The 57,671-nt window shown below is 57.1% G+C and carries 41 protein-coding genes and 6 pseudogenes (2 of these 47 cut by a window edge); 20 read left to right on the plus strand and 27 right to left on the minus strand.

Annotated elements, in window-relative coordinates; genetic code table 11:
• On the minus strand, positions 1-322 hold the 5' portion of the coding sequence (gene mscL, locus NAV33_RS17630) for a large-conductance mechanosensitive channel protein MscL (protein WP_272887406.1). 89 nt of this gene lie to the left of the window's left edge; 322 of the gene's 411 nt are visible here — the first part of the coding sequence; the start codon lies at positions 320-322; its stop codon lies off the left edge, out of view.
• 385 nt (positions 323-707) lie between these two features.
• Here mscL and radA point away from each other — a divergent pair, with 385 nt between their 5' ends.
• Complete coding sequence (radA, locus tag NAV33_RS17635; RefSeq protein ID WP_255982458.1) at positions 708-2,069, plus strand: DNA repair protein RadA; 1,362 nt, start codon at positions 708-710, stop codon at positions 2,067-2,069.
• A gap of 14 nt (positions 2,070-2,083) precedes the next feature.
• Here the strand turns inward: radA and NAV33_RS17640 are convergent, their stop codons facing one another.
• From NAV33_RS17640 to NAV33_RS17670, 7 genes and pseudogenes are all read right to left on the minus strand, one after another.
• Positions 2,084-2,452 carry a PilZ domain-containing protein gene (locus NAV33_RS17640; protein WP_255982460.1) on the minus strand — a complete coding sequence of 123 codons (369 nt, stop codon included), beginning with the start codon at positions 2,450-2,452 and terminating at the stop codon, positions 2,084-2,086.
• Between the two features lie 61 nt (positions 2,453-2,513).
• Positions 2,514-2,975 (minus strand): methyltransferase family protein, encoded by a 462-nt coding sequence (locus NAV33_RS17645; protein WP_255982462.1) that lies wholly within the window; start codon positions 2,973-2,975, stop codon positions 2,514-2,516.
• A 104-nt stretch (positions 2,976-3,079) separates the two neighbouring features.
• Positions 3,080-3,718 (minus strand): response regulator, encoded by a 639-nt coding sequence (locus tag NAV33_RS17650; RefSeq protein WP_255982464.1) that lies wholly within the window; start codon positions 3,716-3,718, stop codon positions 3,080-3,082.
• 38 nt (positions 3,719-3,756) lie between these two features.
• Entirely contained in the window at positions 3,757-5,106 is a 1,350-nt protein-coding gene (locus NAV33_RS17655) for a cache domain-containing protein (RefSeq protein ID WP_255982466.1), read from the minus strand.
• 109 nt (positions 5,107-5,215) lie between these two features.
• The gene (glyA, locus tag NAV33_RS17660; RefSeq protein ID WP_255982468.1) at positions 5,216-6,469 is read right to left on the minus strand and encodes a serine hydroxymethyltransferase; all 1,254 of its coding nucleotides are present in this window, start codon (positions 6,467-6,469) and stop codon (positions 5,216-5,218) included.
• Between the two features lie 163 nt (positions 6,470-6,632).
• A pseudogene (locus tag NAV33_RS17665) lies at positions 6,633-9,167 on the minus strand (sensor domain-containing protein); the annotation flags it as partial.
• A 999-nt stretch (positions 9,168-10,166) separates the two neighbouring features.
• Positions 10,167-10,442, minus strand: coding sequence for a helix-turn-helix domain-containing protein (locus tag NAV33_RS17670; RefSeq protein ID WP_255982470.1), 276 nt, complete (start codon positions 10,440-10,442; stop codon positions 10,167-10,169).
• An 85-nt stretch (positions 10,443-10,527) separates the two neighbouring features.
• Here NAV33_RS17670 and NAV33_RS17675 point away from each other — a divergent pair, with 85 nt between their 5' ends.
• Both NAV33_RS17675 and NAV33_RS17680 read left to right on the plus strand, forming a co-directional pair.
• Entirely contained in the window at positions 10,528-10,947 is a 420-nt protein-coding gene (locus NAV33_RS17675) for a hypothetical protein (protein WP_255982472.1), read from the plus strand.
• Positions 10,948-11,023: 76 nt separating this feature from the next.
• The gene (locus NAV33_RS17680) at positions 11,024-11,260 is read left to right on the plus strand and encodes a BPSL0761 family protein (protein WP_255982474.1); all 237 of its coding nucleotides are present in this window, start codon (positions 11,024-11,026) and stop codon (positions 11,258-11,260) included.
• A 140-nt stretch (positions 11,261-11,400) separates the two neighbouring features.
• On the opposite strand, the pseudogene NAV33_RS17690 reads toward NAV33_RS17680, so the two are convergent.
• Positions 11,401-12,192 (minus strand): annotated as a pseudogene (locus NAV33_RS17690) (SOS response-associated peptidase family protein).
• A gap of 158 nt (positions 12,193-12,350) precedes the next feature.
• Between NAV33_RS17690 and imuA the strand changes: the two are divergent.
• From imuA to NAV33_RS17705, 3 genes are read left to right on the plus strand one after another with little or no spacing between them, the layout of a single operon-like run.
• Positions 12,351-12,968 (plus strand): translesion DNA synthesis-associated protein ImuA, encoded by a 618-nt coding sequence (imuA, locus tag NAV33_RS17695; RefSeq protein ID WP_255982478.1) that lies wholly within the window; start codon positions 12,351-12,353, stop codon positions 12,966-12,968.
• 7 nt (positions 12,969-12,975) lie between these two features.
• Positions 12,976-14,385, plus strand: coding sequence for a Y-family DNA polymerase (locus NAV33_RS17700; RefSeq protein ID WP_255982480.1), 1,410 nt, complete (start codon positions 12,976-12,978; stop codon positions 14,383-14,385).
• The gene (locus NAV33_RS17705) at positions 14,382-17,450 is read left to right on the plus strand and encodes an error-prone DNA polymerase (RefSeq protein ID WP_255982482.1); all 3,069 of its coding nucleotides are present in this window, start codon (positions 14,382-14,384) and stop codon (positions 17,448-17,450) included. Before NAV33_RS17700 ends, NAV33_RS17705 begins: the two co-directional genes overlap by 4 nt.
• A 586-nt stretch (positions 17,451-18,036) precedes the next feature.
• Here NAV33_RS17705 and NAV33_RS17710 read toward each other — a convergent pair.
• Entirely contained in the window at positions 18,037-21,354 is a 3,318-nt protein-coding gene (locus tag NAV33_RS17710) for an SMEK domain-containing protein (RefSeq protein ID WP_255982484.1), read from the minus strand.
• Between the two features lie 974 nt (positions 21,355-22,328).
• Here NAV33_RS17710 and NAV33_RS17715 point away from each other — a divergent pair.
• Together NAV33_RS17715 and NAV33_RS17720 are read left to right on the plus strand one after the other, a co-directional pair.
• Positions 22,329-24,047: a hypothetical protein gene (locus tag NAV33_RS17715; RefSeq protein ID WP_255982486.1), complete on the plus strand. Its 1,719-nt coding sequence runs from the start codon at positions 22,329-22,331 to the stop codon at positions 24,045-24,047.
• Complete coding sequence (locus NAV33_RS17720) at positions 24,040-25,095, plus strand: hypothetical protein (protein WP_255982488.1); 1,056 nt, start codon at positions 24,040-24,042, stop codon at positions 25,093-25,095. The genes NAV33_RS17715 and NAV33_RS17720 overlap by 8 nt, the downstream gene beginning before the upstream one ends.
• A gap of 148 nt (positions 25,096-25,243) precedes the next feature.
• On the opposite strand, the gene NAV33_RS17725 is transcribed toward NAV33_RS17720, so the two are convergent.
• The 4 genes from NAV33_RS17725 to NAV33_RS17740 all read right to left on the minus strand — a co-directional run bounded on the left by NAV33_RS17725 (position 25,244) and on the right by NAV33_RS17740 (position 28,763).
• Positions 25,244-25,846 (minus strand): hypothetical protein, encoded by a 603-nt coding sequence (locus tag NAV33_RS17725; RefSeq protein ID WP_255982489.1) that lies wholly within the window; start codon positions 25,844-25,846, stop codon positions 25,244-25,246.
• Positions 25,843-26,556: a hypothetical protein gene (locus NAV33_RS17730; protein WP_255982491.1), complete on the minus strand. Its 714-nt coding sequence runs from the start codon at positions 26,554-26,556 to the stop codon at positions 25,843-25,845. The genes NAV33_RS17725 and NAV33_RS17730 overlap by 4 nt, the downstream gene beginning before the upstream one ends.
• Before the next feature lie 107 nt (positions 26,557-26,663).
• On the minus strand, positions 26,664-27,830 hold the full coding sequence (locus NAV33_RS17735; RefSeq protein WP_255982493.1) for a hypothetical protein: 1,167 nt from the start codon (positions 27,828-27,830) through the stop codon (positions 26,664-26,666).
• Positions 27,831-28,034: 204 nt separating this feature from the next.
• Positions 28,035-28,763: a hypothetical protein gene (locus NAV33_RS17740; protein WP_255982495.1), complete on the minus strand. Its 729-nt coding sequence runs from the start codon at positions 28,761-28,763 to the stop codon at positions 28,035-28,037.
• A 73-nt stretch (positions 28,764-28,836) separates the two neighbouring features.
• Between NAV33_RS17740 and NAV33_RS17745 the strand changes: the two are divergent.
• Positions 28,837-28,992, plus strand: a pseudogene (locus NAV33_RS17745) (DUF1302 family protein); the annotation flags it as partial.
• Positions 28,993-29,177: 185 nt separating this feature from the next.
• Here NAV33_RS17745 and NAV33_RS17750 read toward each other — a convergent pair.
• Positions 29,178-34,316 carry a hypothetical protein gene (locus tag NAV33_RS17750; protein ID WP_255982497.1) on the minus strand — a complete coding sequence of 1,713 codons (5,139 nt, stop codon included), beginning with the start codon at positions 34,314-34,316 and terminating at the stop codon, positions 29,178-29,180.
• 231 nt (positions 34,317-34,547) lie between these two features.
• Positions 34,548-34,649, minus strand: a pseudogene (locus NAV33_RS21485) (DUF4113 domain-containing protein); the annotation flags it as partial.
• 59 nt (positions 34,650-34,708) lie between these two features.
• On the opposite strand from NAV33_RS21485, the gene NAV33_RS17760 reads away from it, so the two are divergent.
• The 3 genes from NAV33_RS17760 (at position 34,709) to NAV33_RS17770 (ending at position 36,773) form a co-directional block, all read left to right on the plus strand.
• Entirely contained in the window at positions 34,709-35,329 is a 621-nt protein-coding gene (locus NAV33_RS17760; protein WP_255982499.1) for a tyrosine-type recombinase/integrase, read from the plus strand.
• 631 nt (positions 35,330-35,960) lie between these two features.
• Positions 35,961-36,116: a hypothetical protein gene (locus NAV33_RS17765; protein ID WP_255982501.1), complete on the plus strand. Its 156-nt coding sequence runs from the start codon at positions 35,961-35,963 to the stop codon at positions 36,114-36,116.
• 294 nt (positions 36,117-36,410) lie between these two features.
• Positions 36,411-36,773 carry a hypothetical protein gene (locus NAV33_RS17770; protein WP_255982503.1) on the plus strand — a complete coding sequence of 121 codons (363 nt, stop codon included), beginning with the start codon at positions 36,411-36,413 and terminating at the stop codon, positions 36,771-36,773.
• A gap of 175 nt (positions 36,774-36,948) precedes the next feature.
• Here the strand turns inward: NAV33_RS17770 and NAV33_RS17775 are convergent.
• Positions 36,949-37,179: pseudogene (locus NAV33_RS17775) on the minus strand (IS3 family transposase); the annotation flags it as partial.
• Between NAV33_RS17775 and NAV33_RS17780 the strand changes: the two are divergent.
• Positions 37,090-37,371 carry a hypothetical protein gene (locus NAV33_RS17780; protein ID WP_255982630.1) on the plus strand — a complete coding sequence of 94 codons (282 nt, stop codon included), beginning with the start codon at positions 37,090-37,092 and terminating at the stop codon, positions 37,369-37,371. The pseudogene NAV33_RS17775 and the gene NAV33_RS17780 overlap by 90 nt on opposite strands.
• A gap of 358 nt (positions 37,372-37,729) precedes the next feature.
• Here NAV33_RS17780 and NAV33_RS17785 read toward each other — a convergent pair whose 3' ends face one another.
• Together NAV33_RS17785 and NAV33_RS17790 are read right to left on the minus strand one after the other, a co-directional pair.
• Positions 37,730-38,371, minus strand: a complete 642-nt coding sequence (locus NAV33_RS17785; protein ID WP_255982506.1) for a DUF6088 family protein — start codon at positions 38,369-38,371, stop codon at positions 37,730-37,732.
• Positions 38,372-38,484: 113 nt separating this feature from the next.
• Positions 38,485-38,958 (minus strand): antitoxin Xre/MbcA/ParS toxin-binding domain-containing protein, encoded by a 474-nt coding sequence (locus NAV33_RS17790; RefSeq protein ID WP_255982508.1) that lies wholly within the window; start codon positions 38,956-38,958, stop codon positions 38,485-38,487.
• 224 nt (positions 38,959-39,182) lie between these two features.
• Here NAV33_RS17790 and NAV33_RS17795 point away from each other — a divergent pair, with 224 nt between their 5' ends.
• Together NAV33_RS17795 and NAV33_RS17800 are read left to right on the plus strand one after the other, a co-directional pair.
• Positions 39,183-39,404, plus strand: a complete 222-nt coding sequence (locus NAV33_RS17795) for a BPSL0761 family protein (RefSeq protein WP_336605404.1) — start codon at positions 39,183-39,185, stop codon at positions 39,402-39,404.
• Between the two features lie 50 nt (positions 39,405-39,454).
• Positions 39,455-40,219 (plus strand): SIR2 family NAD-dependent protein deacylase, encoded by a 765-nt coding sequence (locus tag NAV33_RS17800; RefSeq protein WP_255982512.1) that lies wholly within the window; start codon positions 39,455-39,457, stop codon positions 40,217-40,219.
• A 188-nt stretch (positions 40,220-40,407) separates the two neighbouring features.
• Here the strand turns inward: NAV33_RS17800 and NAV33_RS17805 are convergent, their stop codons facing one another.
• A complete protein-coding gene (locus NAV33_RS17805; RefSeq protein ID WP_255982514.1) occupies positions 40,408-40,722 on the minus strand; it encodes a hypothetical protein in 315 nt (104 codons plus the stop codon).
• Positions 40,723-41,136: 414 nt separating this feature from the next.
• Between NAV33_RS17805 and NAV33_RS17810 the strand changes: the two are divergent.
• Positions 41,137-41,337, plus strand: a pseudogene (locus NAV33_RS17810) (helix-turn-helix domain-containing protein); the annotation flags it as partial.
• Between the two features lie 605 nt (positions 41,338-41,942).
• Here the strand turns inward: NAV33_RS17810 and NAV33_RS17815 are convergent.
• Genes NAV33_RS17815 through NAV33_RS17830 form a run of 4 tightly spaced genes read right to left on the minus strand, consistent with a single transcriptional unit; the run spans position 41,943 to position 47,423 of the window.
• A complete protein-coding gene (locus NAV33_RS17815; RefSeq protein ID WP_255982517.1) occupies positions 41,943-42,341 on the minus strand; it encodes a hypothetical protein in 399 nt (132 codons plus the stop codon).
• A gap of 2 nt (positions 42,342-42,343) precedes the next feature.
• Entirely contained in the window at positions 42,344-44,575 is a 2,232-nt protein-coding gene (locus NAV33_RS17820) for a hypothetical protein (RefSeq protein ID WP_255982519.1), read from the minus strand.
• Complete coding sequence (locus NAV33_RS17825; RefSeq protein ID WP_255982521.1) at positions 44,572-46,161, minus strand: site-specific integrase; 1,590 nt, start codon at positions 46,159-46,161, stop codon at positions 44,572-44,574. Before NAV33_RS17825 ends, NAV33_RS17820 begins: the two co-directional genes overlap by 4 nt.
• Positions 46,158-47,423: a site-specific integrase gene (locus NAV33_RS17830; RefSeq protein WP_255982523.1), complete on the minus strand. Its 1,266-nt coding sequence runs from the start codon at positions 47,421-47,423 to the stop codon at positions 46,158-46,160. Before NAV33_RS17830 ends, NAV33_RS17825 begins: the two co-directional genes overlap by 4 nt.
• Positions 47,424-47,569: 146 nt before the next feature.
• On the opposite strand from NAV33_RS17830, the gene ettA reads away from it, so the two are divergent.
• Together ettA and gdhA are read left to right on the plus strand one after the other, a co-directional pair.
• Positions 47,570-49,264 (plus strand): energy-dependent translational throttle protein EttA, encoded by a 1,695-nt coding sequence (gene ettA / locus NAV33_RS17835; protein ID WP_255982525.1) that lies wholly within the window; start codon positions 47,570-47,572, stop codon positions 49,262-49,264.
• Between the two features lie 291 nt (positions 49,265-49,555).
• Entirely contained in the window at positions 49,556-50,893 is a 1,338-nt protein-coding gene (gdhA, locus tag NAV33_RS17840) for an NADP-specific glutamate dehydrogenase (protein ID WP_255982527.1), read from the plus strand.
• 162 nt (positions 50,894-51,055) lie between these two features.
• On the opposite strand, the gene NAV33_RS17845 is transcribed toward gdhA, so the two are convergent.
• Complete coding sequence (locus tag NAV33_RS17845; RefSeq protein WP_255982529.1) at positions 51,056-51,832, minus strand: ferredoxin--NADP reductase; 777 nt, start codon at positions 51,830-51,832, stop codon at positions 51,056-51,058.
• A gap of 87 nt (positions 51,833-51,919) precedes the next feature.
• On the opposite strand from NAV33_RS17845, the gene NAV33_RS17850 reads away from it, so the two are divergent.
• Together NAV33_RS17850 and NAV33_RS17855 are read left to right on the plus strand one after the other, a co-directional pair.
• Positions 51,920-53,047, plus strand: a complete 1,128-nt coding sequence (locus NAV33_RS17850) for a methyltransferase (RefSeq protein ID WP_255982531.1) — start codon at positions 51,920-51,922, stop codon at positions 53,045-53,047.
• Between the two features lie 353 nt (positions 53,048-53,400).
• Positions 53,401-54,627 carry an MFS transporter gene (locus NAV33_RS17855; RefSeq protein WP_255982533.1) on the plus strand — a complete coding sequence of 409 codons (1,227 nt, stop codon included), beginning with the start codon at positions 53,401-53,403 and terminating at the stop codon, positions 54,625-54,627.
• A 227-nt stretch (positions 54,628-54,854) separates the two neighbouring features.
• Here the strand turns inward: NAV33_RS17855 and NAV33_RS17860 are convergent, their stop codons facing one another.
• The gene (locus NAV33_RS17860) at positions 54,855-57,059 is read right to left on the minus strand and encodes a xanthine dehydrogenase family protein molybdopterin-binding subunit (RefSeq protein WP_255982536.1); all 2,205 of its coding nucleotides are present in this window, start codon (positions 57,057-57,059) and stop codon (positions 54,855-54,857) included.
• A protein-coding gene (locus NAV33_RS17865) for an FAD binding domain-containing protein (protein WP_255982538.1) crosses the window boundary here: on the minus strand, positions 57,056-57,671 show its 3' portion. Its footprint extends 371 nt past the window's final position; the window shows 616 of its 987 coding nt (coding positions 372-987); its start codon lies off the right edge, out of view; the stop codon is at positions 57,056-57,058. Before NAV33_RS17865 ends, NAV33_RS17860 begins: the two co-directional genes overlap by 4 nt.

A 57,671-nucleotide genomic window follows, 5' to 3' on the forward strand; every position in this document is an offset into this window, starting at 1 on the left:
CTGCCTCCTTGCGCTTGAGACTATTGATGCCCTTCACCGCAAGGAAAATGGCGAAGGCAACGATGATGAAATCAAACACCGTTTGGATGAAGCGCCCATAGCTGAGAGTTACAGCGGGCGCATCGCCCACGGCTTGCTTGAGCACAATGGACAGATCCGAAAAATCCACACCACCAATCAACATCCCAAGCGGCGGCGTCACCACATCCGCGACGAAGGACGAGACGATCTTCGTGAACGCCGCCCCGACTATGATGCCGACCGCCATGTCGATGACGTTTCCTCTCACCGCAAATGCTTTGAATTCATTGAGCATGCCCATTTGATTGCACTCCCCTTGGTAATTGATAGATTGCGGCCGGAACGACCGCCGTAGCGCTTCGACCCTGAGCAGCATAGATTTGGTTCAAGCACCGGGCTAGAGAGTTTCAGTGACGGGCGACAATGGTTCGAGCGGTTTTGATATCACCTACTTATCGCAGGCGGTGCACGTTAATGAGTACGGTGCCGCACTTTGATGGGCTGCATCCATCCCACGTCGGCAATCGGGGCTATCCCATCGAGGCGAAACCGTAGGCGCCGGTGTAGCCCATCGCGCATGTGCCTCGCTCCTGTGCGATTCCTTTACAGTCGCGCGGCGCTTGTGGCTGATGCCGATCGAGTCAGCCGTTATCATGCGACTCCATTTGCTCGACACGGAGTTCCCCATGGCTAAGGCCAAGCGCATGTATGGCTGCACTGAATGCGGCTCGACCTTCCCCAAGTGGGCCGGCCAGTGCGGCGACTGTGGCGCCTGGAACACGCTAGTCGAAACCATCATCGACGGCGCCACGCCGCCGTCTGGCCGCGCTGGCTGGGCCGGCGACCAGGCTAACATCAAGACCCTGGCCGAAGTCAGCGTCGAGGAAGTGCCACGCTTTTCTACTGCCTCAGGCGAACTGGATCGCGTGCTCGGCGGCGGATTGGTAGACGGCTCGGTAGTGCTGATCGGCGGCGACCCCGGCATCGGCAAATCGACCATTCTCCTGCAGACCCTGTGCAATGTAGCCCGACAGTTTCCAGCCCTTTACGTCACTGGTGAGGAATCGCAGCAGCAGGTGGCGATGCGTGCGCGCCGCCTGGACCTGCCGCAGGACAAGCTCAAGGTGATGACCGAAACCTGCATCGAAACCATCATCGCCACCGCGCGCCTGGAAAAGCCCAAGGTGATGGTGATCGACTCGATCCAAACGATTTTCACCGAACAGCTGCAATCGGCACCCGGCGGCGTCGCGCAAGTTCGCGAAAGTGCGGCGCTGCTGGTGCGTTTCGCCAAGCAGAGCGGTACGGCGATCTTTCTTGTCGGCCACGTGACCAAGGAAGGCGCATTGGCTGGGCCGCGGGTACTGGAGCACATGGTAGACACCGTGCTGTATTTCGAAGGCGAATCGGATGGACGCCTGCGCCTGCTGCGTGCAGTGAAAAACCGCTTCGGTGCAGTCAATGAACTGGGCGTGTTCGGCATGACCGACAAGGGTCTCAAGGAAGTCACCAACCCCTCGGCAATCTTTCTCACCCGCGCGCAGGAAGCAGTACCCGGCAGTGTGGTCATGGCCACCTGGGAAGGCACCCGGCCGATGCTGGTGGAGGTGCAAGCGCTGGTCGACACCAGCCACATGGCCAATCCGCGCCGCGTCACTCTGGGTCTCGACCAGAATCGCCTGGCCATGCTGCTCGCCGTCCTGCATCGCCATGGCGGCATTCCGACCTATGACCAGGACGTGTTCATTAATGTGGTGGGCGGGGTGAAGGTACTGGAGACCGCGTCCGATTTGGCGCTGATGGCCGCGGTGATTTCCAGCCTGCGCAACCGACCGCTGGATACTGACCTGCTGGTGTTCGGCGAGGTCGGCCTATCCGGTGAGATTCGACCAGTGCCGAGCGGTCAGGAACGTTTGAAAGAAGCCGCTAAGCACGGATTCAAACGCGCCATCGTGCCCAAGGGCAACGCCCCGAAAGAGGCGCCTGCTGGACTCGAGATCATCGCGGTGACGCGGCTCGAACAGGCGCTGGATGCGTTGTTCGAGTAATACCGCGACGCTGCTCAGGGCGCGCCGAGTGCAGCAAGTTCACGCTCGAGTAGCGCTTCGTCACCGAGATTGAGCTCGACCAGCCGTCGCAAATGACTGATAGAGTCGACGTCGATGTGCCGGCAAACCATGCCGATCAGCTCGCCTTTGGCATGGGTCATTTCGACCTCCATGCGCACCTCAACATCGTCGGACAGCCGTATCTGTGCTTCGAACGGTTGCGCGGGATCGGCATCCCAACCCACCGGACGGTGCACCAGCAGGCCTTTCAGCGACAAGTCGTGCAACTCGACCGGCCAACGTCGCTGTCCCTGTACGAGAGCCGTTTCGGCATCGAAGGCAAAGCGCTGGAAGCGCCGACGTTCGCTGCTGGTTTCGCTCATCAGATCTACTCCTGAGAAAACTTCATTCACTATAGGTCAGGCCAGCCGATGCCAAGGCGGTTCAGAACCAACGCCGTACATGTCGCCGATAGGCCCGGTAATCGTCACCGAACAATCGCGTCAGCAAATGCTCCTCATGGACGATCACGGTGCGCTGCATGCAGAGGATCAGCAAGGGAAGCAACAACCATGGCCAGAGGCTGTCGAGCAGCAGCGCAATGCCGCAATAGATCAGCGTATCGGCGAGATAAATGGGGTTGCGTGAGAAACGGAACGGCCCGGTCTGTAGCAGGCTGCTCGGCTTACCGTAAGGGTTGATGGTGGTGCGGTGGCGATACATCTCCAGCGCCGCCCAGACCATTAGAAAGATACCGGCGGCAATCGAACCCCAGCCGATAAATGGCAACAACCCGTACTGCGGCAGATCGAGCGGCACCCACTTCGTCAGCCCCCATGCGCAGGCCACAAAACTCAGGTAAACCAGCGGCGGCGGCAGAATCACGCCCGAAGGGATGAGAGACATGTGGCGTCCAGAGAGCTGTTTGATGGCCAATCCTACAGGAAGCCACGGACAAGCTAACGACGGCGTCTGGACGAATCGTTCCCTTAAGCGCTTCGAACGGATCGCTAATGCTGCCCCGGCAACCAACCATGCACCATCGCATGCTTCATCAGATCCGCCGGCCGATCGATATCGAGCTTGCGGCGGATGCTTAGCCGGTGGGTTTCCACCGTTCGTACGCTGATCTGCAGGGCGCGCGCCATGGCCTTGTTGTTATGCCCTTGGGCCAACATCAGCAGTACCTCGCGCTCGCGCGGGGTCAGCTCGCGCTCCTCGCCGCCGCGGCTGGCCAGCTTCTCGGCGATGCCTTCACTGTAATAGGTGTTGCCCGCGGCAATCGCCTCGATCGCGAGGATGATTTCCCGCGACGGTGCGTCCTTCAGCACGTAACCGCAGGCGCCAACTTTCACCGATGTGTTCACGTATTCCTGATTGTCGTACATGCTCAGGATCAGTATCCGGATGTCCGGATATTGCTCGCGCAGCGACTGGGTCAGCTCAAGCCCGTTGATGTCCTTCAAGCCGATATCCATCAGTACCACGTCAGCCGGCACGCGACCGAGTAGCTCGATCGCCTCGGCGCCACAACCGGCTTCGCCGACAACATCCAGCTCCGGCACGGCCATCAACAGCGCACGGATGCCATCACGCACCAGCGCGTGATCATCGACGAGTACCACCTTGATGCAAGCTTTCGGGTTCATTGGGCGAGCCTCTTCTTATTCGTTTATCTCAGCCGGCATCAGCCGACCTGCGCTGGCAGGGTCACGTCCAGCTCCGTACGTCCGGGCGCCGAGGCCAGGCTGAAACGTCCTCCAAAATGCTCGACCCGTTCGCGGATATTGCGTAGCCCGATGCCACCCTTGATGCTGTCGAGCTGACGCGGATTGAAACCCACGCCGTCATCGCGGACGTTCAATCGTACCGACGCGTCGTTGCCATCCAGCGTGATATACACCGAGCGTGCCGCAGCGTGCCGCTCGATATTGGTCAAGGCTTCCTGAAGAACGCGAAATAAAGCGACAGCGACAGCGTCGTCTGGAATCTCGTCGCCGAGGCCGTCGCTGTATACCATTTTTAGCCCGCTGCGCTGTTCGAACTCGGCCACAAGCTGACCGATCGCCGCCGGCAGGCCAAGCGTATCCAGCAATGACGGATGCAAATCGTGAGAGATTCGCCGCACTTCGCCGATGGCTCCCGCCAGGCGCTCGGTTCCGCGATCCAGCGTCTCCAGTGCCTTCGGATTACCACTGGCCAGCTCATGGCTGGCCAGCTCGAACTGGAACTTGATCGAGACCAGCAGTTGACTGATGCCATCGTGCAACTCGCGAGACACCCGCGAGCGCTCCTCTTCCTGCAGGCTGACGATGCGCTGGGTAAGCACCTGCAACTTGCGATCCGCCAGCCGACGCTCACTGACATTCAGCGTCAGGCCGCTGGCGAAAACGAGCAGCACCGCCACCAGCGCCACCCCGGCGATCGCCAGCATGGTGGTGTGAATGCCGCCGGAAACCTCCTCACGTACTTTCAGGATTGCCTGATCGACATCCTCAAGGTAAATGCCGGTGCCGAGCATCCAGCCCCAGCGGTCGAGCATCACCACGTAAGCGAGTTTCGCCGCGAACTGCCCAGTGGAGGGTTTCTGCCAGGCATAGCGCTGAAAGCCCTTGCCGGTTTCGGCGCTGTGCATCAGCGCCTGAATTACCCGCAGGCCGTTCGGGTCGGTCATGTTCCACAGGTTCTGCCCTACCAGTTCGCTCTGGCGTGGATGCATGAGGTTGCGTCCGCTGCGGTCGTAGACGAAGAAATAGCCGTCGCTGCCAAAGCTGAATCGGCCCAATGCCGCGAGCACCTTCTGTTTGGTCTCGGCGTCGTTCAATCCGCTGTCGTAGAGCGGCGCGATGATGCTGGTGGCCATCTCGACGTAGTTTTTCAACTCGGCCTGCTTGCTCGCCAGAATGCTGGTCTCGATCAGTTTGGCCTGTTGTTCGCCGAGGCGCTGGTTCTGGAGGAAAACCAGCGCGCAGACCACCGCCACGGCCAGCAACAAAGGCAGGATGCTGAGCGCGGCGATCTTGTGTTTGAGCTGCATCGAGCTTCTCCGGATGATGCGAATCTTGCTGAGCGCTGCTGGATATCACCTTCGGTAAAACGAAAAAGCCCGGCAAAATAGCCGGGCTTCTCTGTACTGCGATGACGCCTTAGTTACCGTAGACCGGGAACTTGGCGCAGACGGCCTCGACCTTGCCGCGCACGGCGTCGATCACCGACTCGTCACCCATCTTGTCGAGGATGTCGCAGATCCAGCCAGCCAGATCGCGGCACTCAGACTCGCCGAAACCACGGGTGGTAACGGCCGGGGTCCCGATGCGCAGGCCGGAGGTGACGAACGGGGAACGCGGATCGTTCGGCACGCTGTTCTTGTTCACGGTGATGTGCGCGTTGCCCAGCGCCGCGTCGGCGTCCTTACCGGTGATGTCCTGCTTGATCAGGCTGAGCAGGAACAGATGGTTCTGGGTGCCGCCGGACACTACGTCGAAGCCGCGCTGGATGAACACTTCGGCCATGGCCTGAGCGTTCTTCACCACCTGCTGCTGGTAGGACTTGAACTCAGGCTGCAGCGCTTCCTTGAAGCACACTGCCTTGGCGGCAATGACATGCTCCAGCGGGCCGCCCTGGGCGCCCGGGAAAACAGCGGAGTTCAGCTTCTTCTCGATATCGGCGTTGGCGCGGGCCAGGATCAGGCCACCGCGCGGACCGCGCAGGGTCTTGTGAGTGGTGGTGGTGACCACGTCCGCAAACGGTACCGGGTTCGGATAGACGCCCGCGGCGACCAGACCGGCCACGTGAGCCATGTCGACAAACAGGTAGGCACCGACCTTGTCGGCGATTTCGCGGAAGCGCGGGAAATCCAGCTTCTGCGAATACGCGGAGAAGCCGGCAACGATCATCTTCGGCTTGTGCTCGACGGTCAGACGCTCGACTTCGTCGTAGTCGATCAGGCCTTGATCGTTGATGCCGTACTGCACGGCGTTGTACAGCTTGCCGGATGAGGAAACGCTGGCGCCGTGGGTCAGGTGCCCGCCGTGGGCCAGGCTCATGCCGAGGATGGTGTCGCCGGCGCTCAGCAGGGCGAGATAGACGGCACTATTAGCTTGCGAACCAGCGTGCGGCTGAACGTTGGCGTAATCAGCGCCGAACAGCTCCTTGGCACGATCGATCGCCAGTTGCTCCACCACGTCCACGTACTCGCAGCCGCCGTAGTAGCGCTTGCCCGGATAGCCTTCGGCGTACTTGTTGGTCAGTACCGAACCCTGGGCTTCCATCACCGCCGGGCTGGTGTAGTTCTCCGAGGCGATCAGCTCGATGTGGTCTTCCTGACGCTTGGCTTCCTGCTGCATGGCAGCGAAGAGATCGGCGTCGTAACGGGCGAGGGTCAAATCACGGCTGAACATGGCAGTCCCCTGAGAATCAGCTGGCGGTATAAAAGAGAGGCGCGGATTCTACCTCATCCGCCGGGGCGCGGGTATGAGGCGTCGTCATCTGCAACATGAAGGCAGCTGTAAGCTGCAAGCGAATCGGTGCGGCGCTTTGCTGCCAGGCAATGCGACCCCTGGTTTATGCCTTGCAGCTTAAAGCTGTCTGTTGCAGTTCATCTGCCGGTGCCGGCCGGCTCAGATAGAAACCCTGCACCTCGTCGCAACCGTGCTCACGCAGGAAGTCCAGCTGCGCCTGGGTTTCCACGCCTTCGGCGATCACCGACATGTTCAGGCTGTGCGCCATGGCAATGATTGCCCGAGCAATCTGCGCGTCCTGCTCGCCTTGGGGCAGTCCGTCGACGAAGCTGCGGTCTATTTTCAGCACATCGATGGGGAACGCCTTGAGGTAGTTCAGCGAAGAATAGCCGGTGCCGAAATCATCGATGGCGATCGAAGGACCCAGGCGTTTGAGCGATTCGAGGATGCGCATCGCCTCGCCGACATCCTGCATCAGGATGCTCTCGGTCAGCTCCAGCTCCAGACAGGACGGCGAGATGCCGCTGGCTTGCAGGGTTGCGGCAATGCGCTGGCCCAGCCGGCCGTCGGCGAATTGCCGTGCGGAAAGATTCACAGAAACCTTCGGCACCGTCACGCCTTGCTGATGCCAGGCCGCAATTTGCCGGCAGGCTTCGCCGAGTACCCAGTCGCCAACATCCACCACAAGGCCCAGCTCCTCCAGTGCCGGAATGAAATCGCACGGCGGTACCAACCCGCGGACTGGATGCTGCCAGCGCAACAGCGCCTCGACGCCGGTCAGCGTCCGGCCGTCGGCAAGGAACTGCGGCTGATAATGCAACACGAACTGGCGCTGTTCGAGCGCATGGCGCAGGTCGCTTTCCAACTCCAGACGCTCCAGCGCGCTGGCATTCATTTCCGCCTGATAGAACTGGAAGTTGTTCTTGCCGCGTTCCTTGGCGTGATACATCGCCGTGTCGGCATTTTTCATCAGTTGGCTGATGTCGTCGCCATCCTGCGGGCTTAGCGCGATGCCGATACTGGCGGTGACGAAGAATTCGCGACCGGACAGCACGAAGGGCTCGGTAAGGCTGGCGAGGATGCGTTCGGCAACGTGGATCGTGTGGGTCAGGGCCTCGTCGCGATTGCCGCCGGGGTGCAAGAGAAAGGTGAACTCATCGCCACCCATGCGCGCCACGGTGTCGTCTTCGTCAACGCAAGAGGCCAGGCGCACGGCAACTTCCTTGAGCATGCGGTCGCCAGCCGCGTGACCGAGCGAGTCGTTGATCGGTTTGAAGCGGTCCAGATCGAGAAACATCAGCACCACCCAGCCACCTCGTCGCGCGGCGAGCTGCAGGCTGCTGTGGAGTCGATCTTGGAACAGCGTGCGGTTGGGCAACTGGGTCAGACCATCGTAGTAGGCCAGGCGATGGATGCGTTTTTCACTGGCCTTGCGTTCGCTCATGTCGCTGAAAAAGCAGACATAGCTGACCAGATCGTTTTCGGCGTCGCGTACCGCGGTAATGCCGATCCAGCAAGGATAGGTCTCGCCATCCTTGCGCTTGAGCCAGAACTCGCCCTCCCAAGTACCGCTCTGGATAATCTGGTCGCGTACATAACCCATCTGAATGGCCTGCTGACGGTCGGCGGTGAGCACTGTCGGCAGTTGGCCCAGCACCTCGTCGGTGCCGTAGCCAGTGATGCGCGTGAACGCGGCGTTGACCTGCACGATCCCGCCCGCCGGGTCGGTGACCACAATGGCAGCCGTGGAATGGTCGAAAACCGTGGCGGCACGGCGCAGCTCCTTTTCCGCCTGGCGTTGCTGGCTGATATCCCGGCCGATACACAAGGCTCCGTCGAAACGATTGTTTTCATTCCAGATCAGCATGATCCGCAACTCGATCGCCACCGCCCGGCCATCCGCGGCGAGACAGTCGAAATACAGCGTCTGGTTCTGCAGGCTCTGCCCGAGCTCGGCGAGCGCCACCGGGTTGGCCGAGGCCTTGCGCACCTGGCGCATCAAGTCATAGAAGCGGGCCGCCTGGCGCGGCTTGATCACCACCTGATCGAGACCGTGCTCCGCCACCCATTCGGGGCTGTAACCGAGCACGGCCTGCACCGATGGGCTGATGTAATTGATGCGCACGGTGCTGTCGGTGGTAAAAATCACATCCTGCAGGCTGTCAGCGAGCATGCGATAGCGGCGCTCACTGTCGCGCAACGAATGGCTGCGTTCGATGTGCGTGGTGACGTCGCGGGCCACGCCGATGAGGCGCAGAACCCGCCCCTGATCATCGCGCGACAGTATCTGTTCACAGATATTGAACCAGCGCCAGCTACCGTCGCGGTGCCGCCAGCGCAGCACGGATTCCTGCCCTGCTCCGTCGGCTATCGAGCCGCGTAGCGCCAGCAGTCGCCAGATATATTCCTGATCGTCAGGGTGGCTGATGCGCCGCCAGAACTCGTTCGAGTCCGGGCCGCGCTCTTCTTCGCTGTAACCCAGCCGAATAGCCAGATTGCTGTTACTGAACAATAATTTGCCCGTCGACAAATCCTGAACATAAAGCGTATCGGGTATAGCTCGTAGCACTTCGGACCAGAAACGCTCGCGCTCGGCCAGAGCTGTCTGCGCCGATTGTTCAACGGTGATATCGCGCATGACCCAGACGAAGCCGGATGGCTGCGTTTCGCCATCCAGGCGCAGCGCTCGGCGGGTCATGGAAAACACGCGAGCTTCACCGTCCTGCATAAGGCGCACGGAATCGAGGCACAAATCGACACCGGAGTTGGATGCGTCGAAGGCCAGCGGATCGAGGCTCGGCAACAATTCCTGCAGCCGGTAGCGCGAGGCGTCGCGGTTGCTCAAGCCGAACATCGCCTCCGCGCGGTAATTGAGAAACTGCAGCCGGCCGGAGAAATCGCTGATGAGGATCCGCTCCTCGATAGCGCCCAGTGCAGTGGCCGAATAGCGCAGCGTTTGCCAATAGACCGCCATGCGCCGTGGCACGGGAACCCGGGCGCAAACCCGAGCAACGAACCGAGCCAAAGAAGCGAGCCTTTCAAGGCGGGACGCCAACGACTGTGGAGGATCGATTTCGGCCAAGCGGATCGGACCTTATCTAAAGACGAGTAGCCAAAAACTGGCACTTGAATAACCCAAGAATGCCTCGCTAAACGGCAAAGTGCCAGCATCGAAAATCCATTGCCCGTGGTTTGCCCTGCCTAGAGCATTCCGGTAGCTTTGCCGAACTGTTTGACCCGTCGGCCGCGGCGGGATTCATCTCCTTTCCTTTTCTTCGTCACGGGCATTCGTCTCCATGGCTCAATATATCTATCTACCCTATTAACTTTTAGTCACGTTTTGCGATCTGCAGTCGAGCCTTCATGGTCACTGGGTTTCCGGCCTATCCAGTATGTTTTTCCTCTTCAATTCTGTGCCAGGGCAGAGCTTTTAGTTAGCTTTTGCTGATTTTGGGCCAAATTTGGGCTCCAAAACCTAACTTTTTCGAAGTGTTCCTGTGATCAAGAATGGGCTCAGACCTGAAGACTTCGTCAAATTGCTGGCCTGCAAACTGCCGAAATGGATGCGAACGGCATTGGAAGCGAAATAGCGAAATCGCTACCTGGACTTACCCCCGCTCCGATAGAGATCCCCGGCCTATGCTTGCTGGCGAAGCTCTCGTATAACTCTGGACAAAGTTTCTCTGGCGGTGAGCTTATCTTTTTCAATGTATGTAGCAACGAGCAGAGTCAGTGGGTGTATGCCCAGTGTGCTTGCTATGTCATCGACCTTATCTAAGGTCGGACTTTTCAGGCCACGCTCCAGCGTGCTCAGGTAAGTCCTGCTGCTGATCATAGAAAAGCTTTCTTGCGATAGCTTGCGAGAGATTCTCAGTTGCCTGAGAGCTTTTCCAAATGCTTCCTTCAGTTCCATTTTGCGTACCTGGCAAAATGAATGATGGAGCCTTTTTGTGCCCTATAGGGCTACAATCTATAGTGTTCATTTTGAAGGGGCGATCATGTTTATTACACACCTGTCAGCTGAAGTACCGTTTGGCAATCTTTTCGGTCGAGAGAACGCCCGGTACTGGCGTGCTATCGAGTACCCGTCCCTCAGTCCCTGGATTTTCGTTGAAATCGCGAAGGGAAACTGGGGTAGCCGAACGTTCTTCTTGCCATCTGTGCCAGATTTCGAACAGTTTCTTTCTGAGTTGGACGGTGAGTTCAATGTCCGAAACGCGCATCTCGTCAGCCCTGGTTACATGAATAACTCAACGCAGTGGGCCATGCAGCGCTTAGCGAAGGTCTGTGAGGTTACCGCCAAGGACGGTGAAATGGCTTATCAATACACATTTGATAACGGGGGGATTTACTTTGATCCCACGTTCGCTGCCCAGCCGTTGGACACCACGGAGAGGACAATTTTTTCAGCGTTTTAGGCAGATCGTAGACATCAGTCGTATGGGGCGCCTTGTGTGCTGCCCTATCAGGTGCATCTCAATATGGAGGGCGGCAATGACGATGCCCCACGAACGTACCCGCGCCGTGCTGCAGACCAGAGAATTTCTAGTCGAGCTGTCCAAGAATAGGGCCTTACCTGAAGAGGTATGGAAAGGCGCGAAGCATCTCCTACGGCACTATCCAAGCACCTCTGACATGGAGATAGCTGGGGCAATTGAGGAAAATTCTGACCATTTTTCAGCTTCGTTCGGCCCTATTTTAGCATCACCCGAATTCGAACCAGAGAAGTGAAGATCTGTAGACTGCGGATGTGCTGCTGAACAACATGGGAGAGCAATGTCATGGTTGAGCAGAACGAAAGTTGGCGGACGGAGTGCCAAGACGCAGGAGATGGCTCCGGGGACATGATCATTGAGCTTCCGCCTGTGCTTCTAGCTGCCCTTGGTTGGACGTTGGGCGACGAGCTGATCGTTGAGCGGAATGAGGACGGTATCTCTCTGAAACTGAAAGAGACGCTCCGCTAGGTTCCGGTGGTACCCCACTGGAGACGGCGCTATCAAGTGCTCGCCCTCGTTACGCACATTACCCACCTCCTGTCCGACCGCGTGCCACCTGAATGCCTCCTCCGGCAAAGCACTGTTTTGCAACAGTAGATCAGCTTGCTCCAACGCTACGTCTGATAGCCAGGCCTTCGCATCATCGGCGCTGAATACGACTGGCCGTCGATCATGTACATCCAGCATGCCGCCTTGCGAATCGGCGGTGATGATCCTGAATCCATCACCAGCTCCTGGCTCATCGCCAAGCGCCGTAAACTTACTCACTGCCGGTATAAACAATGGCTCATCGTCATGCCGGCGGATGTAGTAAGGACGCTTGATTTTCTCTCCCTCCACTACGCACCACTAGTACCAGCCATCTGCGCAAAGGAGCGCTCGATGCGGCCAGATTTGCTGGAAATACTTGCTGCTTGCCACCTTCTCACGTGTCGCGCTGATGTCGCTCTTTACCGGCTTCGTAGCCCACGAAGGTTGCCACCCCCATTTCTCCTGTACCCAGATCAGTCCATCGCCTGAAGCGCGAATCAGGTCGACGCGTGAATGCGGGGCTACGTTGTAGTGACTGATCGTCTGTTCGGGAGCGCGCCCAATGAGTGGCACCTGAATGCCAAGAGATGCCAGGTACTTCTGCGCTGCGCGTGCTTGAGTCAGTCTTCCACACATCTGAGCCTCCCATTTCCGTAGCGCGATGGCGGTTATGAGTGATGCCACTTTCGCGATGAGCTGTTGTGATCAGTACCGTCCGACGACCTGTCTTGACCGGCTCCCTGTATCAAGCGAATACTGTATATAAATACAGTTATCTTGGTCAGCAGTTCATCATGCCGTCTGTCGTTACTCTCGAAGGCCTGCTCGATACGCGCCGCGTGTGGCGCGGGCCTGCAGCCGTTTCAGTATCTGACTCGTGTTACTCAACGGGGCTCCCTGAACTGGATGCCGCGCTGCCGGGCGGTGGCTGGCCCGGTTCGGCGCTCAGCGAGATTCTCGTCACTGAGGTTGGCACGGGAGAGCTACGGCTGCTGTGGCCAGCGCTCGCCCGCCTTACCCAGGCAGGCGAGCGTGTGGTGCTGATTGGCCCGGATCATCAGCCCTATCCACAGGCGTGGCTCGCTGCTGGCGTTGATTTGATGTACCTGAGCATCGTGAGGGCAAAGAGCCGAGACGTGCTTTGGGCAGCCGAGCAGTGCTTGCGATCAGGTAGCTGTGGTGCAGTGGTTTGCTGGCCACGAGACGTTGATGATCGATCACTACGGCGGCTACAGGTTGCGGCTGAAACGGGTCAGACCCTGGCCTTCACCTTTCGCCCAATACAGGCCTCGCTGAATGCTTCACCTGCAGCCGTTCGCCTGGCAGTAGATACGCATCCTGCACAGCTGCGGGTTCTCAAGTGCCGGGGTGGCATCGCTTCAGCGCGGCCCATCGCGGCTGGCTGGCAGTGAGGCGATCATGCTCTGGGCATGCATCCTGCTACCGCAGCTGGCCATGGACGGCGTATTACGCCATCGGCCTGATCCTGACCAACCGTTGGTGCTACTGAGCGGCCCGGCACAGCGCCGCGTGCTTCAGGCGATCAACCCGGCTGCCCGAGCGCTCGGCCTGCGTCCAGGGCAATCACTCACTACTGCCCAAGCTATGGCAGAGGGATTTTCAACCGCTGACTATGACGTGAGCGAGGTGGAGCGTTGGCAACAGTTTCTTGCAGCCTGGGCCTATGGATTCAGCGACCAGGTCAGCTTGCACTACCCACGATGCCTACTGATGGAAGTGCAATCGAGCTTCGGGCTATTTGGCCCTTGGTCACGATTTGAGGCACGCCTGCGCAGCGAGCTGGATGGGCTTGGCTTCCAGCACCGCATCACTCTGGCTCCCAACCCGGCTGCCGCCCGAATGTTGAGTAATTGTGGTGATGGTGTCGCCGTGACTGACGACAGATCGCTTCGCGAGGCACTGAACCCCATGCCTGTTGAGCGATTGGGACTGCCAGAGAAAGCCGCATCGTCCTTTGCAAGGATGGGCCTTCGGCATCTGCAGCATCTGATTGCGCTGCCTCGCGACAGCGTGGCCAAACGCTTCCCCGCAGAAGTTCTGCTTCACCTCGATACGCTGCTGGGGAGGCGCCCGCTGGCCATGAATTTCTATAGCCCGCCCGACATCTTTGACATCAAGATCGAGCTGAACTTCGAGGTCGAGTCGCACCAAGCCCTGCTGTTCCCGCTGCGCCGGGCAGCGTCCGATCTTGCTGCCTACCTGGCTGGCCGCGACAGCGGTGTACAGCGTTTTGCTCTGCATCTGGAGCACCGATCACTGCCAGATACCGTGGTGCAGATCGGTCTGCTAAGTGCTGAGCGCGAGGCTGCAATGTTGTTCGAGCTGAGTCGCGGCAGGCTGGAACATCAGGTACTGCCTGCGCCTGTCCTGGCATTCCGGTTGGTCGCACGAGAGCTGCCGGCGTTCGCGCCCCAACATCAGCAGCTGTTCGATCAACGTCCCCAGCAAACGCAGCCCTGGGAGCAGCTACGCGAGCGTTTGAGAGCCCGACTGGGGGACAGTGCAGTCAGTGGTCTTGGTGACCGACCAGACCATCGTCCGGAGCGCTCTTGGTCGCTTGAAGCGGTCGGATCATCTACCGCCGTCTGCGGCCCGCGCCCTGGTTGGCTGGTAGAGGAACCCTATCCGTTGCATGACACTTCCCTGCGCATTATCAGCGGGCCTGAACGTGTGGAATCAGGCTGGTGGGACGAAGGCGATGTGCGCCGCGATTACTACGTGGTGGAAACGCGAGCTGGCCAGCGTGCCTGGGCGTTTCGTCAAGTCGGTGCGTCCGGGCCGTTGATGCTGCATGGCTGGTTTTCATGAGCGGTTATGCCGAGCTGCACTGCCTTTCCAACTTCAGCTTTCAGCGAGGGGCCTCCAGCGCCAAGGAGCTTTTCGAACGGGCCAAAGTGCTTGGTTACGAAGCGCTGGCCATTACGGATGAATGTTCCCTGGCGGGAATCGTTCGTGCGTGGCAAGCCTCGAAGGACAGCGGCGTTCGGCTGATAACAGGCTCCGAGGTGACGCTCACTGATGGGCCAAAGCTTGTCCTGCTGGCCGAGAATCTTGGTGGTTACCAGCAGATATGTGGACTGATCACTACCGGGCGTCGCCGATCTGCGAAAGGCACCTACCAGCTCAGCCGGAGCGATATGGAGTCGCTGTCGGAAGGCGTCCTCACCATCTGGCTTCCAGGGCAAGAGATTGTTCATCAACACGGCCAGTGGCTGGCCTCGCGTTTTCCCAACAGGTGCTGGGTCGGCGTCGAACTGCACCATGGCGCCGATGACGCGCAGCGGCTATCTGCACTCACTGCGCTCGGACGACGCCTGCAGCTCCCCTTGGTCGCCGCCGGTGATGTGCATATGCATGTGCGGGGGCGACGTGCCCTGCAAGACACCATCACGGCCATTCGGCACCACTGCTCTGTGGCTGATGCCGGCTACCGACTCTTCCCCAACGGCGAGCGTCATCTGCGACCAATCTCCGTCTTGGAAAGCTTGTACCCACCAGCACTGTTGGCCGAGTCGGCACGGGTCGCGGCCCGCTGCACCTTCGACCTTAGTCAGCTCAAATATGAGTATCCGCATGAAGTCGTGCCTGATGGAAAAACACCTGCAGCCTGGTTACGGGAACTGACCTATGAAGGCACTCAATGGCGCTGGCCGGATGGTATGTCAGAGAAGGCTCGTACCCAGGTGGAAGCCGAGCTGAATCTCATAGAAGAGCTTCAGTACGAGAGCTACTTCCTGACCGTGCATGACATCGTGCGCTTTGCTCGCAGCCAGGCGATTCTTTGCCAGGGCCGAGGGTCGGCTGCCAATTCCGCTGTGTGTTTTGCACTGGGTATCACCGAGCTTGATCCCACCCGGATGAGCATGCTGTTCGAGCGGTTCATCTCCAAGGAGCGTAACGAGCCACCAGATATCGACGTGGACTTCGAGCATGAGCGGCGCGAGGAAGTCATCCAGTACATTTTCAATCGGTATGGGCGTGAGCGTACCGCGCTAACCGCTGTTGCCAGTACCTACCACTTTGCAGGTGCGATTCGAGACGTGGCCAAGGCACTGGGTTGGCCACCAGATCAGGTCAGCGCACTTGCCAATTGTTGTGGCCGCTGGAGTGATCAAGTACCTCCTCCCGAACGCCTGATCGAGGCTGGATTCAATCCGGATAGCAAGCAACTGAAGATGGTGTTGGTGCTCACTGAACAACTGGTGGGGTTCCCCCGGCATTTGTCCCAGCACCCAGGGGGATTTGTCATCTCGGAGCATCCCTTGTCGACGCTCGTGCCTGTCGAAAATGCAGCCATGAAGGACAGGACAATCATTCAGTGGGACAAGGACGATATCGATGCGCTGGGGTTGATGAAGGTCGATGTGTTGGCCCTCGGGATGCTCAGCGCCATTCGGCGATGCCTGGACATGCTGCGCCGCTATCAACGGCGTGAGCTCACGCTGGCGACGATACCTGCCGAAGATGCCGCGACCTATCGAATGATCAGCAAGGCCGACACGCTTGGCGTGTTCCAGATTGAGTCGCGAGCACAGATGGCCATGCTGCCGCGCTTGAGGCCAAAAACCTTTTACGACCTGGTGATCGAGGTGGCAATCGTCCGTCCTGGGCCGATTGTCGGTGACATGGTGCATCCGTACCTACGGCGCCGAAATGGTGAGGAAGAAGTCACCTACCCGAGCGATGAACTGCGCGATGTTTTCGAGCGCACGCTGGGAGTGCCATTGTTCCAGGAACAGGTGATGCGCTTGGCCATCGTAGCGGCTGGCTACTCCCCTGGTGAGGCTGATCAACTGCGTCGGTCGATGGCTGCCTGGAAGCGCCATGGAGGGCTTGAGCCGCATCAGGTTCGGTTACGCCAGGGGATGCTGGAACGTGGCTATACCGAAGAATTTGCAGCGCGGATTTTTGAACAGATCAAAGGCTTCGGCAGCTACGGATTTCCCGAGTCTCACGCTGCCAGTTTTGCCCTGCTGACCTACGCCAGTTGCTGGCTCAAATGTCATGAACCGTCGGCTTACGCGACTGCGTTGATCAATAGTTGGCCTATGGGGTTCTATTCACCCGATCAGGTGTTGCAGGACGTTCGCCGACACGGTGCTGAGGTACGCCCTGTGGATGTGATGATGAGCGATTGGGACTGCACGCTTGAAGCACTGGATCGACGCATGCCCGCTATTCGCCTTGGCTTGAGGATGATCCGTGGGCTGGCTGAAGAGGTTGGCCGCAGGATTGAAGCCGTGCGCGAAATGAAGCCATTCACCGATGTCGTCGATCTATGCCAACGGGCGGGGCTCGATCAGAAAGCCAGGGAGTTGCTGGCCGATGCCGATGCGCTGAGAACGCTCGCTGGCAATCGTCACATCGCACGTTGGGAAATCGCAGCAGTACAGCAACCACTGCCTCTGTTTGGTAGCGATGAGCCGCAAGATACCGTGGCGATACCAGCACCAACCGTCGTTGAGAACATGCACGCAGACTATGCACGAACCGGCACGACGCTCGGCCCGCATCCACTATCATTACTGCGCAGCACCTTACGAGCGATGAGAGCCAAAAGCTCCTACGATCTGCTCGGTATGGGTGACTGCAAGCATGTCATGGTCATTGGCATCGTGACGGGCAGACAGCGCCCCTCGACGGCATCAGGTGTCACTTTCCTCACCCTGGAAGATGAGTTCGGCATGGTCAACGTCGTGGTGTGGCGCGACCTCGCCGAGCAGTACCGGGCTGCACTTATGAACGCGAAGCTCTTGCAGGTGAAAGGCAGTTTGGAGGATCAGGAAGGTGTGAGGCATCTGATTGCCGGCCACCTTATGGATCGCAGCGACCTGCTATCCGGGCTGGATGTGCGCAGTCGGAATTTCCACTGAGGGCAATGGCTGCACAGGTCTAGGATTGGGAGTTGGTGCACGTAGCGCGTGCCGCGATGAGTCCTCGACACGCATAAAAAAACCGCCCTCGAAAAGGGCGGCTCTTTCAGCGGCATCGGCTGAGTACCGATGCGGCAGGCTTCACTGCGTCAAATCTATTCCCTTGGGAGGTGGATGGTCAATCACGAGTGACCTAGCGACAGCCCCGGAAGAGATAGCCGGTTGCAGCTGGTAGTGATAGGCAGCTACCGGCCAATAGCAATCGATGGATTCCTCCTCACGTCGGTATCTTGAGAGCAATACTGAAGGGGAAGCAGTCATCCGCAAGAAGAAGTCCACACATGAAGCATATGCCCATCGAGGTCGACCTGGCCAAGAACATGTTCCAGATAAACGGCTTGGGTCGCCCAAAACGACCACTTGTGTCATTTCGGCTACTTCCTCCACTCCAACCGCAGCTATCACTGCGTTCTGTTAAGACGACACACCCAAAACGCAGATAACTCATACCTGCTGCATTTTTGAATGCAGTGGCAAAACCTCCTCAAGCTCTCGCCGGTGAGGAAAACAGGCACTTACTGTACCCTTATGAAGCGGTAGGCTCTGCTGGCAAAAAGCTTGACAAAGTCATTGTAGACTCACTTAAAACCGAGCCATCATCATATTCCACCCGCACTAAAATAATGCCTTCCCCTTTAATTTTTAATTTACATGAGTTTGAAATTCTTTGGCTCTGCGGCCTGCCTTTATGTAACCAATACTGTAGTGCAACGAAATCCAAGCAGTGCACAACTTGATCAAAACTTGGGTGCTTCCTCACAAGTTCTACCAGCCTGTCAAAGTACACTAAAAACTCTTCATTTTCTCTCCTAAGGAAAGCCTGAATCACGAGGTAGTTAGCATGATACAGAACAGCACAAAGACTTTCGAGATTGTTTGGAGACGGAAGGAGTCGTGTCAATATTGGAAGACATTCATCAGGGTTAAACAAGGCTCCCAGCCGCGCAGCTGCGAAAGCGCGTGAAAATTGCTCTATTACCGGAGCCACATCACTAAGATATGGATAGACATATAAAAGCCTGTTGAAATTTTCGACAAGCTTTCCTCGCTCTTTGGTAAAATTAATTTGCAATACGCGCTCAAGCAAGGCCATATACGCGATAGCCCCCTCATCCGAATAATTACTTTCGAAATCCACCTTAAGCTTAGTCGTCGACTGGAACAGCCGTTCTATTTCACCTTTTTGAAGAAAAGCAGTCTGTGCGTTAAACGTTGACTTCATCTTCATTGCCATCGCTATTTTTGCGTCCGAAATTTTCGGAATGGACCTCATCACCTCCAAATCAAGACTCAGAACTGTTTCTGGAGACTCCAATTTTGCATATGCGAACATTATATTAATCAGTGACCATGTCACTGACACACGAAGCGCTTGGTCATGACTACAATTTTTTAGAATTCTAACGACGTGCTCTTGTAAAACCGGAAGAACTCGTTTGGCAACGGGGGCTATCTTATCGCTTAATGCGAAATTGTCTCCATATAGCTCGGCCAAATGTTGCGCGATATTTTTGTACTGAGCGGCCAGCAGGTTCATGACCTCGAGGGACCCGTTGAAATTCTCCTGAAGTTGCTGCGCTGACGCCAATGCCGTGAGAATAAGCTCACTACAGTTCTTTTGTATACCTGCTATCGACAGAACGGTAAACGAATCGGCCCAATGCAGCTCGAAGTGATCCTGCGGATTACTTTTAATCAGCCCAACAAGTTCAACTGCTTTCTCTGTCAATTTTCGAGCATTCTCTATTATTTCCTCTTCGGTTCTTAAACTTTTATTCTGAGGGATATGTGCTTTCAGATGCCGATAAGCTACCGCTTGATTTTTAGGAAACTTTTCCATCAGCTGGGACAGCAGGGCAAATGCATGTTGGCTTTGTTTTGCACTCGATTTCTCGGCCCCTAATGTAATAGTTGCGTTGTAAAGCAAGCCCGCCAGCATGGAAATGCCACGCTCTGGCTGGGTGTGGGCCGCGCACACCCTCCCAACCAACATAGTGATGATCCTCAGGTAGCCGTCCACGCTGGTAGTAGTTTTCTTCAGAGCTTCAAGTGTCTCGATCAAACGATACGGTGATATGCTCCAGGCCGAACCAATAAGAGACTCAAGCAATGTGTCTGATAGCGGTGGCAACGGTGCGCTCGTCGAGAACGGTAGTCTAGGCAACCACAGCTCATCGATGAAAAACTCGCCTAGAAGGTCAGGCTGTAAAAGAGCCGTGGGTGGACAACTCTCCAAGGCAAGCTTGACGGTTGAATTCAACTGATCACCAGGAACCAAAAGCGTAAGCGTGTTCCACAATGCTTTTTGATAGTTAGCGAGATGCTCGAAAATTACAGTATGCTCTCTCAGGTCCTCGTATGTGGGTATGCGGACCTCCTGCGTATCGGGATCCTTTATCACGAAAATCCTTTCATCGTCACCTCTACTAACTATGATTCGATGGTCCGGTTGGAGGACAGGGAGCCCGCGAATAAGCGCTGCCAGCGCCAGCAGCTGAACCAGCCAGGTGAAACTCTGCTCGTCGATACAGGCAGATCTCCATCTAGAAAGCTCTTTTCTTAATATTGGTCGCATTAGGTCAGGTAACGCCGGGACGTAAGTCATGCTGGGTGCTCTACTGAACGCAGCTGCTACCAGCGCAATCACCAGAGGTCGTCCCTGACCAACCTTTTTTACCCGGTTCCAGAACTCAGATTGGGACTTAGGCAGTTCACTCAACACTTCCGGCGCGCCCTCTTTAATCCAAGCACGTAGAATCTCTTCACTTTGTAGTTTCAGGCTGCGTAACTTTAAGGGCTCCCCGTATTGATGGTTCCGAATGCGGTTTTTTAATACACTGCTAGTTTCTACGAGTTCGTTCCACCAGTCGGCTTTGCTGTTTGCCTCTCTTTCTAGCAGTAAAAGTCGGAGCTTAGTTGAAGTCTTGGTAGTAAGAGAACAGCATATCTTGAACAGCGAATTAAGTGATTTGGCATCGCGTGCGGCGTAATCAACTATTATCAATGTCGGACGCTTCACGGCTAGCAGTTGCTCCGCAGACTTAATCTCGTCAGCGTCAACGAACCCACAGTACCATTCGTCTTTGTATTCCAGTTCAAGCTCGTGGGCCAGTCGAGTTTTCCCCATGCCGGCCGGCCCGCAAATAACCCACCAGCGAAATGAGGCAGGATCCTTCATAAATTTAGTAAGCGCTTGCAATTCCGCCTCACGGCCGATCAAAGGAATTTTTCGCTCAGCAAAAAATAGCCATCGCGGGGTGAAAGCTTGAATCTGCTCCCGCGACTTCTCGGTCTGTAAAAGCCATTCGGGGTGTTGTGCCGGGTCATTCCCTAAGCGGTAGCTCTTTAACGTCTCTAGAGCCAGGGTCACCTTGTCGGGCGGTAATTTCGCTATCTCTTTCAAGAGGTCGGTATAGTCAAGAATGTCATCGACTGCATTAAAGCTCATACTCTTTCGCACGACACGATCAACAGACTTCTGCGAATACGTGCTTTGCTTTTTAGTCAGCACATAAATGACAAGGCGATCATATGAGTCGTTTAACTTGTGTCTCAGAAATTTTTCCAGGGTTCGCTTAACCTTCTCTAGGCCTGATGTGCCGGTCACCTGAATCGCGACCCGAGCCACATCGTCCGCCAAGTCGATGGCGGGAAAGTTTTCTCCATCCTCCGCATTAAGATTTCGCAGATCCTTCCAGTCCATGATGATTTTAAAGAGTGGAAGCATGATTTTTTCTGCAATTCGATGGGTGTCAAACAGACTCATTGCTGAGGATGCTTCGACATTCATCACCAATTCAATAAACTCTTTCTTTACCTCATTGAGCAATAACTGGTGATCCATATCTTCCTCCCAATCTGCCGACTTTCACAATCATTGATAATCCTTTAGCTGTGCTCGTGGGCTTGAAGCGAAGGCTCGTTACCCTGCCGGTAGCCGCAGAGTTCATGCATAAAAAAACCGAAGAGCTTTGCATTTCATCAAACCGTTAAAAACAGAACGGCAATAAGCCGCTATATCTAGTTAAAGGGTACCCCGCAAAGCTTCGTTGCACACAGCGCAAGGGATTGCTCCAGTGTCTCATGCCTATTCCGCAGCCTACCCTATCCAGAGTTCCAGCGGGTGGCCGATTGTGGGGTAGTCTCGTTGCGCCTCTGTGGTGAATGTTCAGGCAACTACGCAGCATCTCGGGATGCGAAAGTCGCTAATACGTACAGGTGTGGACACGAGTTCAATCTGTCACTCGTTCGAAATCTATGACGGGAGCTTCGAGTTGGTATTGACCTAAGAAGGGTCCAATTGCCTGAAGCAAAAGGAGCGCTCCGTTATCCAGATCAACTGGGGGGGGGAGTTCCCCCTTTAGGTGGCTGAGTTTTTCACTATTCGGCAGGTTGCATTGCCAGTAGAGAACTTAAACACCACCTTAGTTCGCCCGCGGGTATGACTAATAGCAGTGTCCATGCTTACGGCACACTTTACATATTTGGATCGACTTCTACTCAACAGAAACTTCGCAATCTCGTTCGCCGAATGCGGCGCGGACGAGTAAGCACAAACGGATGTATCCTACAAGCCGGAATAAACTAGGAGTATATTCGCGTCAAATGTCTGCTATCCGGCGTAGATCGCGAATGACAGCTTTTGCCGCCGTTTGCTGTCATTGACGACAGGCTGCTATCGGCCAGAAGCGGACATTGAGTAGCACCCCGGACGGGTCTGCCTAATGAGGTGCCAGACTAAGCGTTTGATACTGAGTAGTTTCGGAGCCAGGAACCGCCCGTTGGCGCTGAGCCACTGAGTACGAAATTGGAGGCCGTATGCTTCAGATTGCCACCGGAAAGCTCTTCAGCCGCCCTGTAGGGTGGGAGAACCTGTTGCGCGGCATGCTCTACACCAACGCCAATATAGAGCCTGAGCTTGTAGTAGAAACGGCGGCGGGAAAGCTGATCCCATCCTCAAGAAGCTCGATTCAGCCGACTGTACTCGTCTACGAGATGCAGGAGCGAATGGAAGCTGAGGAGAAGGCTCCGGGAGTACTCGTGTCCTGCACCGCTGAGCCCTACCTCAGCGATTTTGCGGTTGTGACGTCATTTGCGCTGAATTGCGTATGTTCACCAGACATCGATCTGGCTCGGCGCCTGACTAGCGGGAAAAAGGGCTTAGCAACCCATGCATCTCCGCATCAGTTTGTTAGTCGCTTCTTCGAGCCAGAGCTTTGGTGTAATCCTGAGGAAGTGGCTTTCCTCCAGGCGTTTGTTGGCCAGCTAATCGGATTGCCGCGTCAGACGTATCTCGGTGTGATGAGAGCGATCCGGACGTACATAAACGGTATGCACCGGATCGCGGATGACCTGGAGTTGGCGTACACGCTGCTGGTGGCGTCAGTGGAGTCGCTAGCGCAGGATTTTGATGGTCATGAAAGCGATTGGGCGTCCTATGACGAGCGAAAGCGGCAAGCAGTTGACGAGGCGTTGACAGGTGCGGATGAAACGGTGGCACAAAGGGTTCGGGATGCACTGCTAACAGAGGAGCATACGGCCTTGGCGCGCCGTTTCCGCGAGTTCGTTATTGCTCATACGCCGCCCGAATATTTTCGCGATGCATCGTTGGTCCCGGGCGAGGCGCTCGCCAGCACCGACATTACTGAGTCCTTGGTCATGGCCTATCAGGCCCGCTCCAAATACGTACATCAGCTAATGCGACTCCCTGCCGTAGTCGTGCTTGGACATGGCTATGGTGAAACAGTGCTTCACGAGCGCAAGGCTTACTTAACCCTCCAAGGGTTATCCCGCTTGATGCGCAACGTGATCATTGAATTCGTGGCTAGCCAGCCATCACTAGATCGAGAGCCATACCCTCGCTACTACTTGGAGCGGACCAACATCATCCAGCTGCGCATGGCCCCGCAGTACTGGGTGGGAAATGTGGAAGGAGACCTCCTGAGTGCTGGGCGAAGCAAGCTTGAGGGGTTTCTAGAGCAATTGGTTCCTTGCCAGTTGGGTGAGGATGGATCTGTGCTTACAGACCTGCGCCCGATCCTCAGTGCGGTAGCTGATGTTGTATTGGGCGCTAAGAGAGATCCGCGCTTACCGTACCTGGCGCTCTATACACTCTTTAACATGGTGGTCCCTGTAGAGCAGAGAGCGCCTATACCTGAGGGGATAGAAAAGCTGATCCAACAAGACCTATCGCAGCCCTCACCGGAGGCACTCCTCGTACACACCGTCGCAGGGAAGGTTCCCGGCTGGACATTGGAAGTGCACGATCAAACCATTGAGAGCTATTTCAAGCGACGTAGTCGTCCTAGTGGGCTGCGGTTCCCTCGATTCTACGAAGCAGCTGTCACTCTGGATTTAGCGGAGCGGTACCGGCTAGAGGGCGATATTTTAAACTGCCGTCGGTTAGTAGCGCTCGCGGTAGAGAGCCATCCCGGACATCAGCGACTGGTGGAGTTGGAGGCTAGCATCGACCTGGATATCCCAATCCGTGGGGCTGATGTTCTGTTACCTCGCTCGGAACCTGGAACTGATGACTGATCAAAGCCACAACGAGTTTATGGCTCGTTATTTCGCGGATATGAAAGAGGAGTCCCGCAAGCAGCTTGCCGCAGCAGCAAATCTGATTGCTCGGTTCACTGTTATGGCTGAATTGAAAGGGGTGGTTCTCAACGCGGACTCGTTCGAGTACGTCCAAACCACCGGAATTGTCGCCAAGGCGAAAGGCATTGCTAGGAAGCTTCTAGGGCCGATAACTGCAGAGCGTGATGGGCTGCTGCCGTTCAACGATATTGCGGCACGGCTATCCCCAAGCCACTTTGGTGGTGGGTGTTTTGCTGGTTCTGACTTTATTTTGATGGCCCACCCCTGTTACCGGCGCAGCATGAGCCTAGTGAACAATTGGGCCCCGCGGTTTATAGAGCTGTTCTGGAGCTTCGACGGTCCCGGGATAGAAAAATACATAGCCCTCGACGAAGACCGGGTTCGGATCGATGTTGACGGTGGGCGCTACTTCGAAGCCGACACATGGTTCGGCGCACCTTTCGACGATGACATCCGGAATATAAAACCCGGTATCGTCAAGCTGCGACCTCCTCTCGACCTCGATTCGATAGATCTCTCGATGTTCTTCGCTGATGCCTATTGCCTAGACATCAAGTGGAGCGAGTCGGATGGAATCAAGTCGTTCCAAGCCCTGGAGATGAAGACGGAGAGCGTCAGGGTCGAGGTCGAAGGGCAGCATTACTTCCCTGCTCGGTACCTGCATGCCGAGTACGACCTCAAGGCCGACTGCTTCAGGCACTTCGATGGCGCGATCCAGCTCTTTACGGAAGATGAGTATTTTCAGAGGCGGGATTCTGACTTCAACATGGTCATGAAGAATTCAGCGCACATCAAGGCAAGGTCGACCAAGGTCTTCAAGATCAATGGCCCGCTGAGAACAAAAGACTGGGTTGAGTTCTGCAGTCAATTTCTTGCGAAAAACCCGCTTGCCTTCGAGTACTTCACTGGTGAGTACCCGAAGCGCCTCACCGAGATCATCGAAAACACCAGGGCGCGTTTGTCGTTACCTGCTGGCGGATCCTAACCATTACGGATGGGCGCAAAAAAGCCCGCCTTGAAGGGGCGGGCTTTCAGGTGTCTCCAAGGGGAGGCTAGTTGCCAACGAAATCTCGGAGCAAGCAGCCTGAGGGTACACGACGTGCCTCCCTGAGACTAGTGATCGGGTATGGTGATCATCGCACACTATACGGAACGGCGTAGGAGCTAGACCGATCCGCCGGCTCGTAGGTCTCTCCGTCTGATCTGAAACAGGGTTTTTCGCGTTTCAAGATCCCCACTGTGCAAGTGCTCCACTCTAGGTTGACACCTCTGCGCTCAAGCTTGGCTGCCTTGGTTTCCATCTCGGCAATCTGTGCGCGCCGAAACGCGAGCTCTGCTTGGCTCGGTAGTAGGGGGCCAACCAGAAGCCATGCTGTTGCACCGATGGCTACCAGAGAAACGACAAGTACCGCGAAGGTCTTCAGGCCAAGCATCCGGGCCACGCTTTTGTACTGCCTGGCAGCCTGGTCGGCTGCCTTGTTCGCCTGAACGAATTTCTCAGACAACAAAGCTGCGGCCTTGGTGGCGGTTTCATCAGCAATGAGTGAAAGGTCTTTTCTCGCAGAGGTGATTTGACCAACGACTTCAGCCTGCAGTTTTCTCAGGGCAGCGACTGCTTTGTCGGCCTCATCCTGGGTGTTTAGTCCAGCAGAGAGCAACGAGGTGAGTACCTCGGCTTGAGCCCGGATTTTCTCGTCGTAAGTTTCGTACTCACTCGCAGTAATGGGGGCTCTCATCCCAGGCCTCGATCGAATGACTTATGTTTGGCGAGCTCTTTTGCCTTTGCTTTTTCAAGCGCTAGCCGGTGATTTTGCTCGGCCCGTTCGAACCGCTCCTTTGCCCATGCTCGGAGCGTCATGTTGAGCTCCAGCATGTCCTCCAAAGGTGCGAATTTCAGTACACCCCCAGGTTCAGCCAAGAGCAGCAAGCCACCAGACCCCGAAGCCTCAGAGCCGTTTACGGTCTTGACTGTCAGGAGGTAGTCGCGGATCTGCTTGGCGGTGAAGTTGGAACGCTGAAAGGCTATGGCCTCAGCTGTTGATTGAACGAGGTCTTGGAGTCGACCGACCCTCGCTCTATCCCTTGGGAATGCATCCAAGTAGGGAACGGTGAGGAGTCCAAGCGAATCTTCGGTGGACTTGGTCTCAACATACCAATGCACCTCACGGGAAATATCGGTGAGCTGTTTCTTTTCGATGGCCGCCTTAAGCCCTGCGTGCTTACCCCGTTCCTTGCGCAGATCCGCTCCTTCTGCCTTGAACTCCAGGAGGCGGGCCACACCACCGAAATTCAACAATACGTCGGCTAACAACTGATCGGCAGGGGTTTGCTGGAGCAAATTGATCGATCCTAGCGCAGCGCGCTTTGAGCCTTGCTGGAAGTCACGGATGGCATAGCCAAGGGCAAACAAGAAATTCCCGATGGTGATGTTTTCGTAAAGCTTCATTCAGTGCGCTAAATCCTTAGGGCGTAATGAATAAGGGCGACAAGCAGCCACCCGCGCTTAAAGCTCATCAGCTTTTATCACTGGCCAGATGCACCGCGGCCGCCGCGCTATTCGTCTGCCGGCCAGCAGGTGGGAAGCCCGAGCACCTCAGCGAGCGAAAAGCCGTCGTACCTTTGCAACCGATCCCCGCTAACGATCGCGTGAGGCATCGCTTTCAATGCTTCAGGGAGTGGATGCGTTGCCCATGGATTGAGATAGATCGTGTGGCGTCGTGAGGAGAGCGAGTATACGGTCAGGTCGTTGAAAATCCATGCGCCGCTAACACGCCTGGCTCGAGGGCCTGACGGGCCAATCCATGCTCCATTTGAAGCACGAGTAATTCTGGCTTCCTTCTCCGGATCTCTAGTATCCAGAACGTACTGCTCCTGCCCGTATAGCGCGTCCATTTCGTCAATTTTATCGAGATGGAACGAGCCGAAATTCACTGCTACCAAGAGAGGCTTATCGAGGTCGCCATACTTTGCGCCCTTGTGCTTGATGGCATCCCGAATGGATGACCACTGATCAATGAGCCCTGCGCCACCATCAAGCATGCCGATCAATGAACGGGGCTTACCGCGGGCCTCTGGCTTAAGTGGATAGGCACGGAGGCGCACTTGCCATCCTTCATGTGCCCATTCGTGTGTGGGGGTTGATTCCAAGCCTCGGCTTTCAGCTTCAGCTCGAATCCTATCGGGGTCGAGTGAGTTCAGCCATTTCAATGTGGCGGCGAGCAGTTTATTACCGCTCGGTTGAGTATCGGGTGTGCCGTCGTACTCAACGAGGACCATGAAGTTAGGGTGGCTAGCCTTACCTAGGGCATCGAGCGTTGAACCAATCATTGCTTCTGCTGCAGGAGCAGACTCGTCCCTAATCGAAGCCAAAACAGCCTCGAGATAGAACTCTTCACCAGTGGGTGTTGTGACATGAAAATCAGGGCGTGCCTTTGACCCACTCGGCAGCTCGGGGTGGGGGGACAAGGCGTAACCCAGTCGAACCAAGAACGCGTAGAGGGCGAGTTCGAACACTGCAGACTTGAAGTGCGTGTCGTCGCCGCATTTGAGCCGAGCGACTAGCTCGTCTCGCTCTTCCTGTGGGTATTCCCCCACAAGGCCTTCCAGGTAGTGGCGGACTCGCTCCATCTCTGGCCGAGCAGATCGATCCAGGAAGGCAAAATTACTCTCGCGGTTCGCTTTGGGGCTTGCGTCGGCACGCTGAAAGTCAGTGAAGATCATGTTCGAGCAGTCTGCATGGACCTATTCAGCTAAGCAGGTGCGCCTGCGTAGCCAGCTGAGAGGATGGTTGCTGCAGTATGTGCGGCAGGTTGTGCAGAGGGGCCCGGCAATAGGAGCCCCAGAGACCACGAACGCCTGCTTAGGCTTAAGTTTTGCCTTGAAAGCTGCGCTGGTATAGAAGCCAGCGCCAGGCGCTACCTCAAGTCATTTTTCTCCGGCGCGAAGCCTACCTTTTCGCCAAAGTCGGAAGCTCGTGCTTCCTGGAGTGTTTTCCCTCGCATGCTTGAAAGCAACGCCGGTGGTCTCACCTTGTAATAGGTGAAAAGCCAGGAAGGTCTGCGCAAACTGAGAGGCGATGGCTCCATGTACGCTGTGAAAAGGGGCGATAAATTCACTGCACAATGCCATTTTTGATAATACGCCCCCCACAGCTTGGAATCCGGTTTGGCAGCATAGCGAAATAAATACCTTCTTCAGAGCGCCGCGCTTGTGTAAGGCCCGCTGAAGCTGCTCTGGATTGGCCCATCCATCATTCGAGAAACAGAAGCCCTTAGCGCTACCATGTCCCACGAAGATCACATGGGAATAGAGAGCGTGTTCCTTACCCCAGATGGACGTGAGCTCTCTGAGCGACCTGATTTTGTATGCTTTTACCTGGTCGTCAGGAACGAGCAACCGACAGTATTGCAATACTGATTTTGCCAAGGGGTCTAGTAGAGCGTCCTCGGTCGACAAATCACCGAGCGTCAAAATTAGGATGCCTATGTTTCTGTGACATAGGCTGGAGCCTATCCACTCTGATACCGTGCCATCTCGTAGCTGGATTTTGACTTTGGCGGGTTCTGCGTCGACTACCTGCGTCCGCCAGACGACCGATGACAGGTCTTCCATCCCTTCGAAGCGAGATGCTGGGACATAAACAGACTCACCCACTACCAACTTCCTTGCCACACAGATCCCCGTCATACTTTTTGTTGAGGCCGTATCTTAACTCGCTTCGCATTCGGTCCCCACAACGCAAGGTGGCCGAGGCTTTTCCACCGCGGGGGACGATGGCCGGTTGAACGTCAAGAAGAACGAAACCTTCTCGATAATCTTCAAGGGCATTCATGACCTCGAGCCCCGGTACGGTGACACCTGCGTCTTTTTGCGGGGTAATTGCTGATATGACTTCGAGCTGAAAGACGAGCCCCGGCTTCAATACGACATTGAAGCTGGCAACTGCGTAGGCGCTATGCCTAGATCCACATCCGCCGATAGCGTACAGTCACAACGCTTTCCACAGCCATAAGCGGACGCTCAAGATGTCTATGAACTCAGGGGCGACTCAATCTCCATCGCTTTCGGTCAGGAGAGGCCATTGGCTGCCGCTTCGACCTTCAATTCGACTTCATGTGCCTCCGCAACACCAACGCTGACTAACCGCCCGAGCATGCGGTCGATACGGGCGCGCATCGGATGCTTGGGTAGAAGCAATTCCGGCTCCTGGATCATCGCAGCTGCCAACCACTGAACCACCTTGTGTCCGATGCCAAGGTCTATCCACAGTCCTGGCGCCTCCGTGCGACCAAACCAAGCCTCGGTCGCTTCAAGCAGGAAGTCGAGATGGCGCGCCCGCGTTCCAACGAAGAGGAGGTTCATAGTGCACAGCGCTACGAAGGCTGTCGGCCCCCCTGATAGCAGCGGTCTTATGCTTGGAAGGAGCGGGTCGACACGGTCGAATAGTGCGGGCGGCAGATAGCTTTGCGTCCCGTTGAACGGGTTGTAGGTGTTCAGCATTACCTTTGCGACGATCCCGCCGATCTGCATGTCGATCCGTGAACTGGCCGGATCATGAGCATATCGCCACCGGTGAAGCGCCATCACACGTTGCGCCAATCGGGCACGTAAATCGGCAGGCCGTGCGGCCGGACGCAGCGGATCATTGCAATAGAGCGCGTCGGCCGAATGGATGACAGTCTGCGCGGCCTTGCCAAACGTCTCATCCGGTAGATCTGTCACAAGCTTCAGATCAGCTTCGAACGACGAATCGTTGGCGTCGAGCAGCCGTTCAGCGAACAGCGCGTAGTATTGCAGGTTCCAGTCGTGCGGATCCTGATTGATCTCGATATCTACCGGCAGACCTAACCCATTGATCCGCGAGGTCCAGTCGACGTAGGCTTCGACCACCTCCTGTCGCCAATTGATCGTCCCTTTTGGGGCTGCCTGGAGGATCGCCAGCCATTGCGCTGCCGCCTTGCTGTCGACATGAATGAGTGACGAATGCTCGGTGCCTGCAGACTTTATCGTCTCTTCTTCCACGAACTTTGTCGACGTTATAAGTTCAGGAACGTAGATGCGCGCTCCGCGCCGCAGATGCGGGCGTTCCTCGGGCCAGAGCGGCCACGCAGGTTCGGCCTCTCCATCCAGCCAGGCGATCTCGGCTGCGACCTCAGCATCTACCGCCGCGGCCCGCTCCGCGCTGAAGCGAGCATGCTCTGCCTCGTCCTCTTCACCATAGCTCTTCCAGCGCCAAGTCAAGCTTGTGAATGCAGCGCGCATTGCTGCCTTGAAGAGCTTGGGCTCGAGTTTGAGGATCCGCCCGAGTCCAGCTGAGAATGCCGGCGCCGCGCTGCGATCCTCGCGCGTCGCGAGCCGGATCAGCGCATTCCGGTCCGTCTGACTCCCCTTCCGGACCCAGAGATGAATTAGAGCAAGGATGGCAAGCGCCGGCCGATTGAAGCGCAGCCTATCCTCTGATCCGCCGCCGCGGTCGGAGTGCTCCTCGAGCGCGATGGCGACGACCTGCCGGACCCACGCCTCCTCGGCGGCAAGAAGCGCGTCGTCACCGTCGCGAGCCACCAGTAAGGCCGTCATGATAAGCCGGGTTGAGCGCGACTTGAGGAAATCGGTATCTGTATCGTCGGGAAGATCGCCACACGCATAAGCTACCGCATCGCGCGCCGTCGCAGCTGTAGCGTATTCAACTCCGCCGGTGACCGCCAACTCGATGCGCGATTCGATCTCGCTCGAACGCATGATTGCGAGCCGCTGCTTCTCCATCCCCTCCAAGTGCGCGGACTCGTCCGCTGGCGATTGATAGAGCAGCTTCCCATCCCCGGTATCGATCCAGTTCGACCTCTGCAGCATGTTGTTGGCGGCCCGAGCGATGAGCCGCGCATCACTCCAGTTCGAGTAGGGTTGAATAGGGGCAAGACTCTCGACCGAGGCACCAAGTTGCTCGCGCAGACGATTCGCCACGGGATCGTCCCCCAGATAAAAATGCACTACGTCGAACAAGCATGCGTGTCGCGACGGGCGGTCCTTCAAGTCGGCGAGCTTGATCTTGGCGTTCGGCTCCTTCTCTATCACAAACTGATCCAACCCGAGTCTTAGGTGATCATGGTCTCGGCGCATACGGTCGATGGCCAGCAGCTCCGGGACCGCAATGAACGGCGCCAGCGCATCGCGTGCTACGTCGAAATGGGAAAGCAACACATCGACCGCAATCAGGATATACGCCGCACAGCTGCCCTCAGGCCCGAGGATATCGGCAAGCACTTCATCGACCGGGGCACCATCGTCGAGCCTTTGCTGGCTCCAGGCCTCTAGCGCCTTAAGCCCTGAGGCGGCCGAATAATCGCGGCATTGATCCCGCGACCAGAAATAGCTGTCGGCCCGGGGAAAGACGCGTGGGCCGTCACCGAAGTCGACGGTGAGTCCAGGGTCTCCAGGCGCACGTGAGTTGGTGCTGAATGTTATTGCCTCCGCGACCAGTATCCGGATCAGCTTCAACCCTTCGACGGGGGCAGATTCCAACAGATCGAAGAACGGGGGTTGAGCCGGCGATGCCGGCAGATAGCTGCTGTCGGCAAAGGTGAAGGTCTGCTGCATCATACGGTCGCGGCGGCTGCGCGGCTCCCTCTTCTGAAAGAGACTCGTCAGTACGAGCTCCGCCAGTTCAGTGGGCGCAACCGGTGCGATCACTTTCGAAAAACGCCGAATCGCATCGACCTTGTGGCTGTTCCGCTCGTTTCCAACCTCCCTGAGATAGGCCTTGAGCTCTTCAGGTGCGAACTCGCCGAGCAACAGAGCAAGCTGGCGAAGTTGCTCGATCAAACTGCTTCGTTCGTCGCTCGCTGTACGCCCAAGGACCTGCTCATCCGGGATCGTCACCTTGGCGTCGCGGACGTCGAGCTGTCGTAGCCAGCCAAACAGCATGACAGCTGTTTGGCTGGCGACTTGTTGAAGATGTTTGAGGAGAAAGAGCTGTATTTTGACTAGTTCGAGCACAGCGCTGATCGCCGGAATCGAAATCTCGGCCACATGGGTCAGCACCCAGCGCAACATTAGTAGGGCGGCGCCGGTGACATCGATTCGATAGGAGCGAGGGAGATCGATCTTGGTTCCGTCCGGCATCGTCATCAGGTCGACCGTCGCCACCGTCTCGACCGCTGCAATCGTCGTGCATAATTCGACGAGTAGAGCCGCCCCATTTGCAAGCAATCCGGCGCTGCACTTTTCGAGCAACTCGTATCCGGCTTCCGAGCGCGGTAAGGCAAGTATCGCCTGACGCCGCCAGGACCCATGCGCTCCAAGAACCGAGAGTTGCCCGAGAAGTTGGAGCCACACGCTGCAATCTGCACTCGACTCCAGCGCGAGGCGCGCGGCGAGCTCGATGCCGCGGGCAACGCGCGGTGAGACCGGTACACTCAAGTCCAAATCGGCCAGACGCTGGGGGTGCTCGGCGATATAACTGCCTATCGCCCAGTCACGCAGCACGTCGTGATAGAAGTCGAGCCGGTCTCGCCGCACTTCCCTGAGCGTTAACGCGTCGATCAGATGTGAGCGCGCCATTGAGTCTTCGGCAACTTCCAGACCCTCTTCGTTCTTCATGGTGCTGGCGGCGAGTGCTGCCATCAGACGCTGCGCTGCGCGAACGTCGTTTGCGGGTGCGCCGTCTGCACTACTCCACCAGAAACCGGCCATCGCTGCCTCGGTCCGAAGCCTGGTAGCGCTAGGCACCCTTAATAGCCGGGATAGTCGATAGAGATTTCGTGCAAGTCCAGCTGCAGGATGCTTCGGGGCCAGCAACGATCGAAGCTCTGGCGCCTGATCGACTAGGGTCGCAACTTCATCCTCCGACAGGGGGCCAACTTGTATCGCGTGCGCGCCGCCTAATACAGCAATGATTTGATCGTCGAGCCAGAGTTCGACATCGACATTGCCGGACGTGCGGATGGTGGCGATCACCTTGAAGTCCGGGATCTCGCTCGCCGCCCTCATGAGCTCGGTAATAGTGCGCTGGCGCCCGGCATCGTCGAACATGTCAATGCCGTCGATGAAGAGTGTCGCTCCGCCGCTTGCGGCCAGATCAGTCAGGAATTCGACAGCTGATCCTGGGATCCCGAGAGCGTTTGAAAACGCCAGCCAGCCCCCCGGAGGCGTCGAGTCCCGGTCGAGGACAATAATCGGTGCCTGGTGTGCAACACGCTCAGCGAGCTGACGGAGGATCCAGGATTTGCCGACCCCGGGATTCCCGCAGATCTCGATGAAACGATGTACTTCGGATGCATCGTCTACAGCAGCGATTGCCTCTAGCCGCGGTAAGGTCACCCCCGCCACGCTCGTGCCGATATGCGCAAGCGTGTTCTGCGCAAGCTCGGTGAGTCTGACGCGCGCCGGACCATATTCGCGACCACCCGCAAGTCGGAATCCCGCTTCTGCGAGATTGAACTCTAGAGCTGTTCGGTTGATTTCACCACCGGTGGTCCCGGTCTTGATTGACAAGTCGATCAGCCTGCTCCACAACGCCCCGGCGCGGCCGACGTCCTCGTCAGCTAGCGCCATCCGTGCGAGTGCATGCCCATAGGTCCGAGCGATCGGTGATGTTGCCTCAAAGTCAAACTCGAGAATGAGCATCCGCCGCAATAGCTGCCAGATCGCATCGTCGTCATCGGCGGTACCATTCGCGACTAAATGCCTTCGCGTCGTCGCGACGAAATCGCGCATATCTTTGCTCGCGATGCCTCTGGTGTTTATGCGAGTGAAGAATGCAGCCGCACTCCCCATGGTTCGCGCCCACTTGAGCGCGTCCTGATAAGCGCCGGAAATCTTGCGGCTGGTTCGTTGCGTCGCGATGCCAAGAAGGTGCCGTTCCGACGGAACGGAACCCGCCACGCTTTGCGCGAGTTGCGAGGCAACGTCTTTATAAACGCTGTCCCCCGGCGAGAAAGTGATATCCCGCTTTGACTGAATTTCGAGGATAGAGTCGCCGGCTGGCCCCACGCCAAAAGCGATCAGGTCGTCCAGCTTAAAACCTAGTTCGGTACCTTGAAATCGGACGCTGACGACTCGGGCGTCTGGCATACCTGGTGCTCGATTACCCGTCAGCAGGGCGAGCAGATAGAGAGCGCCAAGTTCGCCTTCGATATAAGCCCCGGCCGGCCCTCGCGAGGCCGGGCTTGAGCCGAGATCCATACCGGGTCTGAATTCCACATCCATCATCTATACGTTGCGCAAATGGCTGCTCTATTCAGTAAGCCTACCCTATGTGCAGTTTCACCTGAACGGACATCAGCTTCCGATTCATTTTTCCACAAATTAAATTGAGCCAGAGCCTAGGGCCGGCGTGGCTGATTGTCCGCTTTTGGCCGTTAGCAGCCATTGCTGAATCCCAGATCAAACTCACTCCCCCCATCATCCCATCGACAGTTAGAAGCTGTCACATCCGCTCCCCTAGTTGCAGCGAACCACCCATAACTGATCCAGCCTGGTCGTGAAACTCTGGCTCATCATGTCCCGTCGCATGCCCCAATCTGGCGTCGCAGTTATTGGGCCGGTTAGCGACCACTGCTCTGGCTAGCCATCCTTGTCCTCCCACACGTGGAGGACTTGCCATGAACATCTTCACTACCTGCAGCCGACAGCCCTGGAACAAAGGAAGATTGGTTGGACAGAAAACTCCGCTCCGACTCAGAGACATCTGGGCCATCCGAGTAAGGCTTCAAATTGCAGAAAGAACCCGCGATCTGGCTCTCTTAGATCTGGCCATTGACAGCAAGCTTCGAGCCTGCGACTTAACCAAGCTCCGTGTGCGCGACGTTGCACATGGCGAGCACGTGTCATCACGAGCGATGGTGATGCAGCAGAAAACGCAGCGGCCAGTGCAGTTTGAGATCACTGAGCAAACACGGTTTGCTCTCGCGGCCTGGATCCATCAAGCCCAGCTCCGCAACGAGGACTGCCTTTTTCCGAGCCGGCTGCATACCTCATACCATCTATCCACTCGTCAATACGCTCGTATCGTCAAAGGCTGGGTGAAAGCCATAGGCCTTGATCCAGCCATGTATGGCACTCACACGATGAGACGTACGAAGGCATCACTGATCGATCGCGGGACGAAGAACCTGCGGGCGGTTCAACTGCTGCTCGGTCATACGAAGCTGGAAAGCACCGTTCGATATTTGGGGATTGAGGTCGATGACGCTCTGGAGATGGCGGAACAGACCGAGGTCTGACCATTCATAGCGACGGTCGAAGCCAAGCCGTCGGGCTACAGTGCCTGCTCGGCTAAAGTGTGGTCAGCGGACGGCCAACTGCTTGCGCTGGGGCGCCAGACGGTAGCCGTATTTGGCTAGGCTCGCGGCCATGCGTCTCTACCTGATCTGCTGGCATCAGCAGCGCCCCAGCGCAAGCGGACGCCGTGTCCGTAGAGAACAAACACGGTGCGTACTGGCATGTCAGCCTGTATTAGGAAAGGAAAGCTGCCGGAGAAGAGCCGGAATCCTGGGGCACGGGACCAGAGGTGATGATCGCACACGTGCGCAACCACGGCTCGTCCTGACGATCCATCTGACCGATGAAGTTCTAGCGCAGCTTCAGGGAAGCAGTTATGAGCAGACAGGCCAGCTTGGCTTTCGCTGCATAACTCAAAGCCTCTCGGTCTTGTACCGACGAGGACACACCCCCCAGCTTCATATCTGGGGGTTTTTTATGCACATTTCCCGGCCAGACAACCATTGCCTGCTTCGACGCTCATTCTCAAAGAAGGAGCCGACGATTTTTTCATACCATCCCGATAACACAGCCGCATCCGGGGTTAGCGTATGCATCTTGAAGTGAAATAGGTACGACATGAGAAAGATCTATATGACGGTATTGATCGCTGGTCTTGGGTTCTGGCTGGGAGCAAATCGCTTGCTGCCACTTTGGTTGATTTCGGCTATTGCCGTGTTCGGATTGGCGTGCTGGGCGACGGTTGAGTGGATGGAGCGAGCGGAGCGGCGGCAGGATGATGAAAGCTGATCTGGACGAGCTGATATTGGTAAGTCGTCTGTACCCAGAAATGACCTGGTCGAGCTCTGTCACACGGTCGGTCGTCATATCCCGACAAGGCTACGTTCTGCGCCTGTACTGGATGCCGGCGCTACTTCGAGTTGACGTGTTCCGTGCACAGCGCTTCAGTGCGCTAAACGAGCAAAGCAAAGCAAAGCAAAGCACAATCTGGAGCTTCTCCCAAACAGTCCGGGTTGAGTGGGCTTGCACTCATCTTCTAATTTATGACAATGACCACTTACATGAAAATATGGAGTTACATACGTGGTAAATGACTTGAAATCGAAGCTGGCTATCGTCGGTGTTGTTGTTCCATTAGCTCTGGCCCTGGCAGGCTGCGATAAATCATTGGACGGCCGTTATGAAGCGGTTGGCAAAAAACCGGGTTCGTACCTGCTGGAGGTGACCGGTGATACGGCAATTCGGACAGTTTATGGTGATCCGGAGAGTCAACGAGAGTTCAGTGTTGAGCAGAAGGAGGACCGAGTCATTTTCATCCGAAAAAATCAGGACGCTACAACTTATGTTTACGCAAAGTCTGACGATGGGCATGGCCTGAAATGTATCAGTCAATCTTGTGACCGATTTGGCTCCCCTTTAGTAGAGGAATGGAGACGAATTGACTGATGCGCTGAATGGCACAGACAAGCCTCTCGGGTCGCGCCTGGCGGGCTTTTTTATTCTCAATTTCTGATAACGTCTGGTCGTGCTCACAGGCGCAAGGCACCCGTTAGTCAAAGCCGGGAACAGCACTCTTTGTATTTTCAGTCGATCGATCTGATGAACTTCGGTCCTGGGTACTACCCATTTCCACGGACGGTTTGAAAAGGGCTAAAAACTTCAGATCTTGCCGGGCGACTCTACGACGCATTCGTGGGTTATGAAACCGCTCAATGTATTCGAATAAATCCGCCCGTGCTCCATCACGAGTTCGATACGACTGATGGACAACGCGCTCCCGTTTGAGCTGACCGAAGAAGCCTTCACAGGCTGCGTTGTCGCCGCAATGCCCGACGGCACTCATGCTGCAGACCTTATGAAGTGCGATGAGCAGGGTAGAGAGATTGAGCACATCAGAAACCTCCCGCCCCTACCCGAGATTGACCTTTGGGCCGAACTCAAGGCCTACAATGACCAGCTGAACCTATCCCTCACAGACGCGGCAGAGATAACGCAGACGGTGTACAAGTACGCCGAGTATGCTGGGGGAGAAACCTTCGGCTGAGGGTGATAGAAGTAAAAACCGCCTTCGGGGGCGGTTTTTTGTATCCTGCGTAAAGTCAGACCAGGCGGGTGAGCCCATCGAATATGGGCACGGTCATGCCCCGGTTAGAGGGTGTCCGATTTTTGGTGTACCCAGTCCATGTAAACACTGCCGTTGCTCACAGCTCTGCCATAGGTTTTTACGTAGCAACGCCTAAATCGAGCGTTTTTTGAGCTGCCCAAGCAGCTCTTTCAGAAACCGACTTTTTCAACAGAATCGGCCGAAAGCGGCCGGTCATCCGCTCCGCTTATGGCCGATATAAGCCCATCGTGAATGGCTGCGTTCGACTATCGATCTCAAGCATTCTGAGACGGCAAACTTAGCAGTAGACGTTATCGCTTTCAGGATTATCCGAAGCAGCGTGCGCCGCCGCTTCACACGCTAGAATCAATGTCGACCGCATCCATACGGGCATTTTGCAGGCTTTAAGTTTAAGTAGCTCTGCGCTATCCAGGGTTTTGATGATGTTGGAAACGACCTTGTCGGACATCCCCTCTTTTCCGAGGTAATGGAGCGCGGCGAGCACCAGTCCTACCTTCGTTCCGGCATGCTGCAGGCGCGCACTGGAGACATGCCTGAGGCGAACCACTGCATTACCAATTTCAATCTCGCGGGTCGTACCGCTGGTGTAGTAGGTCGGCAGCACCTGCATTTGCGTACTGAGGCCCAATCTCCGAACAGCCTCCGCTCCGTGTATCTGGATTGTCTCGCCGTTTGCCTTGGCACGAATCATCATTATGGCCAGCGGGTTAGCGCGTACCCTGCAGCCAGTGTATATGCTCATCTTTGGGCGCATATAGATGCCGTGAGCGACACGTTCCAGACAACCTGATCTCACCAGTCGCGAAAGCGCGTTATCGACCGCCGCTCTAGAACCTACCTGTGCGAAAACCGTGCGTGAAAACGGCTTCCCTTTTCGCATGTGCTTGACCCGGTTCGAGATAGCCTTTGCGACAGACATGAGTACCTTTCCCATGGCGTTAATCTCAGATCGGAAAGTGATCCAATCCCCCAACCGTCAGCCACAAAGTGCCTACTTGCAGTCGTTGGTTTGGGCCCGAGCGCGCAGTAGGCTCACTGATAAACTCCGAACTCAATGCGCTCCAGATAGTCATTTACTAACTGAAACCCAACAGGGTTGCCGACAACGTCTAAAGGTATTTCCCCATCGAAATATCCGCAGGGCCGACCCAGCCAATGTTCAGCTAGCTTTTTGGTACCGAACACTTTGGTTGCGCGCTCCAGAATTGTCGCGTATTGAAAGGCAATAGCGCTCTGCATGGTACTTAGACGCACAGCTTGAGTAACCTTGCTCTGTCGTAGAATCGTCCTAGTGGATTTTCCAACGATGCGGCTCAGGATCTGCTCCGCCGAGTAGAGATCGGAAACCGAAATGATGTCTTGCACATCTTTTAGCTCGAAACCCTCGGCGGTCAGTTTGTAGACCATAACCGGGCTGAGCAGTGCAGGGTCACTACGGAGGAGGTACTCCGTGGGCTTGCGAACGGCGAGCACCACTTTATTGGCACGTGGGCCGGTAGCAACCATAGCGGACTCCTTCAAATGCGGCATAACAGACTTTGGCCCCATGTGATCCACACGGCGTTCAGCATTGACGGGCACGGGTATGTAGTATCGCTCTGCTCAAAACCCGTGTCGATCACGCACCAGCTCGCCATCAGCCTCCCGCTCCGCGTAAAGTGATTCAGCGAGAGGGCTTACGGGTCCGCCGCAGCCCACGTACATTCACCACCAAGGACTTCGTTATGACCATGCCAAATGAGCGAACTCGGGCCGTGATTCAGACGCGGGAATTTCTAGTCCAATTGTCGGGAGATTCGGCGCTACCCGACAAAATTCGAAAAGATGCCAAATTTCTACTTCGACACTTTCCAAGCCCCAGTGACATGCGCCAGGCTGGCATCATCGAAGAAAGCTCTTCTGCACCTGCAGGATGCCTTGGGCCAATTTTTAGCTCGACCGTCGAGTTCTAACGCCGGCTCTTACGATCATCGGCTACAAAGCATCATCAGGCAGATCACTCATGAGCGACATGCAGCGAGCATCCATCGCCTTGCAATCCGCCCGCAGCGTGGTGTTCTTCACCGGTGCCGGTATTTCTGCCGAAAGCGGTATTCCCACCTTTCGTGACAAGCTTACCGGGCTGTGGGCAAGGTACGATCCCCAGCGATTGGAGACCACGGAGGCATTCCGTGCCAACCCTGCACTGGTATGGGGGTGGTATTTGTGGAGAAGGCATCAGACTACACAAGCCCAACCGAATGCAGCTCATCTAGTGCCGTCGCGACTTGCAGCCACAGGTAGGCAGGTATCCGTAGTAACTCAGAACATTGATGATCTTCACGAGCGCGCTGGGTCAGTGGGTGTGGTTCACCTACATGGCAGCCTTGCGCAGCCGAAATGCTTCGCCTGCCATCGACCTGCAGAGCTGAGTGAAGAGCAGCTAGTGGTGCATGGTGATAGACAGGAGGTAGAGCCCCCTCGATGCAGACGCTGCAACGGGAAGTTGCGGCCCGCCGTCGTCTGGTTCAAAGAGGATCTACCCACGGCTCCCTGGAAGGCGGCCATGGAGATGGTAAACACGTGTCAAGTACTGGTCTCTGTAGGTACCTCCGGCATCGTTACGCCTGCTGCGGACATCCCGGAAATTGCACTCGCGGCGGGAGCTACCGTGATCCATGTCAATCTTGAAGACGTCTCTCTCGACAATGCCAACGAGCTGATGTTGATTGGCAGAGCGTCCGAGGTCTTGCCAACACTTTTGAAAGCCGCTTTCCCTACGGCTTAGGGCACACCACTAAAGCCGATCGGCGCTGTGGAATTCATCTGGATGCCGGAAATCTCACCTTCGTATGCTTCCTAAACGTTATCTAGGATGAGTCCTGCTGTAATAAACGACGCCTTGGTTGACTGACATTTGTCCCGCCATTCTAAGGGCGCTACTGGCAAGCCCTGAGATTCTGGGCTAGTCGGAACTCAGGAAGTCGAATTGCCGCCGTCATTGAAAAAATCATCCCGGGCCACGCGTCCGAAATCACTGAGGTCCGGGTCGTTGTCGCTGAACATGAAGTTCACCATGCGCTCTCGTCTAAGGCCCGAAATTGTCCTGAAAAAGCAGGGCTCGCACAGATGGACCTCATAGCGCTCGCCATCATGAACAGAGCCATAACCCCAGCTAGCGTGAAGAGTGCCAAATTGCAATCCATACCCTTCAACGCGCGTGCTGTCGCCACAAACGTCGCACAGGACATCGTTAACCGACTCAGTCTGGACCATAGCTGTGATCTTCATTGGCCACCTCTGCCTGTGTCCATGTACGCCATCGTTAATCCTAGCATCGGCAGTTGGTGAGTGGTTGACAGCATGGTTGGGTCCTTTAAGGGAAGTCGTCGCCACCCTAGGAAAGTGAAACTCTCACTGAGTATCAATACCGCGGTAGCTGCCAACACCAATAACCTGAGGTCATGGTGACTCGCCCACTGTCCATTCTGGCACCAAGGATGCCAGTGCTGATTCACGCGGTTATTAACCTGACTTTGCCCTCCAGAGGAGTGGGACCCGCCTGAGGTGACCGGCCGAAGTCGGGCCAACAGCGGTCGTCTGGTATCTAAGAAAACTTGGGCGATTCATTTCTTGTATAGCTATGCAGGTTTGGCTGGCTGAGCCAAGCTAAGGCTTCGAGCCGGCATATGCAGAGGCAAAGTAATGAGAATCAAGCCGATTCGTACCGATAGCGATCTGGCCGCGGCTTTCGCGCTTCTGGAGCAACTGTGGGGCGCCCAAATCGGTTCGCCAGAAGGTGATGTATTGGAAGAGCTCGCGGCACTAATCGAGAAATACGAGGACGAGCACTATCCGATGCCACCTTCAGATCCCGTGGAGGCCATTAAATTCCGAACGGACCAGTAACGACTGGGCGAATCTAGGGCGACCTATAGCCAGGGACAAATGATCAAGTGAGCATGTTGCCGCACCAAGGGGCTACTATGGGCTATGGAAAGCCAGCCGAGTACAACTGCCGGCTGGCAAGCTTCAGTTAACCGCTCAATGGTCAGCGCCATCGCTTGCGCCTCGGTTGGCTTAACAGTCATGGCTTCGGACGGTTGGCAGAGGCCTTTAGGGTATACCGCAACTATCTGATAAAAGCCCTGCGCTAAAGCTGCTTTCGGCATAGTTGCCCTTTTCAGCTGGCAGGTAATGGCCGATTCCTGCCTAAACCGGCAGGCTCAAAGCGGTCATTATTGGCCAGCGGCAACAGACCGCTTCATTCACAAGAAAATTATTCAGGTGTGAGCATGGAAATCAAATCGCTGGCGACGGTAGCCATGATTAAGGATGTGATCTGCGACTTTTGCTTCTCTGCTACCCGCATCCACGATTACGGCTTGCAATATGGCCGAATCATCAACTCGTCCCCTTCCAGAACGTAGCGCGGAGCATGATCCGAGTGCTCGAATTTCAGGACGTAGCTGCCATGAGTCTTTTCCAAGCATAAGTTTCTGAACACCTGATCAGGTCTTCTTTTGAAGCTGTGAAACCGGCCGCTCCAACATCGATTGCGTCAGCCCATGCATATCCGCATTGGTTTGCCAGATCAAAAACCGGCTATGCATATCTCGAACAGCAGCTAACAGCTTCTGCTTGGTCGCTGTCAGTTCCTCAATGCGCTCGTTTGCTACCTGAATATCGCTAATCCAGCCCGGCTTCAGCTTCTGAGCCTTCAATGCCGCCTTGCAATTCTTCATCGCTAAATCCACGGCAGGTAGTTTCATCAGCGACTGGCGAGCACGACTGATACCCAGTTTTTCTTTGCAGGCATCAACGAGCAAAGGCCAGGTCAGCTTCGGCTCTGACCATTCCTCAATCAGCTTAATGATGCGCTTCTCATCCTTTGGCGTTAAATGCCCCATCGTTAACCCTCGATCTCGTCCAGCAAAGCCAATACGTCATCCAACGGTGTTAACGCCTCTTGCGCATGGTTCTCTTCAATGACTTTGACTGCGATCAGCCCCGACATTGCGGCGGCGTTCTTGGTCAGCGTCCAACCGTTGTCGGCGTTCCACACAATGTCACCATTTTTGAGTTCGGGGTTTTCCAGCGTTTGGATGAGCGCCTCGCACTTAAAGAGCTTCTCACCCAGTTTTTTGGCCGACTCCGATGCTCCAAACACACCACGAGACTGCGCATCCATGGCTTTATCTAGGCGGCGTTTAAGGTCGTCGCGTTCTTCCATGAGGTTGCCCAGCTTCACGTCATCCCCTTTGACGCAACCGAGCCGCCCGCAGTCCAAACAGGCACCCATTTTCGGGCAGGGCTCGGATTCGAAGTTGTGTGCACAAACGCCGAGATGGGTTTGATGGATAATGCGGTCTTGCTCACCCTCGCGCAGTTCCCTCACCTCAGCCAGGGTCAGCGGCTGATTGGTTTTGACCTTGTCCAGACGCTGAGCAGCGGCGCTGTGCTTCGTTTTGGGGTGGTAAGCCGCAACCCTTTGGGTGCGATCCTCGATGGTCTCATGGTTGTAGATAGACCCCATCGTCGTGCGTCCAGAGAAGGCGTCAATCAGGAGCTGCGACAGACCGGCCTCGTGCATCCGCGTGTTCAATTCGTGCCGAAACGCATGCGTGTTCACCTTGAGACCGGGGTAGCCATAGCGCTCGAACAGGCTTTTCTTTCTCTGGTTGTTCGTACCGCCTAGTTGCGTACTCAACCGGATATAATTCGCCGCGATCTCCACGCCAAACCCGTGTATCACAACGCTAGCTGAGTCGTCAGTCAGTGCTCCCGTGCGCACGGTGAACAACGCATCACGGTATCTCACACGAGCTTTGCCCTCCGTATAGGGCGTGGTGTATGGAAAATCCTTTGGAAGATATTTTTCACGCAACAGCACATTGAGCTTGCGCAGCGTGAGCGCACACCGGTCGTCATACGCAAAACCCTGGATTCCTGGCTTGTCCTTAACAAATTTGCGCGTCCCTACTCTATCCCACCCGACACGGATCTCGGCCAAGAGGGCTCGGGCGGCGGGGCTGAGCGCCTTTCGCTTCTCCAGGGGTTTTAGGAAATTGACATTGAATACGGATCGCGAGCCGTTGACGTTACAAACGGAGAGTTTTAGCGCGGCACAGGCTTCGGCGTACGAGAGCGGTTCATCAGGCCCCCTGGGTGGCAGCCCTTCATGGGGCGGAAACTCATCGGGATGGTCTTCCAGCCAGGCGGCGTAAGCCCGCGCCTCGTCGGTGATCGGTCTCAGTAACGTGATGACACGCTCGACGACCGGCTCCATCTCAGGCCTAACGACGGGCTTCAGCATCACTTGGTTTATCTTTTCCGCGTACCAGCGCAGGAACATGCGCCGATTACCCTGGGTATCCTCTTTGAATACCTGGCAATCCACTTCTACATCCGCCAATTCACCCACGCGACTCGGTGCGCTCAGCAACAGCGCACAGGCGGATGTCACAACGATATCGAGGGGGGCTGTCAATTCGTTTGAGAACACTTCCCCGAGGGCTCTGATCGCGTCAGGGCTGGGCAGTTTCTGTTCCCGATCCGCTTTTTGCTGCTTGAGCGTGCCACGCGGTCTGAGCGTCAGCGGAGTGGTCCACCGGAAGTCAGACTTGAGCAATTTTTTGGCCCGCATCAGGGTGATGATGGCCTCAAGTGTCCTGCCGTGCTGGTATGCGGTGTTGCCTTTTGTCCAGCGACGCTTCATTTCCTCGCACGCGTTATTACAGACAGCGGCGGACACCCGCGTCACATCCTGCGTGCCGGTCAACTCGAACAGGGCGACTTTCATCGCGGCCAAGGCTCTAAGCCACTCTGTCATCACCTTTCTCTGCAAATACACCCTTCGGTACACCAGTATGGCTTTGGCAAAGTCCGTGAAGGTTGCCTGCATCGCCTTTGGGGCAACGTTGGTCGATCCGAGCGCCGTGAAGCTACAGGCATAGAAGCCATGGCGGTGCCAACTGCCGTCTTCCCAGCGAATACTCGAGTGCACTTGATTGGGAATGCCTTTGGGCAGGGTCTGTTTTGCCCATTCGATAAACGCCGCGAGCTGAGCCTCAGCGGCCAGATGGCTCCTGGGCTTAAAATCGACAACGTTGTTCGCCGGTTCAGAATAAAGCTCCTCGGTCATTCGCCTTTCCTTCCCGATCGCAGCATGGCCTCACAATCCAGAATCACCTTGCGGCAAGCCAGAATTGCCCGATCCCAGAGCACACCGGTCGTTTTATCCGTGGCAATGGTTTGCGCCCGACGACGTTCCAATCGCTCAAGAACCGCGCGGTGATTGGCGTGCAGAAGGGGCTGGAATTTTCCGCATGCGTAACAGGTGTAAGGCGCATCGAGATGGCAGGCGGCAGTGGCGCCGCATACTGCCACATCCTCGATTTGTCGATCCGCTCGATCCCCGTATTTCGCTGAGGTGCGATCCGTGACGATGATCCCGGTGAACGCATTCACAACCAAGGCCAAATGGTCGCTCATCTTAGCGTCGATCAACGCCAGCAACTCCGGCGACACGGCTCGGTACTTTCGCACTGTATGAGTAGTTGTGTGCATCAATGCGCGGGCCATTGCCCACTCATCCAGCCCCGCATTGGAAAGATCCGTGCCGAGGGTGTGCCTGAATCGATGCCCCCGCGTCAATTTCAGTGGCTGATGGGTACGAGGCGAAATCGGAAAGCCCTCCATCCGCTCGATGCACCTAAGCCAATGATTGATCGTGCCTGATCCGGCATGAAAGGTCGGCTGCGGCGCGTCTTCGAGGCCTTTTTGAAGGGGGCTATCGAGCAAAACAGGGGGATTTTTCCGCTCCCAAGGTTTTGCTACTTCATGATCCAGCTTCTGACGAAAGAGGGGCACATTCTCAATGGCCGCATTCCAGTTGGCACCGTCAGGATACGTTTGCCAGAGTTGCGCCAGAACCATTGCCTTGTAGGCCTGCACAGTGTTGTAAAGGTCCTTATCAAGGCTGAACATTTCGGACTTCGTTCGCCAACCCGCCTCGTCGTCTTTTTGCTTTGCCCAGTGAAATCTGACCCTGCAGCCCTGATCGCTCTTAGTGAAATCACCAAAAACCATCATTCGCACTTGCGCGCCACGCTGCCCGTAAATCATCAGCATGCGCAGGTAAAGGTACCGCTCGAAATCTAAGTGCCCGTGACAAAACTGCTCATGTATCCATTGGTGCAGCGCGTCTTGCTCCGCCTGCGTGAACGGGCCTTGTTCGGGGTCCAGGCTGAGGATCACATCGTTGCCGGAATTCTTTTTCTTGGGCAGTGCCTGGTAGGCGTCGATCAGGGGTTGCGTCGGGCGCTGTTCGAGGGATTCGCAGTCGTGCCAAAACGCCATGAAAGCGGTAATGACACTAAACTCTCTATTGTTAAAGCGCTCCCGCAGAGCGATGAGTTGACCCTCGTTGAGCGGGTCAAGCCCGGCCTGAGCAGCCCGCGACAACGCACTGGTGGTGCAAGCAACCGTGCCCGCTGCCACATCGGCCATTCGGTACGCCAAGGCGGCGTGCAACCAAGGCTTCCAATCCGGCGAGACGCAGGCAACAGCGGCTTTCCAGTTGACTGAATGATTAGCCGATCTGTCCGGTTTCCACATCGGTTCGGCCGGTGTGAACACCTCCCCACATTTCGCCAGGCGAGGCGTGTTCAGCCATGCATCGAGGCTTTCCTTCGTGGGTGCCTGAAGTGCTTCGACGGCGATGCTCACTCTGAACCTCCTTGTGTCGTGCCGGCCTTCTGACGGCTGGACGTAAACCGCTCGGCCCGTTTCTGTATCGCTTTGTCTGCCTCTTCCTTCCAGAATTTCGCGCCGTAGTGGCCTGGCATGTTCGAATCGGGACTCCAGCCGAACATCCATGTGAGGGTCTTTTGTACTTGCGTGGTGCGATCCTCCGGCGTGAGCACTGCCAGTTCCTCACGCATGCTTTCCAGCATCGTGTAGACCGCGTCATGCCTCAGAATATGCGGGTGCACATGAGCCAGTTCCGGCGCTATTTCTCGGACCCTGGACAGAACGCCATCCACTGCCTTGATGGTCAGAGGTCCGCCCTCATTTCGCTTGTGCGCCACCAGCAAAAACGGATGCCTTCTCGCTTGCGATGCGCGGTTACGGGGCTTTCTGTGGCGATATTTCGATTCGTATTCAGTAATTGCGTCATACAGGTCATCGGTCATCACCAGCATGCGCTCGTGGGTTTTGAATTGCGGGGCCATGGTTCGTGGATCGAGGCTCTCATCCTCCAGATTAACCACCGCTAGTTGACGACTGTGCCAGTGAATATCGCTGGTCTTGATCAGCAGCATCTCTGAGCGGCGCAGCCCCATGTCGAGACCCAGCAGCAAAATGATGTAGTTACGCAGCCTGATGGCTTCATCTGAAAAGGGGTTCTCGGAGCAATCCGGATGCATGATTTCCAGCAATCGAGTTCGCTCCAGGCTGGTAAGCCCTTTCATTTCGTCCGTTCGCGTTTTTTTCCACGCAGGGCTGGCCGCTTTGATCTTGCGGTTGATGCGCTTCTTCAGGTCGTCAACCGCCTCATATCGTGTTAAGTGATCACCCAACTTGTCATAGAGGAAGGCCAGATAGTCGCGTACCGCCTCGATTCGCTGACGCGCATGGACTTTGCCAACGGATTTGTATGCAGTCGGATGCAAACGCATCCCCGCATACTTCATGGCCAGGGTTTCCTTGCTAAACCCCGCGTCCGACACAAACCTAGAAAGCTCACTGTCTGTCAGGTATTGGCTGTGAGGGCGCTGTTCGATGCGAGAAATCAGATCAATGGAGGAAAAAGCCAGAAACTCCGCGAACACGGCCAGATGCTCAAGGTACTTCTTGGTCGTTTCGAGGGCTCTTCCGGAGTGCTCCATGGTGATGTAAAGGTTGGGGTAGTAGACCGGGATGTAGTCTTGCACCAGCAGCTTTCTTCGAGCAGCATTCACCACCAGCTCTATGACTTGGAAACCCATGTTGCTCCCTCATAAACATAACTTTTCTAAGTATAGTCATCGACATCAGACAGTCAGCGCAAAACTTAACGTTTTAATTTCCCGAATTTAAGCACCTGTCTCTATCCTCAACGCCCGGAAAATACAGGTTAAAGGCGAATCAAACCATGTCCAAAAGTGACAAAGCAGGCAAAACAGGCTCTTACGTCTACACCATGCACCGGCTGAGTAAAGTCGTTCCGCCGAAGCGTGAAATCCTCAAGAACATTTCCCTGTCATTCTTCCCTGGCGCCAAGATCGGCGTGCTTGGTCTCAACGGCTCGGGCAAATCTACTCTGCTGAAGATCATGGCTGGCGTCGACACTGAGTTCGACGGCGAAGCGCGCGCCATGCCCGAGCTGAATGTCGGCTATCTACCACAGGAACCCCAACTCGACCCGAGCAAGACCGTTCGCGAAGTCGTCGAGGAGGCCGTCAGCGGTATAAAGGACGCGCAGGCACGTCTGGACGAAGTCTACGCGGCCTACGCCGAACCCGATGCCGACTTCGACAAGCTGGCCGCCGAGCAGGCCAAGCTCGAAGCCATTCTGCAAGCCAGCGACGGCCACAACCTGGAGCGCCAGCTGGAAGTCGCCGCCGACGCCCTGCGTCTGCCGCCGTGGGATGCCAAGGTCGAGCATTTGTCCGGTGGTGAAAAGCGCCGCGTTGCGCTGTGCCGCCTGTTGCTGTCGGCACCCGACATGCTGTTGCTGGACGAACCGACCAACCACCTGGACGCCGATTCGGTAGCCTGGCTGGAGCATTTCCTCCACGACTTCAACGGCACCGTGGTGGCGATCACCCACGACCGATACTTCCTCGACAACGTCGCCGGCTGGATCCTCGAACTCGACCGCGGCGCCGGCATCCCTTACGAGGGCAACTATTCCGGGTGGCTGGAAGCCAAATCCAACCGCCTGGCGCAGGAATCCAAGCAGCAATCGGCCCATGAAAAGGCCATGAAGGAAGAGCTGGAGTGGGTGCGCAAAGGCGCCAAAGCCCGTCAGGCAAAGTCCAAGGCGCGCCTGCAGCGCTTCGAGGAACTGCAATCGCAGGAATTCCAGAAGCGCAGCGAGACCAACGAAATCTACATCCCGGCTGGGCCGCGCCTGGGCGACAAGGTCATCGACTTCAAGAACGTGACCAAGGGCTACGGCGATCGCGTACTGATCGAAGACCTTTCGTTCAGCATGCCCAAGGGCGCCATCGTCGGCGTGATTGGCGGCAACGGCGCGGGCAAGTCCACGCTGTTCCGCATGATCATGGGCAAGGAGCAGCCAGACTCGGGCAGCATCGAAATCGGCGACACCGTGCAGGTTGCGTGCGTGGACCAGAGCCGCGATGACCTCGACGGCAGCAAGTCTGTCTGGGAAGCGGTGTCCGGCGGCTCCGACATGATCCGCATCGGCAACTATGAAGTTCCGTCGCGTACCTATGTGGGGCGCTTCAACTTCAAAGGCGGCGACCAACAGAAGTTCGTCAAGGATCTGTCCGGCGGTGAGCGTGGCCGTTTGCACCTGGCGTTGACGCTCAAGGAAGGCGCCAACGTGCTGCTGCTCGACGAACCGTCCAATGATCTCGACGTGGAAACGCTGCGTTCGCTGGAAGAAGCACTGCTGGACTTCCCCGGCGCGGCCATCGTGATCTCCCACGACCGCTGGTTCCTCGACCGGGTCGCTACTCACATCCTGTCTTATGAAGATAACGGCGAAATCGTGTTCTTCGAAGGCAACTACACCGAGTACGAAGCCGACCGCAAGAAGCGCCTGGGCGACGCCGCCTCCCAGCCGCACCGGGTGAAATACAAGAAGCTAGCCCAGTAACCCGACCGATGACGGAGCCGAGAGGCTCCGTTTTCGTATGGGGTGTCAGCAGCATGAGGCGCACCAGTCGATCCGCCCCGGAATTTCTCATGCGCAACATTAATCTCGCCTTGCCTGAACGGTAAGTCGGGCAATAAGTCGCTTTTCATCACAAAAGAAAAAGACGCCTGCTCGCACCAGAACGAAACATTTCAACTCCGCTCCGCACCTTAACGGTGCAAAAGTTGTTTGCTAGAGTCGCCGGCCAAAAAAACTCCAAATGACTGCCACAGCGGTCGCCGAGGGCTCACCATGTTCGAAACCGTTGATGCTTTTCTTGCCCGATTAAAACAGCGCGACCCCCACCAACCCGAGTTTCATCAGGCCGTAGAAGAAGTCGTTCGCAGCCTCTGGCCATTCCTCGAAGCCAATCCACGGTACATGCAGGCGGGCATCATTGAGCGGATGGTCGAGCCGGAGCGATCAATCATATTTCGCGTGCCCTGGGTCGACGATCAGGGACGTGTTCAAGTCAATCGCGGCTTTCGTATCCAAATGAACAGTGCCATCGGCCCGTACAAAGGCGGCCTGCGCTTCCACCCTTCGGTCAATATTGGCGTATTGAAGTTTCTCGCTTTCGAACAGGTATTCAAGAATTCCCTCACCTCGCTGCCCATGGGCGGTGGCAAAGGCGGCTCGGATTTCAACCCCAAGGGTAAGAGCGATAACGAAGTCATGCGCTTCTGCCAGTCGTTCATGACCGAGCTGTACCGCCACATCGGCGCTGACCTCGATATACCAGCAGGTGACATCGGCGTCGGTGGTCGTGAGATCGGCTTCCTCTTCGGCCAGTACAAGCGCCTGTCCAACCAGTTCACTTCGGTATTGACCGGCAAGAGCTTGTCCTACGGCGGCAGTCTGATCCGTCCGGAAGCCACCGGTTATGGCTGCGTGTATTTCGCCGAAGAAATGCTCAAGAGCACCCACAGCAGCTTCGAAGGCAAACGCGTCGCCATCTCCGGTTCCGGCAACGTCGCGCAATACGCCGCGCAGAAGGTCATGGAACTGGGCGGCCGGGTCGTTTCCCTGTCCGATTCAGGCGGTACGTTGCACTTCCTGGATGGCCTGACCGCAGAACAATGGAGCTACCTGATGGACCTGAAAAACGTCCGTCGTGGTCGCCTCGAGGAAATGGGCACGCATTTCGGCGTGACCTATCTGCCCGATCAGCGTCCGTGGGGCCTGCCTTGCGAGATCGCCCTGCCTTGCGCGACACAGAACGAACTCGATGGGGACGATGCGCGTACCCTGCTCAAGAACGGCTGCATCTGCGTGGCCGAAGGCGCCAACATGCCGTCGACGCTGGAGGCCGTGGATCTATTCCTCGAGGCTGGCATTCTCTACGCCCCAGGCAAAGCCTCGAACGCCGGCGGTGTGGCCTGTAGCGGTCTGGAAATGAGCCAGAACGCCATGCGTTTGCACTGGACCGCCGGAGAAGTGGACACCAAGCTGCACGGCATCATGCAATCGATCCATCATGCCTGCGTTTCCTACGGCGAAGAAAATGGGCGCATCAATTACGTGAAAGGCGCCAACATCGCCGGCTTCGTCAAGGTTGCCGACGCCATGCTGGCGCAGGGTGTGGTTTAAAGGCAGCGGCAAGGAACATTGGTGGGCTAACACCGTAGGGTGGGCTTTACCCACCACGGCGCACACCGGCGCCTGGAATACTGGTGGGCTGAAGCCCACCCTACGATGCATGTTACTTTTCCTTCTAACTTCTAACTTCTAACTTCCGGCTTCAGCCGATACCTACCAATAATTTTCCACCGCCACCTGCCCCGGCCTGCGGGTCAACGCTAGGTTGAGGCCACGTGTCTTGAGGATGCTGCGGGTGTCTTCGATCATCTGCGGGTTGCCGCAAAGCATGATCCGCGAATGCTCGGGTTCCAGCGCTAGATTGGCGGCGCGTTCCAGTTCGCCGCTTTCGATCAGGCGAGTGATACGTCCGTTTAGCGCTCCCGGAACGTCTTCGCGGGTAACGACCGGCAAATAAGTCAGTTTCGACCCGAGTCCTTCCAGATAATCACGCTGCGGCAGCTCATGAATCAGGTCCTGATACGCCAGTTCGGATGCGGTGCGCGCGCTGTAGACGAGGATGATGCGCTCGAAGCGTTGCCAGACGTCGAAGTCTTGCAAGATCGAAAGAAACGGCGCGACACCGGTGCCGGTCCCTAACAGCCATAGATCGCGACCATCGATGAAGCGATCCAAGGTCAGAAAGCCAAATGCCTGCTTGTCCACCAGCAGCTCGTCGCCGGGTCTCAAGCGGCTCAGTTCGCTGGTGAATTCGCCATCCGGAACCACGATGGAAAAGAAATCCAAAAACTCGTCATGTGGCGCCGACACCATGGAATAGGCACGCCAGACGATACTGCCGCTGGATTTGCGCACACCGAGACGGGCGAATTGGCCAGCCGTAAATCTGAAACCCGGATCGCGGGTAGTGCGCAGAGTGAACAGACTCGGCGTCAGCGTCTGCACCTCAAGCAGGCGCTGGCGGGTGAACTTCTCTTCGCTGACGGTCATACTTCGCTCCCTTCACGGACATCTGCGGATTCGCGGGGTTACACCCTTGATACTCCATTCCGACGCCCACAAACACCGCCAGTTCTTATGCCTATTCTCGAAACCCCGTACGCCAGTCTCGACCTGATCCGCCAGCCCGAACAACCGAACGAACCGCTACAAGCCTTCGATGCGGCCGACGAGTATCTACTGGCGCAGCTGCATGAGCAGGCCTTGCCGACCGATACCCGGATACTGATCCTCAACGATAACTTCGGGGCCCTGGCTTGTTCGCTGGCGCAGCAAGCGCAGGTGACCAGCAGCGGCGATTCACACCTGGCGTACCTGGCGCTACAGAAGAACCTGCAACGCAACGCGCTGGTTTCGGAAAGCGTGGCCTTCGTGCCAGCCAGCGAAGTCGCGCAGGGCCCATTCGACCGCGTGCTGATTCGCGTGCCCAAGACCCTGGCCTTGCTGGAAGAGCAGCTGATCCGCCTGCACGGCCAGCTGGCACCGGGCGCACGTGTGATCGCTACCGCGATGATCAAGCACCTGCCGCGCGCTGCGGGCGATCTGCTGGAGAAATACATCGGCCCGGTGCAGGCCTCGCTTGCAGTGAAAAAGGCTCGACTGTTGACCGCGACGCCTGCCGACAAACCATCACCACGCTCGCCCTATCCGACCCGTTATCGTCTCGATCAGCCGGGCATCGAACTGATCAACCACGCCAACCTGTTCTGCCGCGAGGACCTCGATATCGGCACGCGCGCCTTCCTTCCGCATCTGCCCAAAGCACTCGGCAACCTGCGCGTCGCGGATCTGGGTTGCGGCAATGGCGTGCTCGGCATCGTCTACGCACTGAGCAATCCGCAGGCGCAGCTGACACTGGTCGACGAGAGTTACATGGCGGTGCAGTCGGCACAAGAGAACTGGGACGCCATTCTCGGTAACCGTCCGGTCGATATCCGTGCCGGTGACGGGCTGGCCGAACATCCTCCAGAATCGCTGGATCTAGTGTTGTGCAATCCACCGTTCCATCAACAACAGGTAGTTGGCGATTTCCTCGCCTGGCGCATGTTTACCCAGGCCAAGGCGGCGCTCGGCAAAGGCGGCGAATTGTGGATCGTCGGCAACCGCCACCTCGGCTACCACCTCAAGCTCAAGCGGCTATTCGGAAAGGTCGAGCAGGTCGCGGCGACGCCCAAGTTCGTCATCCTGCGGGCGATCAAGGCGTGAGCGAGGCATCGGTTCGCCTGAGCATCAGCAATTCGCAGCGAGAACAGGCCTTTCCGCGGACACCCAAGAAACACCGGTGTCGCACCATTAGGGTGGGCTAAAGCCCACCCTACCAGACCGCGAGAAGTGCTCCGGAAGTTTGCGTGCCCACGCAGCATCGTAGGTGGGCTTCAGCCCACCAGAAACCGTATCACTCCATTTTGTGGTGGACTAAAGCGGAACGCCGTCAGGCACACCCTACCTAAGCGTCCAACTAGAATCGGTGCGAATAGCGAACGCAGCCGCGTAACCCGCGCTGCGTCGGCACGGCTGCGTGCTAATCTGCCCGGCCCTGCCCCGTCCGCGTCTGCCTGATGTCTACCCACGCTAAATTGCTGTTGCGCCATCAACGCCCCTTCGTCAAGTTCTGGTTTGCCCGCGTATTCACCGCGAGCGGTTTTCAGATGCTTGCCGTGGCCATCGGCTGGCACATGTACGAGCTGACCGGCAACGTATTGGACCTGGGCCTGGTCGGGCTGGCCGAATTTTTGCCGCGCGCGCTGTTCATTCTTTGGACCGGGCACGTTGCCGATCGCTTCGACCGTCGTCGGGTGGCTGCGTTGTGCCAGGGTCTGCAAGGCCTGATCGCCCTGGCGCTCGTGCTGGGCGCCGGTGGGCTCGGCGTGACCCGCGAGATGATCTTCGTGTTGGCCTTTCTACTCGGCACCGCACGAGCCTTCGAAGGGCCGGCGACTCAGGCGCTGTTGCCGAGCCTGGTGCCGACCCCGCTGTTCCCAGCCGCAGTGGCCGCCTCGTCCTCCGCGATGCAGACCGCGACCATCGTCGCCCCCGCGCTCGGAGGCTTGCTGTTCGCCATCGGCCCACTGTGGGTCTACGGCCCGGTGGCGCTGCTCTTTGCCCTCGCCTGCAGTTTGATGCTGAGCCTGCCGAAGCGCCCTGCGCCGCCGAAGCAGACCGGTCCGGCAATGGATAATCTGCTCGCCGGGATGCGCTTTATCCGCAGCCGCCCGGATATCTTCGGTGCCATCTCGCTGGATATGTTCGCGGTGCTTCTCGGCGGCGCCACCGCGCTGTTGCCGGTATTTGCCAAGGACATCCTGCTCACCGGCCCCTGGGGCCTCGGTTTGCTGCGCTCGGCACCCGCAGTGGGCGCGTTGCTAATGTCACTATGGCTGGCGCGTTACCCGATCAACCGGCGAGTCGGACGGGTGATGTTCGCCGCCGTTGGGGTGTTCGGTGTCGCCACTATTGCCTTCGGCCTGTCGACTTCGTTCTGGTTGTCGATGGGTGTGCTGGTAGTTCTTGGCGCGGCGGACATGATCAGCATGGTGATCCGCGGCGCCTTCGTGCAGCTGGAAACGCCCGACGCCATGCGTGGCCGGGTGAGCGCAGTGAATGGATTGTTCATCGGCGCGTCGAATCAGCTCGGCGAGTTCGAATCCGGCCTCACCGCACACTGGTTCGGCACCGTGCCCGCGGTGGTGATCGGCGGGGTCGGTACGCTGCTCATCGCCGGCACCTGGATGAAGCTGTTCCCGACCTTGACTAACCGCGACCAGTTGCACCGCGACCTAGATTAGCGGGCTCAACTGCCCCCAACAAACGACGCTTCAAGCGCCTCGTACCCTATCGGCCACACGACAACCTGTTCAACCGCAGACCGTAGGTGGGGCCGCGCGACGCTTCGCTTCAGCCCACGAATATCACTCCATGGTGGGCTAAAGCCCACCCTACTGGCTGTAGCGTTCCGTGCCACCAATGTAGGGTGGGCTTCAGCCCACCAGAGACGCTTACAGCTTCCAGCCGTCTAGAGCAACTTATCCATAGTGATCGGCAGATCGCGCACGCGCTTGCCAGTGGCGTGGTAAATGGCGTTTGCCACTGCCGCAGCAACGCCGACGATGCCAATCTCGCCGACGCCCTTGGAGCCGAGCGCGTTGACGATTTCGTCCTTTTCCTCGACGAAAATCACGTCGATCTCGCCAATGTCGGCGTTCACTGGCACGTGGTATTCGGCCAGGTTGTGGTTCATGTAGCGACCGAGTGTATGATCGATCATGGTCTCCTCGTGCAGCGCCATACCGATGCCCCAGACCACGCCGCCAACGATCTGGTTACCGGCCGTCTTCGGATTGACGATCCGCCCGGCCGCCACCGCGCTGACCACGCGGCTGACCTTCACCGTGCCCAGCGATTCGTCCACGCGAACCTCGACGAACACCGCCGAATGCGTGGCGGTGGCGTACTCGTTGCGCTTCTCGCCCGGTTCGACGCGCGCCTCGGCTTCCAACATGCCACTCACCGCAACGATCTGGCCGACCTCGACGCTCGTTTCTGGAGCCGCTTTCAGGCGCATGTGCCCATCGACGAATTCGACGTCATCGAGTTTCGCCCCGGTGAACGTCGAAACCGGTGATTGCTGGGCCGCATCCAGTAGTTTCTGCCGGAGCTCTTCGCAGGCCTTCTGCACCGCGCTACCAACCGAAGATACCGTGGCCGAACCGCCCTCCAGCGGCGCCTTGGACAGGTTGGAGTCACCCAACCGAAACTCCACCTGCTCCAAGGGCAAGCCCATAGCGGCAGCCGCGATCTGAGTCATGACGGTGTAGGTTCCGGTGCCGATATCAGCGGTGGCGCTGCTAACCACCAGCCGCCCGCCAGGCTCCATGCAGGCTTTGGCGCTGGCTGGCATTTGCATGGCTTCCCAGACGCCGGTCGCCATGCCCCAGCCGATCAGCTGATTGCCGTCGCGCATGCTGCGTGGTTCCATCGAGCGGCGCGACCAGCCGAAGCGTTCGGCGCCCTGCTCGTAGCATTGACGCAACTCCTTGCTGGAGTAAGGCTTGTCTTCGTTTCCATTGCGCTCGGTGTAGTTTTTCAGGCGCAGCGCCAGCGGGTCGATGGCCGCCGCGTAGGCCAGTTCGTCCATGGCGCATTCCAGTGCATAGACGCCAATGGTCGCGCCCGGCGCACGCATATCCAGCGGCGTGTAGACGTCCAGCGGCACCAACTGGTAATCCAGCTTCACGTTGGGGCACTGGTAGAGCATCCCCGACCACTCGACCTCGTGTTCGGTGAAGTCTTCGAAGGTGGACGTCTGGCCGATAGCCTGGTGGCTCAGCGCCTCTAGCTGTCCGTTGGGCGCTGCGCCGATGGAAAGGCGCTGGATGCTCCGCGGACGGTAGCCGAAGGTGAACATCTGCTGGCGCTTCAAGGTGACCCGCACCGAGCGCTTGAGCTTCAGCGCCGCCATCACCGCCAGTGGCAATTGATACTGCGGGCGCAGACCGGAGCCGAAAGCGCCGCCAACGAAGGGCGAGAGGATGCGAATCTTGCCTTCCATGCCGAACACACCTTCCAGATAGCGCATGCAGTTCTGCACGCCCTGGGTCTTGTCGTAGATTTCCAGCTTGCCGTCAGGCAGGTAGTGCACGGTGGACGCGTGCGGCTCCATCGGGTTGTGGTGTTCGACCGGCGTGCTGTATTCCCGATCGAGCTTGAGCATGGCGCCCCGCAACGCACCATCGACATCGCCGCGAGGCGGCGGCACTTCGGCGGGCGCCTTGTGCATCGTTTCCAGCTCGCTCAGCAGATCGGTGCGATGCGGCTCTGACGCGTATTCCACACGCACCAGACTGCCGGCGTGACGCGCCAGCTCAAGGTTTTCCGCCACTACCAGCGCGATCGGCTGGCCGCTGTAGAGGATGCGATCGTTGAACAACGGGCGAAACGGCGAGCCATCGGCCGCATCTTCATCCTCGTAGGGCTTGTCGTAGCTGGCAATCGGCGGACGGTTCTGATGGGTCAGTACCAACGCCACACCGGGTACGGCCTCCGCCGCGCTCGCGTCAATGCTGACGATCCGCCCACGGGCGATGCTGCTGTTGACCACGCTGCCATAGAGCAGTCCAGGCACGTGGAACTCGCTGGCGTAGCGCGCCTGACCGGTGACTTTGAGCGGGCCGTCGACGCGGTCGACAGGTTGGCCGAACGGGGAATTGGCTGGCGTCATCGGGCGGCTCCTTTGGCGGCGTCGGTCAGGGCACGAACGATGGCGCGTCGGGCCAGTTCGATCTTGAAGGCGTTGTGCTCGAAGCCGCTGGCGCCTTCGAGAAGAATGTCGGCGGCGGCAGAAAATGCGGCTTCGTCCGCCGGTTCGCCAGTCAACGCCGCTTCGGCTTCGGCTTTGCGCCAGGGTTTGTGTGCCACCCCGCCGAGGGCGATGCGCGCGCCGCGAATGCCGGTAGCGTCGACGTCCAGCGCCGCGGCTACCGAAACCAGCGCAAAGGCGTAGGAGGCGCGGTCGCGCAGCTTGAGATAACAGCTGTGACCGGCGAAGCCCTGCGGCGGCAGCTCGACGGCGGTAATCAACTCACCATCGACCAGGGTGTTGTCACGTTCCGGCTCATCACCAGGCAAGCGGTGGAAATCGGCGAAGGCGATACGCCGCTCGCCTTGCGGCCCTTGCACATGCACCACCGCCTCCAGCGCGGTCATTGCCACACACATATCGGACGGATGCACCGCAATGCAGGCGTCGCTGTGGCCGAGAATCGCGTGGATGCGGTTGAGGCCATTGCGCGCCGAACAGCCGCTGCCCGGCTCACGTTTGTTGCACGGCGTG

It is taken from the genome of Stutzerimonas stutzeri, from assembly GCF_024448715.1.
Lineage (GTDB): Bacteria > Pseudomonadota > Gammaproteobacteria > Pseudomonadales > Pseudomonadaceae > Stutzerimonas > Stutzerimonas stutzeri_AR.

Bases quoted from the DNA above. Each gene is read 5' to 3' on its own strand.
- NAV33_RS17730 (WP_255982491.1), bottom strand. From the start codon at position 26,556: ATGAAGCTTTACGAAAACATCACCATCGGGAATTTCTTGTTTGCCCTT.
- NAV33_RS17675 (WP_255982472.1), top strand. From the start codon at position 10,528: ATGTTTATTACACACCTGTCAGCTGAAGTACCGTTTGGCAATCTTTTC.
- NAV33_RS17705 (WP_255982482.1), top strand. From the start codon at position 14,382: ATGAGCGGTTATGCCGAGCTGCACTGCCTTTCCAACTTCAGCTTTCAG.
- ettA (WP_255982525.1), top strand. From the start codon at position 47,570: ATGTCCAAAAGTGACAAAGCAGGCAAAACAGGCTCTTACGTCTACACC.
- NAV33_RS17795 (WP_336605404.1), top strand. From the start codon at position 39,183: ATGCCAAATGAGCGAACTCGGGCCGTGATTCAGACGCGGGAATTTCTA.
- NAV33_RS17805 (WP_255982514.1), bottom strand. From the start codon at position 40,722: ATGAAGATCACAGCTATGGTCCAGACTGAGTCGGTTAACGATGTCCTG.
- imuA (WP_255982478.1), top strand. From the start codon at position 12,351: ATGCCGTCTGTCGTTACTCTCGAAGGCCTGCTCGATACGCGCCGCGTG.
- NAV33_RS17640 (WP_255982460.1), bottom strand. From the start codon at position 2,452: ATGAGCGAAACCAGCAGCGAACGTCGGCGCTTCCAGCGCTTTGCCTTC.
- glyA (WP_255982468.1), bottom strand. From the start codon at position 6,469: ATGTTCAGCCGTGATTTGACCCTCGCCCGTTACGACGCCGATCTCTTC.
- NAV33_RS17670 (WP_255982470.1), bottom strand. From the start codon at position 10,442: ATGGAACTGAAGGAAGCATTTGGAAAAGCTCTCAGGCAACTGAGAATC.
- NAV33_RS17790 (WP_255982508.1), bottom strand. From the start codon at position 38,958: ATGGTTGCTACCGGCCCACGTGCCAATAAAGTGGTGCTCGCCGTTCGC.
- NAV33_RS17715 (WP_255982486.1), top strand. From the start codon at position 22,329: ATGCTTCAGATTGCCACCGGAAAGCTCTTCAGCCGCCCTGTAGGGTGG.
- NAV33_RS17830 (WP_255982523.1), bottom strand. From the start codon at position 47,423: ATGGGTTTCCAAGTCATAGAGCTGGTGGTGAATGCTGCTCGAAGAAAG.
- NAV33_RS17845 (WP_255982529.1), bottom strand. From the start codon at position 51,832: ATGACCGTCAGCGAAGAGAAGTTCACCCGCCAGCGCCTGCTTGAGGTG.
- NAV33_RS17800 (WP_255982512.1), top strand. From the start codon at position 39,455: ATGAGCGACATGCAGCGAGCATCCATCGCCTTGCAATCCGCCCGCAGC.
- NAV33_RS17780 (WP_255982630.1), top strand. From the start codon at position 37,090: ATGGACAACGCGCTCCCGTTTGAGCTGACCGAAGAAGCCTTCACAGGC.
- NAV33_RS17765 (WP_255982501.1), top strand. From the start codon at position 35,961: ATGACGGTATTGATCGCTGGTCTTGGGTTCTGGCTGGGAGCAAATCGC.
- gdhA (WP_255982527.1), top strand. From the start codon at position 49,556: ATGTTCGAAACCGTTGATGCTTTTCTTGCCCGATTAAAACAGCGCGAC.
- NAV33_RS17655 (WP_255982466.1), bottom strand. From the start codon at position 5,106: ATGCAGCTCAAACACAAGATCGCCGCGCTCAGCATCCTGCCTTTGTTG.
- NAV33_RS17650 (WP_255982464.1), bottom strand. From the start codon at position 3,718: ATGAACCCGAAAGCTTGCATCAAGGTGGTACTCGTCGATGATCACGCG.
- NAV33_RS17680 (WP_255982474.1), top strand. From the start codon at position 11,024: ATGACGATGCCCCACGAACGTACCCGCGCCGTGCTGCAGACCAGAGAA.
- NAV33_RS17735 (WP_255982493.1), bottom strand. From the start codon at position 27,830: ATGATCTTCACTGACTTTCAGCGTGCCGACGCAAGCCCCAAAGCGAAC.
- NAV33_RS17855 (WP_255982533.1), top strand. From the start codon at position 53,401: ATGTCTACCCACGCTAAATTGCTGTTGCGCCATCAACGCCCCTTCGTC.
- NAV33_RS17860 (WP_255982536.1), bottom strand. From the start codon at position 57,059: ATGACGCCAGCCAATTCCCCGTTCGGCCAACCTGTCGACCGCGTCGAC.
- NAV33_RS17850 (WP_255982531.1), top strand. From the start codon at position 51,920: ATGCCTATTCTCGAAACCCCGTACGCCAGTCTCGACCTGATCCGCCAG.
- NAV33_RS17700 (WP_255982480.1), top strand. From the start codon at position 12,976: ATGCTCTGGGCATGCATCCTGCTACCGCAGCTGGCCATGGACGGCGTA.
- NAV33_RS17760 (WP_255982499.1), top strand. From the start codon at position 34,709: ATGAACATCTTCACTACCTGCAGCCGACAGCCCTGGAACAAAGGAAGA.
- NAV33_RS17645 (WP_255982462.1), bottom strand. From the start codon at position 2,975: ATGTCTCTCATCCCTTCGGGCGTGATTCTGCCGCCGCCGCTGGTTTAC.
- NAV33_RS17785 (WP_255982506.1), bottom strand. From the start codon at position 38,371: ATGTCTGTCGCAAAGGCTATCTCGAACCGGGTCAAGCACATGCGAAAA.
- NAV33_RS17720 (WP_255982488.1), top strand. From the start codon at position 24,040: ATGACTGATCAAAGCCACAACGAGTTTATGGCTCGTTATTTCGCGGAT.
- NAV33_RS17820 (WP_255982519.1), bottom strand. From the start codon at position 44,575: ATGACCGAGGAGCTTTATTCTGAACCGGCGAACAACGTTGTCGATTTT.
- NAV33_RS17815 (WP_255982517.1), bottom strand. From the start codon at position 42,341: ATGGGGCATTTAACGCCAAAGGATGAGAAGCGCATCATTAAGCTGATT.
- radA (WP_255982458.1), top strand. From the start codon at position 708: ATGGCTAAGGCCAAGCGCATGTATGGCTGCACTGAATGCGGCTCGACC.
- NAV33_RS17725 (WP_255982489.1), bottom strand. From the start codon at position 25,846: ATGAGAGCCCCCATTACTGCGAGTGAGTACGAAACTTACGACGAGAAA.
- NAV33_RS17710 (WP_255982484.1), bottom strand. From the start codon at position 21,354: ATGGATCACCAGTTATTGCTCAATGAGGTAAAGAAAGAGTTTATTGAA.
- NAV33_RS17750 (WP_255982497.1), bottom strand. From the start codon at position 34,316: ATGATGGATGTGGAATTCAGACCCGGTATGGATCTCGGCTCAAGCCCG.